The organism is Oceanobacillus sp. MO10714A, from assembly GCF_037072045.1.
Lineage (GTDB): Bacteria > Bacillota > Bacilli > Bacillales > Amphibacillaceae > Oceanobacillus > Oceanobacillus indicireducens.
In genome coordinates this window covers 1-57671 of record NZ_JAXHDC010000014.1, presented here as the reverse complement: position 1 = coordinate 57671, position 57671 = coordinate 1, and the positions used below count along the sequence as shown (strand labels likewise).

The window sequence follows — 57671 nt, the reverse complement described above, 5'->3', positions numbered from 1 at the left end:
GACTAGAGCAATTCGTTACTATGAAGAGCTCGGTCTATTAAAACCAGAAAGAACAGAAGCTGGACAGCGGATATTTTCTAGCAAAGAGAGAGGTAGGCTGAAGCTCATCTTCCGGGGAAAACGATATGGTTTCCAGTTAGATGAGATTCGTGAAATGATCCAGCTGTTTGACCTCGATCGGACAGGCAGAAAGCAACTCGAGCGGACAATCGAATATGGGAAGGGAAAGATCGAGGAGGTGACCGAACGGATAGAGGAATTACTGCGAATACGTTCAGAGATGGAGCAGTTGCTTGAGGAGTTTCAAACTAAATTAAATGAGTTGGAGCGTGAAAAAAATGAATATCCCTAACCTGTTAGCCGTTATGTCAAGGAAGTATCCGAATCATGAAGGAATTGTAACGCCCTCAGAAAGGGTCACTTACAGTGAATGGAATGAAGCTGTTAATCGGTTCGCTCATAGTCTCGAAGATTTGGGTGTTAAAAAAGGTGATAAAGTTGCCTTGCAAATGCCAAATACGAAAGAGTTTCTGATTGCTTATGTTGCCGTTCAGCGCATTGGAGCTCTCAGTGTTCCGATTAATGCAAGGTTGATTGGACAAGAAGTCATGTATATTTTAGACGACAGCGATGCTTCCGTATTTATCACCCATGAGCTTATATTCGAGCAAGTCCGTCATTTACCAGAACAATCTTCAGAGATTAAGTTCATCAAAACTGGATCTGCGGAAAGGGCTTGGCTTTCCTTGGAAGACCTGCTAGCGAGCGGTTCAACTACAGAAATCAAATGCAGTCTCACAGAAGATGATGATGCTTCCATCCTTTATACATCCGGAACAACCGGCAATCCGAAAGGTGTCCTTTTCACGTACCGCAGTATCCTTACGGTCGCAGTTACGATTTGTGTAGAAATGGAGTTAAAGCCAGAAAGCCGTATACTTCATATGATGCCACTTAGCCACTCTGCACCACTGCATCTATTCATGGTAGCAGGTCTTTATGTTGGAGCAACTCATGTTGTTGTACCAACCTTTACACCGGATTTGTTGCTTGGAACAGTTTCCCGAGAAAAAACGACCCATTTTTTCGGAGCACCGATTGCTTATCTAACAACCTGTAAACATCCAGAAATTGAAAACTATGACCTTTCCTCTATGAAATATTGGATCTATGGAGCTGCGCCGCTTTCCAAGGAAGAAGTCATACTTATAAAAAATCAATTTGCTACCGACCGATTAATCTGCGTGTATGGGTTAACAGAAGCTGGACCAAATGGGACGTTACTAGGCTTCGATGATCATGAGGAAAAGGCCGGAAGTATCGGAAATCGCGCGGCGCTTAATTGTGAAATCCGTCTGGTTGATGAAAATGGTAAAGACACGGTACCCGGTGAGGTTGGTGAAATTATCCTGCGTGGTGAAGGAAATATGAAAGGATACTATAAAAATGAGGAAGAAACGAAGGCTGTGCTGAAAGACGGCTGGCTCTATACTGGCGACATGGCGCGACAAGATAAGGATGGCTTCTATTGGATGATTGACAGGAAGAAAGACATTATCATCTCTGGTGGTGTAAATATTTATCCGAAAGAAATCGAAAATCTTCTTCTCACACACCCACTTATCTCGGATGTTGCCGTGATCGGTACTCCGAACCCGGACTGGGGTGAAACGGTGAAGGCTTATGTCGTGATTGATGGAAAAGTAGAAAATCTAAAAGAAGAATGCAAGAAATTTTTGCAAGGTAAAATTGCAGATTACAAGATTCCAAAACTCTATGAAGCATTAGAAGAGCTTCCGCGGAATGCGACCGGTAAGCTACAGAAACAGCAGTTAAGGAAGCAGGTTACAGAGTAAGAGCAAAGTTACAGCAAGACTTGTGGTAATAAGTCAAGAGAAAATCCATAAAAAATAAAGCTGATCATGGACTTTCAAAGGAAAAAAAGGCGCACTGAACTAAACCCACGCCGATATAGGAACGGTCGTTCGGGTTGATTAAAAGGATTCAAAAGCAGTTATTTGCTTTTGAGTTACACGCTCCTTTTTGGCGTGTAGAGTTGGTGATTGCGTAGTAGCACATCCACCAAACGCACTAATTTTCTTGCAGTCATGACAAGGGCTCTTTTGTGTTGGAATTTCGGAACTTCTTTATACTTCTTTAAATAAAATTCACGATAAACGGGTTCATTTCGTTGGACCGAGTTGGCAGCTTCAACTAAGTAATAACGAAGATACTGATTTCCCGACATGACTCGTGGTGTTCGTTCCGATTCGTAGTCACCTGATTGCGATTTTTTCCAGAATAGACCGGCGTATTTGGCTATCTGCGCTTGTGTTTCAAATCGATCAATTTGACCGATTTCAGCGATAATACCTGCCGCGTAAACCGAACCAATACCCGGTATACTTTTCAAACATTGTCCTTCTGGAATAACGTCAAATAGGGATTCGATCCCTTTGTCTAACTCTTTGACCTGTTTTTTCAGTGTTTGAATCAGTTTGGCATAGGTGGCCAATACAATGTCAATCGAGTCCTGTACAACTTTGCCTAAACGATAGGAGTCACGAATCGCCTTTTGGATGGATTTCGCTACTTTATCCGGCTGACGAAAGCGACCTTTTCCTCTCTCTTGGAGGAATTCAGCCAGCTCTTCCAGCTCCATATGAGCGATATCATCCAAGGATAAGGATTCGGCAAACAACTCCATCATGGTCGAACCAAAAACAGAAGTATCTACTTCATTGGTCAATGTATTGCACTTATAATAGAGATTTTCAAGGAAATGCTGCTTACACTCGGTCAATTGTTGAATGACTTGATAACGAGAACGTGTTAGACGCTGAAGGGCAACATACTTTTCTTCCTTGATAATCGTTTTATTATAGCGTCCAAACCGAAGAAAATCGGCAATCCGAAACGCATCGATCTTATCGGTTGGTTTATCTTCTTCAAATAAGCCTTTAAACCGATGGATTGCCTTTGGATTTTGAACAACCACTTCCACCCCAATCTGTTTTAAATCCGCATCGTTATCTAAGAGATGCGCAGGGTGAAAGCTATACACAGATGTGGATTCCATGCCGACAATAATTTTTTCGTAATGGAATTGCCCATTATAAGCTAAGATGTTTTCTTTAATCTGGTTCGCTCCATGGATATCGTTTGGAAAAGTTGTTTCTTTTAAACGTGTGTCTTCACTATCCAGAAAACATACATCGAGTTTTTTAGAGCTTACATCAATACCTACAAATAAATTCACGGAAAGGACCTCCTTTCATTTGATTTTGGAATAAGCTTGGATACTGCGGGATATCCCTAGAATCAATGGTGTGGCAACAGCCTCGCGTATGAGTATTCAAAAGGTGCATCTCTAAAAGCTGCCCCAATGTCCACTAACATTGGTATAGAAATGCGCCGATACAGCTTGTGTGTTTGCAGTACAACCATTGTCTGGGTCACAGTCTTTCATCGTAGTCGAACTACAGGAGAATACAGCATATTCCCAGTTGGATCCATTCCAATTTCTATTATCCAGGGATATCCCCCAGTATCCAAGCCAAAGGTATTGAGTAATTTATTACCACATTTTCTTGGTGAAAAAGAACTAATAATTACTTTGAAAGTGATGCATTTATTTAGTTATCAAAGAGCAAATTTTGTTCTTAAATATACTATACGAGGAGGATTGAATGTGTTGGATATAAAGAAAAAAGTAAACAAAGAAAATTTTTATAAAGGTGACCCAAATCTCCGGCGACTGTTACAGAATTCTCTCTCTGATGACTTTTTTCAGTGGGCGGATGAAGAATTGGAAAAATACGGAGAGCTCTGCGCGGGACCGATTGATGAGAGAGCGATTCACACGGATAGAGAAGGAGAGCCCAAGCTCATTCGCTACGACCAGATGGGGAATGAAGTGTCGCGTGTCTGGTTGAACGAGGGATATAAGCAATCAGTGAAAGAGACATACAATACAGGTATTGTCGGTTACGTTCATAAGGAAATTCCAGCCTTTGGGCAGAAAGGGAATTACGTTTATTCTTATGCGCAGAAATATTTGCTATCCCACACAGAACCTGGTCTTGCCTGTCCCGTGACGCTGACAAAAGCAACAGCTTATTTGATTGACCATTATGCATCCGATGAACTAAGGGAAAAGTATTTGCCGCATGTTCTTTCAACGGGGGATGTTGAGTTATATGAAGGTGCGACATTGCTTACAGAAAGGCAGGGTGGTTCGGATGTCGGTGCGAATGAAGTATCTGCTGTGAAGGAAGGGGATAGTTACCGGATAAGTGGTGAAAAGTATTTTGCAAGTAATGCCGGCGCTTGCGGTGTTGCAATGGTATTAGCCCGTATTGACGGGGCCGAGAAGGGAACGAAGGGATTAAGTTTGTTCCTTGTGCCCTGGGAAGAAAATCGGGCTGCAGGAAACTTGCGAATTCGCAGGTTGAAAGACAAGCTCGGTGTTCGGGCGGTGCCGTCTGCCGAAGTTGAATTTGAACACGCAGTTGGTTATCTTGTTGGGGAAGAAACAAAAGGATTTTATTATATGATAGAAGCACTGAATTTGTCTCGTGTTTCGAATGCAGTTGCTTCACTGGGAATTATGCGCCGTGCTTATTTGGAAGCTCGTAATTATGCTAAGCAGCGATCGGCATTTGGTAAAAGGCTCATCGAATATCCGATGATACAAGCGACACTTAGTAAAATGGTTGCCAAGCAGGAAGTAGAGATGAATGCGATGTTCCATATAATTGAGCTAATGGATAAGGTTATGGGGAAGGATACGAAACATACAGCAACGGATAGGGAAAAAACATTATTCCGGTTATATGTGGCGGTTATGAAAAAGGAAACGGCGGAGCAGGCTGTTCACTTTGCCCATGAAGCGATTGAGATGCATGGCGGGAATGGTTACATTGAGGATTTTGTGACACCGAGATTGCTACGGGATTCCCAAGTCTTAACAGTTTGGGAAGGGACGGCAAATATTTTGGGGCTTGAAGTGTTACGGTTGATGGAGAAATATGAGGTTGAGCGAGTATTTGTCGAGGAGATGCGGGAGAGACTTTGGGATATTAAGGCATCTCGGGAAATGGATTTAGTGCGTGATTGGGTGGACTTATTAATGGAAGAGATAAGACAGTTTGAGAAGCGGGTAGCGGAGATTAGGAAGATGGCTTATGAGTTGAAGACTTATTATGCGAAGGATATTGCGAAGTGGGTTGCAGAGTTATTTGAGAGTGTTATTGCAGTTGAAGAAAGTGTAAAAGATAGTAGGCAGTCTAGCATTGCTATCGTTTATCTGGAAAACGTTTGGAAGAAGGATGATTTCCAGCTTGAACCGGCAAATTTATTCCAGTTTGAAGAGATTTGTCTGAATTAAAACGGCAATCTATACGTGAAAAAACAGCTCCGAGAAAACTAAAATAGATCCTAGATAATAGAGGGCGACTGACTGTTTTTTATTAGTGTCTATTATCTAGGGTTCATTTTATATACAAGGTTCGGAGCTATTTTTATTAAAAAAATGCTTTAAATTAGAAAGAACTTTGCTATAATCAATTGAGATAGTCTAAAAGACTTATATGTTTCTTTTCTAGGGTTATAAAACTACTTTCCTTTACATAAAATCATCAAGGCAAGTGTACGAAAGGAATAGTTAATATTATAAAGGAGAATGTACAATGTTAGTCTGTCCAAGTTGTAACCATCAGCAGGAGGCTGGGAAGTTCTGCGGTGTATGTGGCGCAGCGATGCAGTCACAAAACGATGTTGATAACTCGAATCAGCAATCTAGAAGAGGGGAGGAGCCGTCCCAAGCGAATACTACGGAAGGGAATGCACAAGTAGAGCAACAAACAACAGCAAAGTCGAATCCAGCCGCGGCAACGATAGAAGGAAATGCACAACCAACAGCAGATGCGGTTAAAGAAGGGTTAAATCATTACTGGTCTTATTTTTTACATTTATTAAAAAACCCGGCACGGGCATTTCAATCCGGTGAAAAGCAATTAACGAACAGCTTGATCAACATCGGTCTATATGCCTTATTTTTCTCATTGAGCATTTATTTTCTTGGGAACTCCTTATTTAAATCATTTGGTGGGAGCTGGATGAGCGAATCACTTCCATTCTTCAGAATTGTCCCAAGGCTCTTTTTCTTTGCGCTTATATTAATTGCGATTACGTTCGGAAGTGCTCTTGCAATGACGAAACTCGCGAAAAATCAGGACTCATTTAAAAAAATTATCGCCGAGTATGGCTCGATCTATGTTCCGTTCGTTGCATTAAATTTAGTCGCCGTGCTCGGTGGACTGATTGGTTCTTATCAATTAACATTCTTTACGCTCGTTATTTCACTAGTAATGATATTTTCATATGTTCCTGTCTTATATGTTTATCAGAAAGCTTCCGAGGTCAACCCAAATGGACAAAAAATATACTTTAGTCTCGCAACGGTTCTATTAATCAGCTTTATCTGTTTCCTGCTTGCTGATGCGGTCTTAATGGACTTTATCAGTCAAATCGAAGACCTAACATCTTATGGGTGGTAAGAAAATTGAAAAGCAGCTCATGATTGCAATGCAAATGTTGCTGTTGTGATCTGTTTTTTGTAGAAAAAATTTTACTGAAAAAGTATTAAACAATTCGAAAGTCCTGCCGATATAAATAATAGAACAGCGGGAAAGATACATAGCTATGGCCATTCATCCTGTAAATAGGAGGAAATTTCGGCTGTGAATCGTTTCTGAGTGTTCTAATCAAATAGGTAGTAATTCCACAGGACGTGGAATTATTATAGATCAGCAAGATCACATGGATGTGGCTTGCTAGAAAACAAAATACATGGAGGTAGATTGAACATGATTATCAATCACAATATTTCAGCTCTTAATGCACATCGCCAATTAGGAACTAACCAGAACGCAGTACAAGGATCTTTGGAGAAACTTTCTTCAGGTCTGAAAATCAACAAAGCCGGAGATGACGCTGCAGGTCTAGCAATCTCTGAGAAAATGCGTGGGCAGATTCGTGGATTAGAAATGGCGACTAAAAACGCCCAAGACGGTAAACGAGAAATGCCGCACTAAGCAGCAATGTTTAGTTGATAACTCCGTGAATTCGGTGGAACCCCAAACCATATGAAGGATGGTGGGCAATACCGAGCCAAGCCTAATGAATTGGTAATAAGTAGTTGGGAAGGTGTAACGACCAGGTGGTGAGGAACCATACCAATAACCCACCCACGAGCGCGGGGCATCCTTAAAGGGATGAAGATATGGTCTGAACTTTATGGAAACATAAAGAAGTAGCGGATAAACAGCCACTACGATAACAAATTTGATTTCTCTAATCCAAACAGCAGAAGGTGCACTCAACGAAACACATGCAATTCTTCAAAGAATGCGTGAACTTGCGAATCAAGCTTCAAACGATACAAATAACGAAGCCGATCGTGGCGAACTACAAAAAGAAATTGACCAACTTGCAAATGCTTTAAATGATATTTCAAATGATACAGAGTTCAACACGAAAACTTTACTAGACGGAAGCTTGCAAAATGTTACTTTCCATGTTGGTGCAAATGAAGGACAGAACTTGAAAGTTTCAATTAACGATATGAGTGGTACAAAATTAAATGTTGCTGAGACTTATAAAAAAGATGATTTAACTTATAAAGTAGCAACTGATGATGTTAAATACACGGCAGTAACAACTCCTGGGGAAAATCCTGGCGACGATGATGTTCATACGATTACTGATGGTGATGGTTTCACAGCCACTTGGCAAGCAGCAGACACTTCGGATGAAGACCCAGCTAATCATACTGTAGCCGGATATTATAAAGATGGCGAATTAGTTCTAGCAGCAGATTCAGCACTTACGGATGGTGAAACTGGTACAATCAAAGGAGATGAAGCAGGTTACTATAATGATGCTGGTCGACTAGTATTAGCATCAGAAGAGGATTCTTTGGTAGATGGTGCTACAGTTACAGTAGGTATAAACATCACTGATCAAAAAAGCGCAGATGGTGCAATTACAACAATCCAATCTGCAATTGATACAGTTTCTGCAGAACGTTCTAAACTCGGTGCAGTACAAAACCGACTTCAACATACTATTAACAACCTAGGTACATCAGCAGAAAACTTAACTGCTGCAGAATCACGTATCCGTGACGTTGATATGGCGAAAGAAATGATGGAGTTCACTAAGAACAACATCCTTTCACAAGCGGCACAATCTATGTTAGCTCAATCTCAACAAATGCCTCAAGGAGTATTACAACTCTTACAGTAATTGTTGAGAAGGGCGTCTAATCTGGTAACGGATTAGAGTACCACTGGGTGAATTGCTGGAACTTCCTAAAGTGTTTTGTACCACAACGTAGCTGGAAACGGCAGACGTGAAGGTTTGAAAAACAAAACAATGAAACAATGGATAATCAGCAGCCAAGCGCCTAAGGTGAAAACCCGGCGAAGGTTCAACGACTAGAATGCACTGCCTAATGGTTAAATCTTATGGCAATGAGATTCGTAGAGTGATTGCAATCAATCATTCGAAGTGCCCAGCCCCTTATGAATATAAGGGTGAAGATATAGTCTATTCTATGATCGAAAGGCATAGCGGCGAAGCAAGCCAACCAACAACCACAAGGTGTTTTACAATTATTACAGTAATTCTAGAATTGAGAGACTCTGGCTTTGGCTGGGGTCTCAATTTTATTAATTAAGGAGATAGGAATGGACATAAAACGAGTATTACTTCAAGATTTTATTTATGATATCTGTATTTTGATTGATAATGGTTTTGATATAGAAATAGAGGAAATTAATTTTCTTATTGAAAGTAAGAAAATTAAAAATTACTTTAAGAATAAATATTCATTCGAAGTGGTTGGAGTTCCATTACAAGGCTATCAATTTTCTGATGAGGATTGGGGCATACTACAAGATTTATTGGAAGAAGTCCACAATGCATATGGCAATAAAAGGTTTGGTATAATAAAGAGAGGTTTACCATATCTTATTGTTTTAGCAAATACTAATTTAAGAAGTTTATTAACCAAGGACTATTAAAAATCTATTCTGTAAATGAAATTTAAGATTAAAAAGTTAAGTGAAAGCTTTTTAATGGGGCTCTGGAGTCCATGGATGCTCTAATACGATAATGTGGCAGAGTACTTACTTTTTTAGCCTAATATATCAAAGTGCGTGTTGACAGTGCCTAATTATTCGAAACTCTTATAGTAATAATCATTCCGTCAATATTATAAAGCAGCAGCAAAATATGATAGCGGTTTCAGATGAAAAATGGTAATATTAACCTAGCAACTACATAAGTAGGATGGGCGGTGACCATTTCCCTGAGAAGGGAGGTGGTAAGATGGTGACATATCTAGAATTAATTAAATTATTAATTGATTTTGGAAGTTTCATTGTAGTATCGTTAGGAACAATCGTAGCGATAATTGCGATTATTGTCACCAATAAAAAATAAGTAACCGCCCTCCCGAGCCATAGGATAAGGCGGTTACTTATTCACTTGATTAATAGGTCACCGTAAATCTTACGGCATGTAGTTGCAATAGATCGGGTGTTGACGCACCTGAGCTTTTATTATTATATGTCTTTCTTAAGATTAGTATACCTTGTTTTGAAATGTCTTTCAATAAATAAATAGTATTTTAAAATGAAAGGGCATTACATTTCTGTTTCGAATGAGGTTATACACTAATTAACTTTGGTATTTTTTTGTAATGTCGTTAGCAACTATTATACAAAATTACATTAGTTCGTAATTGGTCAAGGAACCTGATCCACCGTCCTAAACCCTTTCCTTAAAAATATTCTTCAAATCTATGTTCAGCTTAGGAAAAATTCCAGTAGTTACGCTCTCCTTCTGCTCATAAATCCCTGCTTGATGTATCCCACAGTTCATAAACTTCAACAAACATATTAGCGGTCAACAATTCAGTATTCTTTTACTCCCACTTTCTCATAACTGTTGAATTTATTCCAGCGATCAATACGGACAGTTGATTGGGAGAACACTTCAATTATGTTTTTTTGAAATAAATTACACTAAGAACTCCTATCTTTTGATACAGACCACTCACTCTTTCTTTTGTTTTAAAATAAATATTCAAGGGCATTCAGGGGCATACTTAAGACATAGCGAAAAAGTAGGCTTTATCGCGCTAAATTAACGACGAGGAGAAGATCTATGGCGAGTCTTGACTATGATGACATACAAGGAATCCTACTGCAGGAGCGCCCTGAAAAGTATGTTGGTATGTATTTACTCTTACAAATAGATGATCCAAAGAGCGGACGTAGTGTTCTAAAAAAACTCCTTCCTGAAATCACCTCTGCCAATCGTTGGGAAAAACCATCGGATGGGGCTTGGGTTAATGGTGCCTTGACCTATAAAGGTCTGGAAAAGCTCGGTGTTCCAAAAGAGTCTTTGGAAAGTTTTCCGGCTGAATTCAGGGAAGGCATGTCTTCACGAGCTGAAAAGCTGGGAGATTACAACGAAAGTGCACCCGAAAACTGGGAAGATTATTTTGAAGAAGAACGGTTGCATTTAGCGATTGCTATTTTCTCACCCGATGAGGAGCGGTTGAAGGAAGCTCTGGACCGTGCGAGAAAGGTATACGATGAGTTGGATGGAATTACGCTGCTGTACGAACTTAGCGTCAGTTCACCGGAAAATGGGCTGTCCCATATGGGGTTTACGGAGGGGATCAGCAACCCGGCAATTGAAGGAAATGAGCTGCATCCGCCATTAAAAGGTGAGACCCCTCTCAAGGCGGGAGAATTCATCATCGGAAAAGAAAATGAAAAAGGGAATATCGAGGAGGGTCCGACTCCGAACATACTTGGGAATAATGGCAGTTATATGGCGCTGCGGAAAATTCATTTGCGGGTCGCGGCCTTTCGCTCGTACTTGCACGAAAAAGGAGAAACTGATGAAGAGCGTGAATTACTTGCGGCAAAAATGGTCGGCAGGTGGCCAAGCGGAACTCCTCTTTCCTTGTCACCGGATAAGGACGATCCAAAACTTGCACTGGACGAGAATGTACGGAATGATTTCCTGTACAAAGACGATCCGAAAGGGCTCAAATGCCCTTTGAGCTCCCATGTTAGAAGAGCTAATCCGCGGGATAGCCTGGAGGACTCAATTGCAGATGTAAATATTCATCGTCTGCTCCGGCGCTCTACCATGTATGGTCCGCCCCTTCCTGAAGGTGAGCTTGCAGACGATGGGGAAGATAGAGGACTAATCTTTGCAGGGATTTGCACCTCGCTCTCCCGCCAATATGAATTCATCAAATCAACCTGGCTGAATGACGGCAATTTCATTGAACTGTCTGAAGAAGACCCTATTACAGGCAACAAAGCCGGTGAAGGTATGTATACCATCCCGGAGGAGCCATTCCGTAAAAGAATGCACGGAATTCCTGCTTTCTCTGTAACAAAAGGAGGATCATATTTCTTTATTCCCAGTATTTCTGCATTAAAATGGATTTCTGAGTTGGGTGAAAAATAATTTATTATTTCGGAGGTTAACAACAATGACAAATGAAAACAACGAGAACAAACAAAATCAAGCAATTGAGATGGAAACTGCAGGTCGGGTCGGCTTGCGACTGGGTAAAGTCTCAGAACTGACCGTCATCGCTCCTTTGAAAGAAGGCGGTGCTGAACGTCTGCGAAAAAAACTTTCAAATAATCCGGACCAAATGGAAGTTATGGCCCGAATAGCAACTGTTCATGACATGCGCTGGGTGATTTTTGATGATGACAAGCGGTTGTTGTTCGCGACCGCCTATGATGGTGACTGGGATGCTTATATTGACGATTTCGGCACGAAGATTCCGGAGCTACTCGACCATTTCTTTTCGGAAGTTGTAGATTATCCGGGAATCAATGATCCGACAATCAAAGACTTTATTGCCAAGCATCAAGTGACTGCTACTGGCTGGTATTGTGCGTACCCTAACTCTACTGTACGTGACATTTGGCGCGGCGAACGCAGTTTGAAAGCCTTCAACGACCTGATTGATGCCGTGCAGGGTTATTAAGACCACCTTGACAGCTAAAGTATATAAAAGAGGAGATCCCCATGACTAATCACAAACAGAAACCATTAACCGAAGATGCCATCGATACGCTTGAAAAAATAGCGGGTACATTCCCTTCGGCTCGCCGGGCGCATGCAAAAGGACAAGTGTATGACGCGAAGTTTGTACCGAATGGAAATGCCGTGCCCTATACGACGGCACCCCATCTACAGAAAGAAGAAGTGTCCGCAACTGTCCGTTTTTCAAACAGCTCCACGAATCCGACGGCAGCCGACATTCTGTCCCCAGTAAAAGGGATGGCCGTTAAATTCAACTTGCCGGATGGCGGGCACAATGATTTGATCGGTGTATCGATTCCACTCTTCCCTGCTGAGAGTCCGGAAGATTTTATCGAAATGATTAAAATACTGACCGATGATAAAACGGGCATTGGAATAGTAGACAAAGGGATTGCACTTAAAAATCTGCTTACTCGCTACCCAGACAGTAAGGAAGCTCTGCTGAAAGTGAAGGAACTTAAAGATCATCCGCCTGCCAGTTTTTCGGAACTGTCCTATTATCCGCTGCACGCTTTCTACTTTGTAAATAAAGAAGGAAAGAAGCAGCCAATCCGGTACGAGTGGCATCCGATACTCGATAAGCATACACTCACCAGCAGAGAAGCTAAGGAGACATCCCATGATTACTTGATGGAAGAACTGGATGATCGACTGACAAGAGGCCCCATCTCATTTGATTTGATCATTCAGCTGGGTGAGGAGGGGGATCCAATTGATGATCCTTCGAAGTCTTGGCCAGAAGCAAGGACGAAAATTTCAATCGGACGGCTTTCCGTAATCAGCAAACAGACTGGAACACCAGAGAGTCTATTGTTTGATCCCACCGTTGTAAGTTCTGGAATTGAGCTTTCCGGCGACCCATTCCTGAATTTCCGTCATGAAGCGTACGCCGTCTCTCTCGACCGACGGACTAACGGCTGATTTAGATTGCACGGTTAATGGCCTGATCACAAGATAAAAACGAGCCACCACTTTATTTGAAAGTGGCAGCTCGTTTTTTATGCTGTTTCAGACTGAAAGTTGAGTTATAATAAAGGTGATTACAAGACTATTTTTAAATAATTAACAACGCATACAAACACAAGAAAAAACCCGCCTCTTACAGAAAGGAAATTAAAATGAAAATACAAAAAGTATATAAAAAAGGAGACAGCCAAATTAACGAGGATACTTGTGTAGTAAATGAAGCTGCACAAGTATTTGCGGCTATTGACGGGGCTACTGGTCTGTTTGGCGCACCGGGCTATCTCGCTTCTCAGACCTTACAAGAGGGTCTGTCAAAAATGACCGAAAGCAGCAGTCTCTACCAATCTATTCAACAAGCTAATGAGAGACTTGGTACCAAAATGGTTGATTATTATGAAACAAATATCGGAAAACTGGCAAGCCCTGTTATCACGGAAATACCTAAAAGTCAGCGAAGTACAGCAGGAATTGCTGCAGTAAAAATTCATCCAGAAAGAAAAAATCTTGAATATGTGCATGCTGCTGACTGTATGATGTTTCTTAGATATAAAACTGGCGAAATTCGAAGTGTGACCTACGATGGAATCCATTACTTTGATGATTTAGCCATTAAAGAGATGGTTCGCCTTCGGGAGGAAGATCCACCAATCAGCCAGCAAGAAATCCAACAATCTGTAAATGCTATTTTACTCAGTAATAAAGAAAAACTTAATACAAACGAGGGTTACGGTATCATCGACGGCAGTGAAGAAGCGCTTGAATATATTTCCTATGGCAGACTGCCGCTTCATCAAGTTACAGATCTTCTGCTTGTAAGCGACGGATTGCTTTTACCTACAGATGGAACTGAGACGGATATATGGATGGAAACTGCTAAGCTAGTTTTTGAACACGGGCTTCATTCATTGGTAGCAGCGGTTGAAAGACGAGAGGAATGGGATGCGGATTGCGAGATGTATCCGCGTTTTAAACAGAGGGATGATAAGACAGGGATTTTATTAAAGTTCGAATAGGTCATATTCAGTTGTGATTGATATGAAGGGTTGGCAGGACTTGCTTGCTAATGAAATTTTATCAATAAAAGTAAGAATAACCGCCTTTCCGAATCAATGGATAAGGCGGTTATTTCTTATGCTTAGGAGTTTGGTTAGCTAGTCCTTCAGTATTAAACACCAATTCAAGACTTTCCATTCATGATTATTTTACATTTACAACGGCGGGTATGCTAACTTTACCAAAATATAAAGCGGAGATAGAAGTCTTTACACCTTGCCCCTCGGCTTACATCTTTCTGAATTTCCTTTTTTCTCTTTAGGGGTTTTTCTAAATTCAACTTCTGTACAATCTTTTTCCTTCAATTGCGAATTATGAATAAATTAGGTTGTACACAATTGAGAATATCAAATATAGAAGAACATCTATCGGAGCCTTACAGTATTCCATTCTCCTGCACAACAAAATCATACACTTTCGGATGTTCCGCTTTTATCATATACTTTTCAAAAAACTCTTGCTCCACATCAAGCAAACTAGCTAACGACTTCAGCTCGAATTTTAAATAACCCAATACATCCTCCACCGACCGTACGTCCTTTTCAAATATAGCTTCGAACGAACTTCTGATTTTACCGGGTTTCATTATAACAATTTCATCATCAAGAGGTTCCATCAGCTTATAATTCTTCCGGTTCAATGAAGCATTAAAGTATCTGTATTGTTGATAGGTCATCTGATTAAGGGAGTAAGCGTGGTAAGCCATAGCGGCGATTGAAACTTTCCACTTTTTCTTGAGAACGCTGTAGGCATCGGGATTAGAAATTTTACTCACTGTTTTTAAATCGCTCAGGAACTCTTCTTTTGGTAAAAGAAAGTGTCTTGCAAACGTATTTGCTTCTTTTTCGATTGTGCTATATTCTTTATTGTTTAAATCAGTGATGTCCATTTTGTAATGTAAGAGCAAATGTCCTAATTCATGTGCTAAATCGAAGTTTCGTCTTACCGCAGTTTTTTTAATATTGCCAAGGATAATATAAGGAATATCGCCGCTTGACCAGGTGCTGCATGCGTCAACAGTATCCCCGAATGACTTTTCGAAAATAAAGGCTCCACTCTTTTCAATTAAAAATAGAAGATCTTCATTGTGCCGGTTGCTCAACCCTATTGAGTTCCTCGCGTATGAAGCGATATGCTCGATTATTTCATCCATTTCTAAATAACCAGCGTTTTTACTTTTGTAGTTAACGGCATAGTCTTTTATTGCCTTTATTTGATTTGGTGGAAACGTAATAATAGAAGTTAAATAATTCGTTACATAATTAAGAAATTCCAAATAAACCGTTTCCGATTTTGTTTTCTGCCTGCTATTACGTAGGCCTGAGCGATATGCGATTTGTTGTTCATTTATTTCATTAGAAAGGTTAATATTTGAATAAAAATACTTTGGCTGGACGTTGAAATATGTCCTCATTTTATTAATGACTTGTAAACTGGGGGAGATATACCCATTTTCATACTGCCAGATGGACTGTTCTGTTAGATCTAACTCTTCAGCTAGTTGTTTTCTCGATAGTCCGCGGAGTAATCGAATGTTGGTTAAGGAATCACCAACAAACATGTTGCATTCCTCCTTTATTATTCTATGTCACTAGCTTTATCTTTGTCTTCAACTACTATATCATAATCACCAATAGTTATTTGTGTATCAATTTCTTTATCATCCCTAACTCCTGCAAAATCTTCATCCGTAAATTCTATATCGATTATATCAATAAATCTCGTCAATGAATCAACTCGGTGCAATTTAAAAGTATCTGGATGGGGGAGGCATAAGGAAATATCGGAAATCATTTTTTGTTCATCAAGTGTATAGGTAACAACATAAAAACGGTCAATTTGGTCTTCTAGTTCTTCTATTTCACTTTCAATCAAGTCGGGAACAACTTGAATTTGATCATATAATCTAAACAAATCTAATTGCTCACTAACAGTCGGTTTGCTGGAAAAATTGATTTTTCCATTGAATTTTCTTGCCATTTGTTCGAGGTAGTTGTCCTCCCGATTAGTTCTTTTTTTGGTCACATTCCTTTTGATTGCAGCCCCGTTTTTAATTAAAAAGAGCACTTTATCGTTAATATTTTGAAATTGTAAATATCCCCATGAATAACCTGCTTTTGAGGGGATATAGTTGATGCCTAAGTTTTTTGTCTCCATTGCTACATAGTGGTCAATATGATTTCCTTGAACCCATGCATATGCACTGCTGATAATAAGTTCTTTTTTCTTCTGAATGTGCTCATTTAAGTAACTTTTATATCCTCCCATGATTCCCTTTACAATACTTGCACTCATTTCATCCGTAAATTTATACATATCCATCGGTTTCTCTCTCCCCCCTATATTTTAAATTCATTATAAACAAAGATGTTATTAAAGTAAAACTATAAAAGATGGGTAAAAATTAAAGTGATAGCAAATACAAAATTTACTTTTGCAAAGTTGGATGCAATGTATTACAGTGAATTGATTATTGTCATCAATAAAAATAAGTAACCGCCCTCCACAGATAAAGGATAAGGCGGTTACTTATTCGCAATTTAAAATAGGTCACTGTATATCTTACGGCATGTAGTTGCAACTGCTAGGGTGTAGACGCACCTGAGCTTTTCTTATTATATGTCTTTCTTAAGGTTAGTTTCCTTGTTTTGAAATGCCTTTCAATAAATAGTATTTTAAAATGAATGGGCATTACATTTCTGTTTTGAAAGTGGTTATACACTGATTAACGTTGCTATTTTCTTCTAATGTCGTTAGCAACTATTATTATAAAATTGTATTAGTCCCAATTGGACAAGTAACCTGATCCACCGTCCTAAACCCTTTCCTTAAAAATATTTTTCAAATCTATTTTCAACTCAGGAAAAATTCCCACTGTTATGCTCTCCCCTTGTTCATAGATCCCCGCTTGATGAAAGGATGTATCCCGCAGTTCATAAACTTCAACAAACATATTAGCCGGGTCAACAATCCAGTATTCTTTTACACCGGCCTTCTCATAACTGTTGAATTTAATCCAGCGATCAATACGGGCTGTTGATGGGGATAACACTTCAATTACAAAATCGGGAGCGCCGACAATGTTCGTATCTTTTATTTTCTTTTGATCACATATAACAAATAAATCGGGCTGCACCCAATCGAAAATATTTTCTTTTTTTGTTGTTTCGGTGGCAAATAGGCAAACGTCCATTGGTGCTGAAAAAGCAATGCATTCTTTTCCACGAAGAAACATTTTGAATTCAGCAGTCAATTCAGCAACGACATCTTGATGTTTTGGTGTAGGAGAAGGAGGGGACATATTGAGAATCTCGCCAGCAATAACTTCATAGGTTTCTTCCTTTTCTAAAACATAATCGGCGTAGGAATGTTTTTTATTATACAATGTCATATCCATTAACATCGCTCCTTAATTTTATTTGTGACGCGGTAAAATAGAAATGAAAAGTTGTCTTTGCCTATAGTTAATGGCAGTATACCTTGATTTGTAATGCCTTTCAATAAATAAAGTTATGAGGTCAGCCACCTGCGACGCTCTCCAAACGTTTATAACACTAAGAACCAAACGAAGGGAAAAAAACAGATCATACACATTCAACGGTTGTATCTTCATATATACCTCTCAAAAATCAAAAATCTCTCGCTCTCCATTATGCAATCCCACTAACACTTTCACTCAAATTTTATATACCTAATATATCCTCAACCGACCTGCGTTTATTGCAGGGGATAGGTGGAATGCATTACAATGAATACATAATTAACGATTTGCTTTTAAACCTTTATTAAAATACACACTATCTACGAGTGGCTTTTTTCCTGTCATATCTTCTAAAAGGATGTGAAAATATGCAATCGAAAAAAAAGATGAGCGGCTAACCTATGAGGATTATGCAAGCCTCGCTGATGATGGTGTGCAGTATGAATTAGCTGATGGGATACTTCAAGCGATGACGCCAGCGCCTCATCCTATTCATCAATTAGTTAGCCAAGAGTTAGCATATCAATTAAAGCAGGGCTGTAAAAATGAATATATTCTCTTCGTAGCACCAATAGATTTAATTCTCTCTAAGCATGAAGTGAGGCAGCCAGATTTATTTCTGATACACACAAGGAAATCAGAACTTGTTACCAATCGTGGAATTGAAGGGAGTCCAGACTTAGTTGTTGAGATTTTATCACCTTCATCTATGAAACGCGATAGAAAGGACAAGTTTGATACCTATGCAAAATATAACATCCCCGAATATTGGCTTATTGATCCCGTTCAAAAGTTCTTAGAGCAATATATTTTAAACGAAGCAATCTATGAATTAAATGAAGTTTACATGCATGATGAAACAATAAAATCATCTCATATCAAGTGTGCAGCATTTTCTATGGATGCTATTTTTAATGAGATTCCGGATTTTCCTAATTTGTAATTAATTTTTCTGGGGTTTCCGTGTGAGATTATAGCGATGTAACCTCAATCAAGTAAGGAGCGAAAGTCATGAATTTAACAAAAGACGAAAAGCTAGCAATATTAAGAGCGGCGGACGAACTGATCGCGACAGGTGGAAGAAATCTCCTTTCCAAAATCTTAAAGGGATCCCGTGAGAAAAAAGTGCTTGAACTAGAATTGGATAAATCACCTGTCTACGGTTATTTTCAGTCCGAAACAATTGCAGCGATAACGGAAAAAGTAGATTGGATGATTGAGCATGATTTTCTTGATATATTTTATTCAGGTAAGCTACCGATGATTGTATATACGGACCGGGGCTGGCAAATTGAAGCAAATCAGCGAGCGGATGAATTTTTACTAGAATGGGACAAGCTGATTGCAGAAGATGCACCAATACCTGATATGGAATACCTGAAAGATCGCAACCGCCATATGATTTTCTTGTTTCTTGATAAGATTAGGGAAACGGGAGACCCCAAGTATATTCCGTTTCTTGAAGCATGGGAAAAAGTAGACTATAAAAAAGTGCGTGCAAAAATACGTGATGTTATCCAATTGATTACAGAAAATGCACCAATTGATTTAGATTTGGTCGAGCAAAGGGAAGCCGAAATAGAGGAAGCTCTAGAAGGAGAAGCACCACAGGATTTCCGCTTAAAATGCTGGGATTGCGGGAATCGTTTTATATTCACGGTTGGCGAACAGAACTTTTTTAAACAAAAAGGATTGCAGCTTCCGAAGCGATGTCCAAAATGCAGAGAGCGGCGGAGATTTGGGTATTTATAAAGGAAACCTTGTAATAAATAGTGGAACGTAGCAACCATAAAATAAGGAGGAGAAATGAATGGATGATCGTGAAGTTTTTGAGGAATTTGATGAGAAAGCCTTTAGTGATGATCTGCAAAGCACGCTTGAAGCATTTTCGAGATATCTGTCTGAGGTTCAAGGTTTAAAAGCAGATATAGTTGATCAGCATATAGAAAGAATATTTTTTTATGGAGGAAGCTATGTAGAGTATATCGGTGGCACGATTCGAGAATTCGATGCCGATCACATTATTGAATTTTTGGGAGACTACTATATTCGGAAAGTGTTTGATAGCACGAAAAGTGATATTGGACCATACTTGACGACGTTTAAAAGATTCGCAAAGTTTCTATATGATAACGGGGATTTACGAGAAGAGGACCTCACTGAAATTAATATGGTCTGTAAGCAAAAGGAATACTTTCATCATCGGTTCGAGACGTATTTTTCATCAAATGATTTAGAAGCATGGTATTTTGATAATGATCTAGATCATTATCTTGAAGAAATGGAAAGAGCTTATCAACTGGAAGAGAGCGATGCGTTGGATGTTGATCCCAATTTCGTCCGCTTGTTGAATGAAAGAAACGTTAAAGCACCAATTGCAGTAAATGCTTTTACGTCATTCTTAGAAAAGATACAACAAGAGAAATACGTGAAACTCACGAGTGGGAGACAAAATATTACAAGGAAGTTTTGGCAGGAATTAGACCATGCGCTCGATTTAGGGTTATTTACAAAGCCAACATTAAACCAAGAAGATATAGGTTTATTTCACTTTTTCTATGTAGCAGGGAACCATTTAAGGCTTTATCGTATCAAAGGAAATAGGTTGCAACCAACAGAATTTCTAAATGCTTACCAAAAGTTAACGGATGAAGAGAAGTTTGTTCTATTAATGGATGTGCTCTGGAATCAGCTTTCTTGGAGAAAAGTTCAGCCGTCTAATCGAGGTGGACGGGTTGAATTAACGCAGGCAAAACGGGCGAATATAGCCGAAGTACTTTCCCAATTCCCAGTAGATAAGGAAATCAAATTGAGGGAAGACCGGCTTGGTGTTATGCTAGTTAATCAAACGTTCCAAGGTATCACCGACCATGTCTTTAAGTACATTATGCCGATAATGGAATACTTTGGATTGTTCCAGTTGAAGCTTCGGTATACCGGGGATAATGAACAATATTATATGGGGATTGATTCGATTAGAATAAATTCATTTGGGTTATTTGTATTCAATCAATTGAAGAAGATGGGAAATCAATTACCAGAACAAATTCCGACAGACCCCATGACGGAATTGTTTATGCAGATGACGGAAAGGTCAACCCCGATAATAAAGGAGAATAAAGTTGGCCGTAATGATCCGTGTCCTTGTGGAAACGGGAAAAAATATAAGCGGTGTTGTATGTAGGTAGCGAAATGATGGAAAGTAATGCTCAAAATCTATCAAGTGTGCTTCCCCTAAATCACTTGAAATCCCTGCAATTAATCTTCATAATAAAAAGAAAGACCCAAAAATGAGGTGGAGGCTAATGAAGAATATCGGAAGAAACGATCCATGTCCCTGTGGAAGCGGCAAGAAATATAAAAAATGTCATGGTGCTTCAAATGTGATCGAAATTAGTCCAGAACGGTATAATGCCGAATTGGAACGCCTTCATATAGGTTTATTAGAATTTGCTACGCACAACTATTCCTATTTTATAGAAAAAGAATTAGATGAAATACTAGAAGAGTATAAGGAACTACAAGTAGCGGATGATGAAATAGCAGAATTTTTTTCATCCATTCTTAGGGCTTGGATCATACTCCATGCACCAATACAAAATGGTAAAACGATTTTTGATTTATATTATATGGAACAAAAGTGGAAAATTAGTAATGAAAGAATAAGGAGAACTTTTGCATCTTGGTCAGGAACGGTCCCTTCGATTTATGAGGTACTCTCGAATACAGAAGACGAGATAGAAATTAAAGATCTGCGTTCCCAAGAAACGTACAAACTTATGGGAGCAGGAGATGAAGAAAGAGACTTTTTAGAGGGAAGTTATCTAATGGGCTTCTTGCTTCCTTATATCCAGTTGTATGATTTCTTTATGGCGATACCAGAGTTCACTGATACGACTCCAGAAGCTCTGGAAATGATCCAAACATGGAGTGAAGAGGAAATCATAAATAACTACCCTGATATATTAGCTGCATTCATTGAATTTGAAACAGTTACCGGTGAGTTCGAATGGGATTATCCACCCTATGAAATGGTTGCAGAGCTTTTCACAAGACATATGGAACAAAAGAAAGCACCTCAAATTGTGATTTCAACTGGGATCGTACTCTGGAAGTATTTTACAGAATTGGAACAGCCCATGTTTACAAAGATAGGATCTTATGCTGGGGCATTAGAGTATGTTATTCAGCGTGAAATTCTTGGGATTGAATTGGATAGTCAAAAGGGATTGGCGGAAGAGTACGGGATAAGTGTTACGACATTATCTAAAAATGCAATGAAATTGAAAGAGCTATTGGAAGAACAGATCGCTGAAGCAGCGGAGAACATAAAAGTGGACTTACCTCATGAGCTAGACGACCTTCTGGATCCAGAAATAATGGAGAGTTTTATGGATGAAGTTGAAAGCCTTCTAGAGGAACAAGAGTTTGAATCAGAAGAAGAAGCGGAGGCCTTTGTCGATCAGTTGCTGGAAAGTGTCGGGTTATTTGATCCTATTTTAGAGTCACCTAGAGACTTAGCTGAAGAAAAACTGGCTGAAGCAATCCAAACAAGCGGAAAGGCCCGGAAGAAACTTATTGACGAAGCGTTAGCAATTGATCCTGATTTTTCAGATGCATATTTAATGAAAGCGGAAGATACAAGCTCAACGAATGAAAAATATCAGCTTTATTCCTATGCGCTCTCCCTTGCAGAAAAAGAGTTAGATAAAGAATATTTTCATGAAGGTAAAGGACATTTCTGGGGAATTACGGAAACTCGTCCCTTTATGAGGGCAAAGGCAGGACTTGCTACGTTCCTTGATGAATACGGCGATAAGACGAAAGCTCGAGCGCATTATGAACAATTACTTGAATTAAACCCGAATGATAATCAGGGAATCAGATATTATCTGTTGCGTTTATATCTTGAATTGGGAGATTATGAATCTGCTAGCAAGCTAGTCACTGAATATAAGGATGATGCATCTATAGAATTTGCTTTCAACAATGTGTTGCTGCATTATTTCCGGGATGGAATCACAGCAAAAACAAAGAAACTATTGAAACAAGCAATGAAGCAGAACCCGTTTGTCAAATATTTTTTAACTGGTCAAACAAAGCTTCGGACGAAGAGAGACAAAGTGGCAAATATCCAAGACATGGAAGCGAATGCCTATGTTCTGGATAACATTGCCTTGTGGCAACAAGCTGGGGAGCTGATTGAAGCGATTAAAAAAATGTAGTCTACTTTGTTCAGTGGAGAAGATCATGGAACTTAGATAATCCCGCTCACGTTATTTTATACAAGCAGAATAATCATCCGACGAGGAGGATTATTCTGCTTGTTTTTTTACTGCTCTACATTCAAGGATAAAATCTGCTATAGAGGGTGGGTATCTAGTTGGTGTGAACCTCGGCTGTATGGAGTGACGACATATAACATCATACCTTAAAGCGTCGGGCAGCCAATGGGTGTTAGCTAAGTGATGTGTGAAATGTTGAGTAGCGTGCGTGTATATAGGCAAACTTAAACAAAGATACTTTCACATGTTTACCTAGAAGTAGTAAAACGGAGTAAAAGATCAAAGAGTTATAACAAGTAGTTGTAAGGCGTATTACAAACTTATAGCTGCCGGCAACGCATCGTCTCGTCGTTTTTGTTTTGTTGAAGGAATAACATAATTATTCCAAGAGATTAAGACGTTACAAGCTTGAAGTTGCTGCTCAAAATTACGAATATATACTTTCACTTTTTTATGGTTTTCCTTCGCTGGTATAGTTACAATCGAAGCAACTGCTTCATACCATTTACCAGAAATTTTTATCGAAATTGGATGGTAACCTGTTGTAGGTAATGGGATATCCGGATGGATATTTATGTCCGCAATTTGGTAATCTAAAAACTTAGAACGAATATTTTCCTGTGAAATGGTTCCTTGTGTTTGATACAGACAAGCAACTGTTGGATCAGCTTTGTTCATGTCATGACCTCCTTTTCATGTTTTTACTATTTGTGAAGTGTATCACTTAGTATTATTATATAAAAAATTGCTCGTAATTGCAAGGGCTTTCATGAGTGAGAGGATGAAGAGCAATTTGCATTTTATTATAATCCATATTTTTTAATCTCAAAAATGGTAACAAGTACTGAAACTCCAGATTATATACATTATTTTACCCTCTGCTAATCCGTTATTAACATTAACTTTTTACATCATTATTTAACAAAAAGGGAAGAAAACTACTGAATTAAGAATCGTTTCTTGGCATGGACAGTAAATTCCTAAAATACCAGCAGAAAATAGAATGTAGGAATTTAGGCCTTTGAGTATTATTGATAGTTAGTGCTGTAGAGATCTTAGGGTCAGCGTACTTGTCCCTAAAAAATGGGGTGTGAGCACTGACCCTCAAGTCTCTTTTTTTATTTGATGGTGTTTCCACCGTCAATGACTATGTTTTCGCCTGTGATTAGGTTTGTGGCATCACTTGCGAGGAATAGAGCAATTGCTGCGACTTCTTCAGGGTAGCCGAAGCGTCCGAGTGGTATTTCTTTTTTCGCTTTTTCTCCTTTTTCACCAGCCCATGCTTTTTGACCGAGTTCAGTCAAAACTACAGTAGGGGAGATTGCGTTCACATTAATTCCATATTGTGCCCATTCAAGTGCAAGCACTTTCGTCATTCCTACAATTCCCGCTTTACTTGCACCATAAGCAACATGATTATCGAGAGCAATAATTGCTGCCTGGGAAGCTAAGTTGATCATCTTCCCTCCGTTACCCTGTTCGATCATGACATTCCCGATCTTCTGACACATCTTGAATGAACCCGTTAAATTTAAATCAATCGTTTTTTGCCAATAACTATCAGAAATATTTTCTGCATCGTCTAATAGTGCAACTCCAGCACAGTTTACGAGAATATCAATTCTACCGAATACTTCTCTTACTTTCGAAACAGCCTGATCCATACTTTCATCATTCGTAATATCACATTTTACACCGATTGCATGCTCGTCGCTAATTTCCTTCGCTGCCTCCATGACGTCTTCTTTCAAGTCTAAAATAGCAACATTGGCACCTTTTTCTACATATAAGTCCGCGATGGCTTTGCCGATTCCGCTAGCTCCACCTGTTATTACTGCAACTCTATCTGTAATATTAAAGTTTTTATCAAATCCTTGAAATCCCATTCCAATCCCTCATTCCTAAATTTATTAATTCATTAAGTAAGCGATTACCAAAAGGGTGAGAAAAATGAACAACAATTACATAACTGTAATGTTATTATCTTGTAAGCTCTCCAGCATAGCCGCACTAATTTGTTCTTCCGAAATTAATACATCAATTTCATCCGTAGTAGCAAAAACCGAACTTGACGTTTTCCCTATTTTGGAGTAGTCGATAATTGCAACTACCTTTTTTGAACGCTTAACCATTTCTCTCTTTAATTCCACTTCATATAAATTGAAGTCTGTTAATCCATTCTCGACGGTATACCCACTTGCAGAAGTAAACATGATATCAATATTCACATGATCCAAGATGCTTACTCCAAGTTTTCCTTCAATGGAGGTAGAACCGTTTGTAACGACACCACCTACAAGAATAACGGTTATCGCTGGGTTATCCTTTAGTTCTAGAGCGGATTGAATTCCACTCGTTACAACAGTTAATCGCATGGAGCTTTCATTAATTTTGCGAGCTAATGCCAAAGCGGTTGAACTTGCATCGAGTAAAATACATTGTTGGTCTTCGATTAACTCAAAAGCCTTTTCAGCTATTTTCATTTTCTCTTGAATGTTTTTCTTTTCACGAACAGAGAAGCTTCGATCGTTATCAGAGCCATCATTTAAAACTGCCCCACCATGAGTTCTTTTTAGAAGGCCGCTTAATTCCATTTTGGTTAGATCTGTTCTTAATGTAGCTTCTGATACATCCAAATGTGATGCAAGCTCCTTGACGGTTACTCTCCCTTTATCCTGTAAGAGCTGCAAAATTTTATCTCTTCTTTCACTTGCAAACATTTTCATTTCTATAACATCCTTATACTTTATATTATCTCTTATGTTAGACGAAAAAGTGAAATTAATCAACGTGCAAAATCACTTTCTTTTATTGTTGAGATAGCGATTTATATGAAGTTAATGAAAATACGCGAAAATATTCAATAATAATATTGACAAAACGAAAAACAATGATAATATATAAATTGAGATGTAACCGATTCCAATTCAATCAACGAAAATTGCCTTTTAGTTTTCGGTGATTGAATCACTTTTTACAAAAATATTAATCTATTAAAGGAGAATGGAAAATGACGGATACAGTAGAGAAAAGCCAAGTAAAAAATCAAGAGATCCCTGAAATGATGAAGGCTGTCGTGGCATATGCTCCAAAAGATTATCGATATGAAGAAGTAGCAACTCCGACTTTAGAAAATGATGAAGAAATTATTATTAAGCTAGAAGCTTGTGGAATTTGTGCTGGTGATGTGAAAGCGTTTGAAGGTGCACCGAGCTTCTGGGGCGACGAAAATCAACCGGCTTATATTAAAGCGCCAATGGTTCCCGGACATGAATTTATTGGAAGAATTGTAGCGAAAGGTGATGCAGTAACTGATTTTGAAATTGGTGACCGAGTAATTTCTGAACAGATTGTTCCTTGTTGGGACTGCCGTTTCTGTAAAAGAGGAGAATATTGGATGTGCCAGAAACATGACCTTTATGGATTCCAAAACAATGTAAACGGTGGCATGGCTGAATATATGAAATTTACAAAAGAAGCGATCAACTATAAAGTTCCGGAAGATCTTCCTTTAGAAAAAGCTATTCTGATTGAGCCGTATGCATGCAGTCTTCATGCGGTACAGCGTGCACAAGTACAACTTGGCGATGTTGTTGTGTTGTCAGGTGCAGGTACACTCGGTCTAGGGATGATCGGTGCACTTAAAAAGTCAGGTCCTAGCAAACTTGTTGTACTAGATATGAAAGAAGATCGACTAGAATTAGCGAAAAAATTTGGTGCTGATGTTGTATTAAACCCAGGTGAAGTTGATGTTGTTAAAGAAATTCAAGATATGACGGAAGGGTATGGCTGTGATGTTTATATTGAAGCAACAGGGCATCCGTCTTCTGTTGAACAAGGACTTCACGCAATTAGAAAACTTGGCCGCTTTGTAGAGTTTAGTGTATTTGCGGAGCCGGTAACAGTGGACTGGAGTATTATTGGTGACCGTAAAGAACTAGACGTTTTAGGTTCGCACTTAGGCCCGTATTGCTATCCGCTTGTCATTGAAGGAATTGCAAATGGTGACTTCCCCACTGAAGGTGTAGTTACACATGAGTTGGGATTAGAAGATTTTGAAGAAGGCTTTGAACTAATGGCAAAAGGCGATAAATCATTAAAAATCATTTTAAAACCTTAAAATTCAAGGGAGAAGGGATGGCATGCAAAGATGACGGATTTAGGGCAAAAAGGAACTTTGCTTGATAGAATGGGAATGCCGGCGCACTTAGCATGGGGGTACTTTGGTGTACTTATCTTCATGATGGGAGATGGGTTAGAACTTGCTTGGCTCAGTCCGTATCTTGTAGAACAAGGGCTTACCGTTCAGCAAACGGCAACACTCACAACGGCTTATGGTGTAACGATTGCTATTGGTGCTTGGCTTTCAGGTGTACTAGTTGAAGCGATTGGACCAAGAAAAACGATGATGCTAGGGGTAGCAGCTTATATTATTGGACATGTATTGTTTGTTGGACTTGCTGTTTCTACCTTAAATTATGGATTAATGATTCCAACTTACGCGATAAGAGGATTTGGTTATCCGTTATTTGCTTATGCCTTCCTAGTCTGGATTACATACCGGACACCACCGCATCAGTTAGGACGAGCAGTTGGTTGGTTCTGGTTTGTGTTTACAGGAGGATTAAGTGTACTCGGTGCCTTCTACTCTAGCTGGTCAATTCAAACATTTGGCCATATCACTACATTATGGAGTGCGCTTATTTGGGTATTGATTGGAGCGTTCTTTGCAATAATAGTTAACCGAGATAAATTTGAAATGCCTGAGAAAGAAGAAAGAAGTGGAGCAGCATCTAAGGTTAAAGAACTGATAAACGGAATTACTATCTTAAAAAGAGAGCCAAAAGTTGCGATTGCAGGTGTGGTTCGCGTTATTAACCAATCATCACAATATGCATTTCCATTATTCTTGCCGTTATATTTAGCGGATCATGGGATCGCAACAACAGTTTGGTTAAATATTTGGGGTACGATATTTATTTCGAATATCGCATTCAACTTAATCTTTGGTTATCTAGGAGACAAGTTAGGGTGGAGAAATACAGTCACATGGTTCGGGGCAGTTGGTTGTGGAGTCTTCACACTCATGCTATTCTATACACCGCAAATTTTTGCCGGTAACGTAACACTTGTAGCAATTGTGGGAATGCTATGGGGGGCATGTATCGCTGGTTTCGTACCACTATCTGCATTAACACCATCATTAGTTGGTGACGGGGACAAAGGTGCCGCCATGTCGATTCTAAACCTTGGAGCAGGTCTATGTGTATTCGTTGGTCCTGCACTTGTAGCATTATTCTTCGACTTGGCCGGTCCTCAAGGATTAGTGTGGATCCTGGCTGGACTATACTTCATCGCAGCTGTCTTAACAAGATTCTTAAAGCTTCCAAACGAAGAAAAGAAAAAAGAAAAGGTAAAAGCAGAGGTACATTCGGCGATATAATAGAATTACCCTTATAGCTGTGGGGGGCTCTGCTAAAGTGAAACTTCATTCAGTGGGGAGGATCATTACCTTCCCACTAAATGTTAGTTGAACAGAATCAGGGATTTACGGATTGTTTATCTCCACCCTTCACATATTGGGTTTCCCTCCTGTTTAGAGGAGGGGGATTACAGACTGTTAATATTGTTGTTTAAAAAGTAAAAAATAAATGAAGATCTATTGAAGACTTGATATTTCTAGCGGAAAACGCTTCATCGTTTGATATAATGAATAGTTAGTTGATTGAGTAAATAAATAACAAGCAAGGAGTGCATTAATATGAAAAAGTTAATGAATGATTCTAGATATGTTGTTGAAGAAATGGTGGAAGGATATGTCAAAGCGCATCCCGACTTGATCAAACAGTTACCAGAAAATGATAGAGCACTAGTGACTGCGAAGGAAACACGGGAAGGGAAAGTTGGAGTTCTAATCGGCGGTGGTTCTGGACATGAGCCTGGATTCTTAGGTTATGTTGGTGAAGGAATGGCTGATGGTGTAGCGGTTGGTAACATTTTTGCATCGCCTTCTCCAGATCCAATCTTAGAAGTTACGAAAGCAATTGATAAAGGCGCTGGAGTTGTTTATCTATACGGAAACTATGCAGGTGACGTGATGAACTTCGGTATGGCTGCTGAAATGGCGGACTTAGAAGAAGACATTGAAGTTGGTATGGCTTTAGCGACAGATGACGTCGCATCAGCCCCTAAAGAAGAGAAAGAGAAACGGCGCGGAATTGCTGGTGAGTTTTTCATTTTTAAAGCGACAGGGGCAGCTGCTGACTTCGGCTATAACTTGGAAGATGTTGTCCGCGTTGCTAAAAAAGCAAACGAAAATATTCGCTCCATGGGTGTAGGTCTCACTCCTTGTTCGTTACCGCAAACTGGAGAGCCAAGCTTTGAAATTGGTGATGATGAAATGGAAATTGGATTAGGGCACCACGGAGAGCCCGGAGTAGAAAAAGGTCCACTTCAATCGGCAGACGAGGTTACTGAACGCTTAGTTAATGATATTTTAGCAGATATTGAAATTAATAGTGGTGACAAAGTTGCGGTTTTAGTAAATGGTCTTGGTTCTACATCGAGAATGGAACTATATACAATGTTTCGCAAAGTTGAACAAATGCTAAGTGGATTAGGTATTGAAATATACCGTTCTTATGTTGGAGATTACATTACATCCCTTGAAATGGGTGGAGCGTCTATTACATTAATGAAATTAGACGATGAATTGATTAAAACAATTGATCATCCAGTAAATTGCCCAATGTTTGTTCAAAAATAAGGAAAAGGAGTTTTCGAAATGCAATTAACAGCTAAAGAATTAAAAGCTTATTATAAAGAGATTGTTAGTATGATGGAGGAACAGAAAGACTACCTATGTGAACTTGACCGTAAGATCGGTGATGGAGACCATGGTGTGACAATGTCTATCGGTTGGCAAGCTGTAAATGAGAAACTTGACAATGAGCTTGTTGATGAAGAAGATTGTGCAAAAGTAAGCATTACGGTAGGAAAAACATTCTTGAGTGCTGTTGGTTCCTCTGTAGGTCCATTATATGCAACAGGATTCATGAGAGGTGCGAAAGCAGTTAAAGGAAAAACAGTCATTGAAGATAGGGACTTAGCGGAGTTCTGGATTGCTTTTGCAAGAGGTATTAAAGAGCGTGGTCAAGCGGAAGTGGGAGATAAAACAATGGTGGATACGCTTGAGCCATTTGAGAATGAACTGGAAGCAAAGTTTGCAGAATCTGGAGAATTTCTACTTGCATTTACGGACGCTGTCGCAGCTGCTAAAGCTGGTATGGAATCAACGAAAGAACTCATTTCTAAAAGAGGTCGTTCCAGCCGTCTAGGAGATCGCTCTATCGGCGTCCAAGACCCAGGCGCAACTTCTGCCTATATGATCTTAGCTACTTTTTTAAACTTTGTTCAAGCTAAAACCGAACAAGCTATTTAAGAACAAAGGCGCAAGAGTTATCACAGCATTTTTATATTATTGTTTCTTTTATTATAAAAATAAAAAAATAGAACCAGAGGTGTTATTTCTGGTTCTTTTTTATCGAAAAAACACTAAATACGAAACCAAGCGAAAGTAAATAAATGAAAATAAAAATATATAACTTGATAAACGATAAGATGTATATTAAAATGAAAGTAAGTGAAAGTAAGTGTGTGAATATGGAGGAATGTAAAAATGAAAATCGCAATCGGCAGTGACCACAACGCATTTCAATTAAAAGAAACAATTAAAGAGTTTTTAGCAAATACAGAGCACGAGGTAATCGACTTCGGCTGCTACTCCGAAGATGCAGTAGATTATCCAGACGTAGCTTTTAAAGTAGCAGAGACAATCAGTGAAGGAAAAGCGGAAAGAGGTATTTTAGTTTGTGGAACTGGTATTGGTGTATGTATTGCAGCAAATAAATATCCTGGTATCCGCGCGGGACTTGCTCATGATGTTTATTCAGCAGAAAGAGCACAATTAAGTAATAACGCACAAATTCTAACAATGGGATCACAAATTATTGGACCAGAAGTTGCAAAGAAAGTTGTTGAAGCTTACTTGAACGTAGCGTGGGCGGAAGGTTCCAAACAAAAAGTAGATAAGATTATCGAAAAAGAAGCGGAGTTCGTAGGGAAAAATTTTAAAGAAGCGGTAGCTGGAAGTAATTGTGCAGTTAACTAAACATGCGAATCGAGGAGAATAAGCATGCAATCATTATTATTGGATTTTTTAAAAGTAACTGAATCAGCTGCAATCGCCGCTTTGCCGTGGGTTGGTAGTGGAGACAAAATCGCGGCTGACGGAGCTGCAACCAATGCGATGCGGGAAACCTTGAATAAAATGAAAATGCACAGCAAGATTGTAATTGGTGAAGGTGAGATCGACGAAGCCCCGATGCTCTTTATCGGTGAAGAGCTTGGAAGAGGTGGCAGTCACGAGGTCGATATTGCAGTAGATCCGATTGAAGGAACAACACCAACTGTTAATGGACAAGGAAACGCGATTACAGTAATCGCAGCGGCTGAGAAAGGGACACTGCTCCACGCTCCTGATATGTATATGAAGAAGATGGCTGTCGGAACAAAGGCGAAAGGGCATATTAATTTAGATGCACCAATCGAAGAAAATATTAAAAATGTCGCAAAGGCGCTTGGAAAAGAAGTAACAGAGCTAAATGTTCTGATACAAGACCGGCCGAGACATGAGGAATATATTGAACGAATTCGAGAAACAGGTGCTAAAGTACGTTTGTTTCATGATGGTGACGTCATTTATGCCATTGCCACTTGCATTGAAAGTTTAGGTGTCGACATGTTCCTTGGAATTGGCGGTGCCCCTGAAGGAGTGCTGGGAGCAGTTGCCGCGCGTTGTATGGGGGGAGAGATGCAAGCAAAACTCTTACCGCACAATAAAGAAGAAATTGCTAGATGCATAGAAATGGGGATCGACAATTTCGAAAGCGTTTTAACGCTGGATGATTTAGTGCGCACAGATGATTGTCTGTTTGCAGCTACTGGAATCACCGATAATATTATCATCGACGGTATTGAAACAATCGCTGGCAACCATCACATTTCTTCTATTCTCGTAAATGGCAGAGAAAAACAAGTGAGATATGTGAAAAGTGTTTATCCAGTGAAAGCAACGGTCTAGCACAGTAAATTCTGAGGAGGTTTTTTTAATGGATTTCTATTTAGACACAGCAAATATTGAAGAGATCAAACGAATTAATCGATTGGGATTAGTGGACGGTGTTACAACAAATCCTTCCATTATTGCAAAGGAGAATAGAGATTTTAAAGAAACGATTAAAGAGATTTGTGAGCTTGTGGATGGCCCGGTTAGTGCTGAAGTAATCGGACTTACTGTGGGGGAGATGGTGGCTGAAGCGCGTGATATCGCAACATGGGCATCAAACGTCGTTGTGAAAATCCCGATGACGGAGGCTGGATTAGAAGCGGTTAATATTCTTTATAAGGAAGGTATTAAGACGAATGTTACGCTCATTTTTTCCGTATCCCAAGGACTGATGGCGGCAAAAGCGGGTGCAACGTATGTTAGTCCATTTGTCGGTAGAATTGATGATATTGGTGAAGATGGACTGGAATTGATTCAGAACCTGAAAACAACGCTTCAGAATTATCATTTCAATACGAAGATCATTACAGCAAGTATCCGGACGATTAATCACTTGGAAAAAGCAGCAATTGCTGGAGCAGATATTGCGACGATCCCCGGTTCTCTATTACCGAAATTATGGAAGCATCCATTAACGGATAACGGAATTGAGCAATTCTTAGCTGATTGGGAAAGTGTTCCAAAATAAGCACTAGCTATAATTGAAAGGGATGATGACGTATGACAACTTCAACTATTTCTGTAGAACAATTATCAATTAATACCATCCGCACACTTGCTATTGATGCCATCGAAAAGGCGAACTCTGGACACCCAGGGCTTCCAATGGGGGCGGCTCCGCTTGCCTATACGCTCTGGACAGATTTTATGACGCATAACCCAAAGCATTCAAAATGGTTTAATCGGGACCGATTTGTTCTTTCTGCAGGGCATGGGTCGATGCTTTTATATAGTTTACTGCATTTATCTGGCTATCATGTGACGATGGATGATTTGAAGAACTTCCGTCAGTGGGGTTCGAATACACCAGGTCACCCGGAGGTACGCGACACAGATGGTGTTGAAATGACGACAGGTCCACTAGGACAAGGGATCGCCTCTGCAGTAGGGATGGCGATGGCTGAAGCCCATTTAGCTGCTACGTATAATAAGGAAGATTTCCCTGTAGTTGATCACCATACATTTGCACTTGTTGGAGATGGCGATTTAATGGAAGGAATTTCACATGAAGCAGCCTCCCTTGCAGGACATCTCGGTTTAGGTAAATTAGTCGTTCTATATGACTCGAATGATATTTCTCTCGATGGGGATCTGGACAGGTCATTCTCTGAAAGTGTCGAGGGGCGGTTCCGCTCCTATGGTTGGCAAGTTCTTCGTGTGGAGGACGGTAATGATGTAGGTGAACTTCGTAAAGCATTGACAGAGGCGAAGGAAAATAAAGAGCAGCCGACATTAATTGAAGTGAAGACCGTAATCGGTTACGGTTCACCGAATAAAGGCGGTTCCTCCGATTCTCACGGTGCGCCACTTGGTAAAGAAGAAGTGAAGCTCGTAAAAGAAAATTATAACTGGGAACATGAGGAATTTTTCGTCCCAGAAGATGTGTATGAAGATTTTAACGAAAAAGTAGTCCGTAAAGGTACGCAGGCTGAGAAAGAGTGGGACGCGTTAATTGAAAAATATAAAACTGTTTATCCAGAAGAGGGCAGGCAGTTACAATTAGCAATCAATGATGAACTTCCGGTTGATTGGGATAAAAACCTGCCAACCTATGAAGTCGGCTCAACGCTTGCAACGCGTGCTTCCTCAGGAGAAGTTTTGAACGCGATTGCCCAAGCTGTTCCGAACTTTATCGGCGGTAGTGCAGACCTTGCAAGTTCGAATAAAACGATGATTGATGAAGCGGGTGACTTCACAAAAGCGAATTACGCGGGACGAAATATTTGGTTCGGTGTCCGTGAATTTGCGATGGCGGCAGCACTTAATGGAATGGCACTGCATGGCGGCTTGAAGGTATTCGGTGGAACCTTCTTTGTCTTCAGTGATTATTTACGTCCCGCTGTTCGTTTATCGTCCCTAATGAAAACACCTGTTACGTATGTTTGGACACATGATTCAATTGCTGTAGGAGAAGACGGCCCAACGCATGAGCCTGTTGAGCAGTTAGCATCATTCCGTGCAATGCCAGGCTTATCGGTGATTCGCCCGGCTGACGCGAATGAAACCCAGGCTGCTTGGCGTCTTGCTGTGGAATCAAAGGATGAGCCGACTGCACTTGTGCTTACACGTCAAAACCTTCCAACATTGGAAGGTACGAAAGAAAAAGCATATGACGGTGTAAGAATGGGGGCTTATGTTGTAAGTGAAGCGGAAAAGAAAACACCGGATGCTCTAATTCTCGCAACAGGCTCTGAAGTGCAATTAGCAGTTCAGGCGCAGGGCTCTTTGAAAGAGAAGGGGATTGATGTTAGAGTCGTCAGCATGCCGTCTTGGGACCGTTTTGAAGCTCAAGAACAGGCTTATAAAGACAGTGTGCTGCTTCCTGGTGTTAAACAGCGTCTAGCTATTGAAATGGCTTCTTCGCTTGGCTGGGACCGTTATGTAGGTGATAAGGGGGATATCCTTGCCATCGACACATTTGGTGCCTCAGGCAATGGAGAACGAATCATAGAAGCGTATGGCTTTACTGTAGAAAATGTTGTAAAACGCGTGGAAAAATTAGTAGGACAGTAAAATAAGAAATAAAAAAGATGCCTTGGACTGGGCATCTTTTTTTGTTGTGTTAAAACCAAGCAATAAAATCTTCCCGGTCAACATCTCAATTTTCTGCTTTCAGATAATATTTACCATCTGTAATCATAGCAATGGTGACCGTTAGATTCTCTTCTACTTTGTGATCTATTACAGTAACAGATTTCATACTTATCATTACCAATTCTATGCATAATTTCACAAGATAGTTGTAAATCTAGCGATCCGCTTCATAGCAAAATACACGTATATAGCCTTATCATGTATCGAGTTAAATTCAATGCCGCAATTTAAATGATTATGCCAAGTTAAACTCCCTGCCCTTTCCAATGAAAATGTGACCCTATCCTTGACACACAAGGTGTCTTGGTGTTTCCTGTTTTGAGAAAAATAATAGCTTTTTTAAACTTAATTACGAGTAACCTTGAATTATTTATAAAAATTGCCCATAATTAAGAGATAACTAAGCTTTATAGCTTTACTAGAGGTGACAATGAATGAGGAAGATTGGAAGAAACGAACCGTGTCCTTGTGGGAGCGGGAAAAAATATAAGAGATGTCACGGTGCAGCCCGTGTAATGGAGGTTGATCCTACTCGATTTAATAATCAATTAGATGAGCTTCATCGGGGACTGTATCGTTTTGCCATGCAGAACTACCGCGGGGAACTTGGGGACATGATTTCGCGACACCCGAAGTATTCACCGATTGAAGACGAAGAACGAATGAATTTATACAAGTTGGGTTTGACTGCCTGGGCAATGATTCATGAACCAATTAAGCATGATCAGACCGTTTTTGACATATATTATGAAGACCAACGGAATAAAACGAAAGACGCCAGAGTGAATCGGGCATTTACAGCTTGGCAGGATGTCACACCATCCATTTATGAAGTTGTTTCTATAACGGATGAAAAATTCCATATACGGGATATCCGTATAAATGAAGAGACGACTGTAAGAGCGTATGAAATGAGCAGAGTAGAGGAGGGGGATTTTGTAATCGGGATGCTGCTTCCGTTTGTACAGAAGCATGAATTCCTATTGGCGATGTTTGAATTGTTTGGTGCGGATGAGGAATTTATTGATAGAATAAAAGCTTTGAATGATGAGGAGTTTACGAAAGAATATCCTGCGATTTTAGCAACTGCTTTAACGATGGAAAACACACCAGCTGACCCTGCAATTGAACCGGCAACCGAAGCATCATCCGAGGAAATGCTTTGGGATAATCCATTATATGGTAAGGTTGCTGACATATTTGAAGAACATATGTTGAAAAAAGAATTTGATGAAGAACATATAGCACAGGGTCTTGAAATCTGGAAAACATTTACGGAAAAAGAAAATCCGACTTTCAGAAAACCGGAAAGTTATGCGGCTGCCCTTGACTATGTCCTCCAGCAAAGAGTACTCGGACAAGCGAACCAATCACAAAAAGAACTGGCTCAGATTTATGGTACAAGTCCTACTACCATATCCAATAATCGCAAAAAAATTATCGAAGCAATCGCGTAATCATTGTGCCTGTCATGCCTTAGATTTTGTCAAAAAAGGTATGACAGGCAGTTTTTTGATTGCATAGGTAACTATAATTATTGCTGATCCAGATGGGAATAAAAATGCGCAACTGTTCTGTGAGTGTGGTCGGGCATTAAGAAAGGGTCTTTTATTCGTCGGAAGGAAAGACGGAATTAATCGGCAGTATTAAGTGGTGAAGCGTTAGACATACTAAAAAAGTTTTAATGTCTCGAAATAGGGAACAGTATTTATAGGTCCTAATAGAGCCTGAACATTAATAAAAAGGAGAGATAGTATGGCAATTGAACATGCACATTCACACAGACATCCTGAAGAATCGGCAGCGATTACATTAAATCATCTCGTAGCAAATCTCGGAGTATTGTACGTAAAACTTCATCAATATCATTGGCATGTGAAAGGACCGCATTTCTTCACTTTGCATGCTAAATTTGAAGAACTTTACAATGATACAACAGGCTACTTTGACTCATTTGCAGAACGTTTACTGCAGCTTGGTGAAAGACCTTATTCGACACTCCAAGAGTTTAATGAGCATGCATTCATCAAGGAAGAGGTTTATCAACGGGAAATTCATGCAGATAAAATGGTGGAAGATCTCGTAAATGATTACCGTGCGATTCGTGATTATACGGTAAAAGGAATTGAACTAGCAGGAAATGAAGGAGACACGGTGACGGAAGATATGCTGATCGAATATAAGAACAATCTCGACTTCCAGCTGTGGAATTTGCAAGCTTATCTTGGTAAAGATGCAACAGAGGGTGAGTAAAACAAAACCCCCTATTTACTTGAACAAACTGGAAGTCTAATGGGCGATTAGAACCTTCTAATCGCCCGGATGAGTTCAACTCAAGCTCATTCGGTCGATTAGAGCACCTTTAATCGCCTGAATGAGTTGTAAGCTATCTCATCCGGTTGATTACCCGAACGAGTTGTTATCTATCTCATCCAGTTGATTAGAAGGCTTGTAATCGCCCGAGCGAATTTCAAATCTATCTCCTTCGAGTGATTAAAACTCTTTAATCACCCGAACGAACTCGAATCTGGTTCAAACGGCGGTAAAAAAATAAAAAAAGCAATCATTCCCCACATTGAAGGAAAGTTGCTTTATGATAAGAAGTGGGACAGTGATCAAAACGTCTCGCTTCTTTTTTATTCGGAAAATATTTGTCATGTCAAGCGCTAAGTCTGAACAATTTGTATACTGGAAATAGTTATTATTATAAGTATAATAGACTTAAAGTTGTCGTTTTTGACAAAAATAGTTCAGTTTATAGAGAGGAGTGTTGGTATGGAACGGAAAAAGAAAAAACAAGAATGGCGCTTTTCTGTTGCAAATAGGGAGGCACTTATAGGATGCGGGCTTGCTATATTCAACTTTATCTGGTGGTATGGTTTTGCCTATGGACTTGGTTCGAAGCCACCTGAGGAATATACATATGTTATGGGATTTCCTGCGTGGATTTTTTACAGTTTAATATTTGGAACACTAGTGATGTTTGTTGTTGTCATTTTAGTTGTTAAATTTTTCTTGAAAGACATTTCACTAGAGGATGACGAGGAAGATACAAAGGAAGATGAGGTGATGAAAGGATGAACTGGGCGGTAGTTACCCCTTTATTAATTTTTCTTGTTGTAATTTTTATTATCGGTATGTGGTCTAGTAGAAGATTATCGGAAGCCGATGGATTCTTGAGTGATTATTTTCTAGGCAGCAGAGAATTCGGTGGCTTACTGCTCGCGATGACGATGGTTGCTACATATGGAAGTGCGTCAAGTTTCCTTGGCGGCCCAGGTGCTGCCTATACGATTGGTTTTGGTTGGGTGCTGCTTGCAATGACGCAGCTTGCGACCGGATATTTCGTGTTGCTTATTCTTGGGAAAAAGTTCGCAATCGTTGCAAGACGGTATAATGCGGTTACGTTAATTGACTTTTTAAAAGAAAGATATAAGAGCAAGACGGTTGTACTGCTCTCTGCATTTAGTATTATTGTTTTCATGTTCGCTGCGATGGCGGCACAGTGGGTTGGAGGAGCTTATTTAATTCAATCATTAACTGGAATTAGTTATATTGGCTCTTTATTTATTTTTACGATTTCGGTACTCGTTTATGTTACGGTTGGTGGGTTCCGAGCCGTTGTAGTAACGGATGCGGTCCAGGGGGTTATTATGGTCGTTGGTACATTGGTTCTCCTTGGAGCGGTTATTATTGCGGGCGGTGGGTTATCGAATATATTCGCTGATTTGGTCGCAATTAATCCGAATTTAATTACCCCGTTCGGTCATGACGGTTCCTTGACGGCTGCTTACGTTTCGTCTTATTGGATCCTTGTCGGAGTAGGGGTTGTAGCACTTCCGCAAATTGCAGTTCGTGCGATGTCCTATCGGAATTCGACAGCGATGCACCGTGCGATCATCATTGGAACAATTGTCACTGGGACGATTATGCTTGGCATGCATCTGATTGGGGTATTTTCCCGTCCAGTATTGCCTGGAGTTGAAGTAGCGGACCAGGTAATTCCGCTCGTTGCTTTAGAAGTGTTGCCTCCATGGCTCGCCGGAGTCATCCTGTCTGCACCGCTTGCAGCAATCATGTCAACAGTGGATTCGCTTCTATTACTCGTTAGTTCATCCGTTGTAAAAGACGTGTATATCAACTATATAAAACCGAAAGCAACAGATCGACAAATTAAAAATGTGAGTATGGGAGTTACTGGAGTAATTGGGATTGTCGCTTTCATTCTTGCAATCAGTCCGCCTGAATTACTTATTTACCTGAACTTATTTGCTTTTGGTGGTTTGGAATCAGCCTTCATGTGGCCGCTCATTATGGGGCTTTACTGGAAATATGCGAACAAGACTGGTGCTATCGCATCGATGATTACAGGGATCGGTTCTTATATTGCTATTCATTATTATAACCAGGCATATGGCGACTTGTTTGGCGTCCATACGGTTACCGTGCCGGTTTTCCTATCCTTGATTGTGTTTGTTGTCTTCAGTTTGATCTTTAAAGAAGAAGCGTACGAGTTTCCAACAAAAAATATTAACAAAGGAGCATAGGTAGGCCATGCCTGTTTTTAAAATCAGGCATGCCTCTTATGAATAGATTGGATCCCCGGAATAGATGGGATTTGCAACATAGAGATAAAGAAAAGGGGAGTGAAGTTTGTGAAAGAATTGCTGAGTTGGGAAGAATGGGCAGAGCTTGATGCAACAGGTTTAGCCGAGTTGATTCGGGAAAAAGAAGTGACCCCGCAGGAAGCCGCGCGTCAAGCAGCAAAAGGGATTGAGGCATTGAATCCTGAAATTAGTGCAGTTATTGAAGTATTTGACGATGTTGTGGAAGATCCACTGCAAGACGGAATGAACCCGGATGGTGTGTTTGCCGGTGTCCCATTTTTGATGAAAGACTTGGGACCCACGATAAAAGGTCGACTTCAGGAGATGGGTTCTTTACTTATGCAAGGAAATCGAGCAGAGAAAGATAGTTTTCTAACGACGAAGTTTCGCGGGGCAGGTCTGAATATTATAGGAAGAACGACGACTCCCGAACTAGGTCTATGCAGTTCCGCGGAAAACCCGGATATCTATGTGACGAGGAACCCATGGAATGTTAATTACACGACATGCGGTTCTTCAGCAGGCTCGGCTGCTTCCGTTGCTGCTGGCATTGTTCCAATTGCTCATGCGACAGATGGTGGTGGCTCAATTCGAATTCCGGCAGGAGTAAATGGAAATATCGGACTCAAGCCATCCCGAGGAATTTTTTCCTTGGCTCCCAATGGTTCCGATTTAATGAGTGTTGTGTCGAGCCAAGGAGCTCAGACCCGTACAATTCGGGATATGGCAGCTTTTGTCGATCATACGCGAGGCGGGGCACCTGGTGAGTTCATGCCATTTTGGCACCCGGATGAATCTTATACGGAATTAATTAAAAAGGATCCGGGTAAATTGCGGATTGCGGTGTCGCATGAATGGGGGGATTACCGAGCAACACCAGAAATTGTTGCCGAACTGAAAAAAACAGCAAAATTCCTCGAAGAATTAGGACATGACGTCGAATGGACGATTCCGGATATTGATTTCCATGCTGCATATAAGGCACAGACGGAGGCATATATCATGAATTTTTCCCAAACGATTTCTGAAATTTTAGAAGGGAAAGATTTAGAAACACCACCTGCTGGATTAGTGGAACCGATGTGTATTCGGGTGTGGGAGGAAGGAAGACATGCAACATATGGTGAACGGGCAAAAATGCAAGCGGTTTTTAACCAGCTATCCAGGTCAACAGCTGCATACTTTGAAAAATGGGATATCATTCTGACACCGACGATGGCACTTCCGACGCCGCTTGTTGGAACGACAGAATACTTGACGATGAGTGATAATCCTTCTGTTTACGACTGGTTCCATAACCTCTGGAGTATTTTTTCCTATACGTCGATTGCCAATATTTGCGGTATCCCAGGAATCTCTCTTCCGGTGGCACAACTTCCTAATGGTTTACCGTTTGGAATGCACGCACTCGCCAAACAAGGAAATGACGGTCTGTTGCTTCAGCTCGGTGCCCAGATTGAAAGAGCGCTCGATGGGAAATGGAACGATGGAAGGAAGCCGGATATCCATGTTACTAAAATACAATCCATGCAGAAGCAATAATTATAATAATAGACTTTGTGAAAGAGGATGAAAGAGATGAGAGAATACAAGATTGCGGTATTACCCGGAGATGGGATCGGTCCAGAAGTGACAAGGGAAGCGGTAAAAGTCCTTGAACGAATTGCTGAGATGGATTCTAGCTTCCGTTTTAAAACGAAGAATTTTAATTGGAATAGTGAATATTACTTAGAGCACGGGAAAATGATGCCAGAAGATGGACTCGAGCAGTTAAAAGAATTTGATGCCATTTTATTCGGTGCGATTGGGGATCCTCGAGTGCCAGATCCAGTGTCGATTTGGGAATTAATTTTACCAATACGGAAAAACTTCCAGCAGTTTATTAATTTTCGCCCGGTTAAACTGTTGCGGGGCTTAGAAAGCACATTGAAAAAAGAGGTGCCGATTGATTTCGTTATTGTCAGGGAAAATAGTGAAGGAGAATATACAGACTCAGGTGGAGCGATGTTTCATGGGGAAACCCGAGAAATGGCGTTACAGAACATGGTGATGACGCGGCAGGGGGTTGAACAGATTGCTAGATTTGCTTATGACTATGCACGTGCGAATGGCAGGGAAAAAGTGACGAATGCGACGAAATCGAACGTCATGCTCCATACGATGACGTTTTGGGATCGACTTGTGGAAGAAGTGGCAGCGGAAAATAAAGATATCGCTTATGAAAGATATTATATCGACGCACTTGCTGCTTACTTTGTCCAACGTCCCGAAACCTTTGATGTCGTATTAGCTTCGAACCTTTTCGGGGATATTTTATCTGATCTTGGATCAGCAATTGTCGGTGGTCTTGGTCTTGCGCCATCTGGAAATATTAATCCGTTGGGTGAATTTCCTTCGATGTTTGAAGCAGTTCATGGTTCTGCGCCTGATATTGCAGGAAAAGGGATCGCAAATCCAATCGCTCAAATTTGGTCAGCTGCCCTAATGCTCGAACATCTTGGAAGGAAAGATCTCCATGATCTCGTTTTACAGGCGATTGAAGAAGTGTTGGTTGAGAAAAAAGTACTGACGCCAGATATTGGCGGAAATGCGACAACAGCAGATGTTGGCGATGCAATTAGTGACAAACTGGAACGAATTGGAGGACTTTTATGACAATAACAAATAAGACAGTCATTGTAACAGGTGCTGGCGGTGGTATGGGGCGAGCTACGGTGGAACATTTACTCGAAGCAGGTGCAAATGTTGTCGGGTGCGATTTAAATATTGCAGCTTTAGCTGAACTTGAGGAGAATCCCCGTTTTAAAGCTATGAAAGCAGATTTGCTTAATGAAGCTGCTGTACAGCATATTTTTGCACAGACAAAGAGTGAATTTGGTTCTATCGATGGACTTGCGAATGTGCATGGGATTGCGCAACATGCAACACCGATAGAAGACTGCAGCCTTGCCGAATACCGAAAAATAATCGATGTGAATATGACTAGTATCTTTTTAACGTGCCGGGAAGCCGCTGCTTATATGAAGGAACAGGGAAGCGGAAAAATTGTCAATATCGGTTCTGTTTCGACGACACGGCCACGACCTGGACTGCAGGCTTATGTTGCTTCGAAAGGCGCCGTAGAGTCCTTTACAAAAGCATTAGCTTTAGAACTTGCGCCATATCAAGTGAACGCGAATGTGCTCCATCCGGGGCCAGCTGACACGTCAATGCTTGGTGAGTTTACTGCTGTGGGTAGCAGTGTTGACGATACCAAAAAGGAAGTCTTTGAAAGCAGTGTACCACTTGGCAAATTACTGCAACCGGGAGACATCGCTAAATCGGTGAAATATTTATTGTCTGATGCGGCAGAAATGATAACCGGAGCTGTTTTACATGTTGATGGTGGGAGAAATATATAGTTTCAAAAAAGGGGAGACACTTGGTGAAAACATATGAAATGTATATCAATGGAGAATGGACGAAAAGTGCGAACGAAGCGGTAATTGATGTGCTGAATCCGTCAAGCAGTGAGAAAATCGGTGAGATTCCTCGAGGTACGAAGGAAGACGTGGACCGGGCTGTTCGAGCTGCAGCTGCTGCATTTCGCACGGAGGAATGGCGTTCGTATTCGGCATTTGACCGGGGAGATCTTTTATTTGCAATTGCCGATAAAATGCAGGAAAGTAAGGATGAATTAGCGGAGCTTGAAACAACGGATGTTGGAAAGCCGCTCTCCCAAGCGTATGCTGATGTGGATGCGGCGATCCGCTACTTCCGTTTTTATGGTGGAGCAGCTGATAAAGTAATGGGGGATACGATTCCAATTCAAGACGGATTGCTTGATTATGTTGTGCGCGAACCGGTTGGGGTGACGGCCCATATCATTCCATGGAATTATCCGCTGCAAATTATTTCTAGAAGTGTTGCGGCAGCAATTGCGACAGGGAATACGGTTGTTGTAAAAAGCGCAGAGGATACGCCGCTTACCGCGCTGCGCCTCAGTGAATTTTTTGCTGAGTTAGACTTACCTGCTGGAGTGTTCAACCATGTAACAGGTTACGGGTATGAAGCAGGAGCTGCTTTAGCAGGTCACCCACTTATTAATCAGCTAACATTCACTGGTTCGGTTGCTACAGGAATTTCCGTTGGACAAGCGGCGATGGCGAATGTCGTGCCAGCCACGTTAGAGCTTGGTGGGAAGTCTCCGAATATCGTGTTTGCCGATTGTGATGTAGAATCGACCGTTGCCGGCGTTGTCCGTTCGATTATACAAAATGCAGGCCAGACTTGTTCTGCAGGGGCACGGTTGCTCGTTGAGGAATCATTCAAAGATGAATTTTTGAAAAAGGTGATTGAACAGTTCGGTAAACTAACGATCGGTGCAGGTATCGAGGATAAAGATATTGGTCCGATTTTAAATGAAAGGCAATTTGACCGGGTGATGGGGATGATCAATATTGCTCGGGAAGAGGGAGAAATTCTTTTTGGTGGCAATCAAATGACTGTCGAAGGATTTGAAAATGGATTTTATATCGAGCCGACGATTGTCGATGGAGTAAGTCCACGCAGTAGAATTGCCCAAGAGGAGGTATTTGGTCCGGTGCTTACCGTGTTTACGTTCAAGGACACGGAAGAAGCGTTAGAACTTGCAAACAGTACGGATTATGGGTTAGTTGCCGGCGTTTGGACGAAAGATATTAACCGCGCTCATTACTTAGCAAGCAGAATTGATTCCGGTCAGGTGTTTATCAACAATTACGGTGCTGGTGGTGGTGTTCAAATGCCATTTGGCGGCTACAAAAAGAGCGGGTTCGGCAGAGAAAAAGGTTGGGCAGCACTGGATAACTACACGACGTTAAAAAACGTGGCAGTAAAGTATAGATAGAATACAGAAGTGAAAACAGACCATTGTTTTCACTTCTTTTTGTGAATTATTTTTAGAAGGGATTGCTAGTACTATGGAAACCAAACTGATCGATGCTCATATCCATCTTGATTTTTACACCACTGAAGAACAAAAGCAAATAATCGAGTCATTGGACAAGCATCAGATAGAAGGCCTTATTACCGTTTCACAAAATCTCAAGTCCGCAAAATCAAATCTCGCTTTATCCAAAACATATTGCACTATCCAACCGGCCTTTGGATATCATCCGGAACAAACTTTGCCTTCAGAAAAAGAAATAGTCCAGTTGACGGAATTTATCTTAACACAGGAACAAGACATGGTTGCAATTGGAGAAGTAGGGCTACCTTATTATTTAAGACAGGAGACAGATCTTAAACTTGAAGAATATATCAACCTGCTCGAGCATTTCATCATGCTTGCCAAGCGAACAAAGAAACCAATTATTCTCCATGCCGTTTATGAAGATGCACCAGTTGTTTGCTCTTTACTTGAGAAACATTCGATCGATAAGGCGCATTTTCATTGGTTTAAAGGAGATGATAAAACAATGCAACGGATGCTTACGAATGGCTACTTTATTTCTGTAACGCCGGATATCATATATAAGCCTAAGATTCAGCGAATAGCCAAACAATATCCACTTGAACAATTAATGGTGGAAACGGACGGTCCTTGGCAATTTTCCGGTCCTTTCGAAAATAAACGCACTCATCCCAAAATGATGCATGAGTCGGTAAAGGTGATTGCACACTTAAAACAAATCGATAGAACAGCGGTTTATCAGCAAATTTATGAAAACACGAGAAGTTTTTTCACGCTTTAGCTTTGACGACTATTGCCGAAATCGCGTCACGAAAGACATGAATAAAAAAGGTATGTTATAATATTCGAGCGGTGTTTTTCCTCAGGCGGAATGTTTTTTTATAATTTGATACACATTAAAATGTGTGCTTCTTTTTAACCTATATTATCCTACACCAAGAGAAAGGAGTTACATATATGGAGTTTACTCTATGGGATGTTCTGACGGATTTAGGACTATTATCGTTGTTATTGTTAGTAGGAATGGTTTTACGTGCAAGGGTAATATTTCTGCAACGTTCTTTTATGCCGGCAAGCATTATCGCCGGAATTTTGGGCTTGATACTGGGACCGAATGGTTTTCAAATCATCCCGTTTTCTGATTTTATCGGAACATATCCGAGTGTTTTAATTGCTATTGTTTTCGCTTCCATACCATTATCATCAGAGAAGTTCGATTGGCGGAAAGTCATGGACAAGGTTGGTGGTTTTTGGTCATATTCACAAATCATCATGTTATTGATGTGGGGACTAGGTTTAATGTTTGCACTAATTTTTCTTGTACCTACATTCCATGTCCATGATGGATTTGGTTTATTATTAGCTGCCGGCTTTGTCGGGGGACATGGTACTGCTGCAGCACTTGGCGATGCTTTTCAACAGCAGGGCTGGAAAGAAGCGACTTCCCTTGCGATGACTTCCGCAACAATTGGTGCAATTGTCGCTATTGGAGTAGGGTTGCTTTTAATCCGTTCTGCGGCAAATAAAGGTGAAGCGAACTATATCAGCCGGTTTGAAGAACTGCCTACAGAATACCGGACCGGTCTATTGCCAAAAGAGAAAAGAACTTCGATGGGGAATGATACAGTTTCGAGTATTTCCATCGATCCCCTTGTATTTCACTTGGCGCTCGTGCTGCTTGTAGCAACCGGGGGTTATTTTTTAAGTCAATTTGGTGAGCGGCTATTTCCGCAACTTACGATTCCAGCGTTTTCTTTGGCGTTTTTAGTCGGTTTATTTTTAAATATTATGATTCAAAAAGCAGAAGTGGATCATTATATTGATAAAAATGTTGTATCAAAAGTGAGCGGAAGTGCGACAGATATCTTGGTAGCTTTCGGAATCGCATCGATTAACTTAACAGTCGTAGCGGAGAACATTGTACCATTTTCAATCCTGATTATATTCGGTATCCTCTTCTCTTACTTTTTCTATAAAGTCGTTTCTAAGAATTATTTCCAAGAGAATTGGTTTGAAAAAGGTATCTTTACTTGGGGCTGGATTACTGGTGCAGTGGCAATGGCGATTGCTTTACTGCGGATAGTTGATCCAAGAATGGAGAGTAAGACGCTTGATGAATATGGCTTGGCCTATATACCAATCGCGCCGGTTGAAATTATGCTCATTACCTTCTCGCCAATGTTCATTCTTCATGGCCGTCCGTGGTTATTCGTCACGATAACGGTCGGATTGTCCATTCTCATTATCCTATTTTCTATCCGAAGGGGCTGGATTATGATAGGAGAAAGAGAAAATGGATAAACGGGAAAAACAATAAATTCCCCCGATTTGTATGATGTTATGCTAGTATGAAAGTAAGTTTCTAAAAAATGTGAGTAATATGTTAACGAGTGTTTTAAAGGGGGAGAAATAATGGATTTAAAATTAAAAGGGCAGTCCGTCATTGTAGCTGCGAGCAGTAAAGGATTGGGTAAAGCAATTGCATTAAAATTTGCTGAAGAAGGGGCGCATGTTCTGATTTCCAGCAGGAGGGAAGAGGAATTGAAACTTACCGCAGCTGAAATCAGGAAGAAAACAGGTAATGAAAATGTCCGCTATAAAACATGTGATATAACGGATGAATCGCAAATTAAACAGTTAGTGGGAACAGCTATAGAATGGAACGGGAAGGTAGATGTACTGATCAATAATGCTGGCGGCCCACCTGCTGGAACTTTTGATAAGTTTTCAGACAGCGACTGGCAAGCTGCTTTTGAGTTGAATCTATTAAGCTTTATCCGTCTTACGCGGGAAGTATTGCCTTCCATGCGGGAGTCAGGAGCAGGGAGAATTGTTAATATTGCATCCTCATCTATTAAACAGACATTGGATAATCTAATTTTATCCAATACATTTCGTGCCGGAATTGTCGGCCTATCGAAAAGTCTTTCTCAAGAACTGGCAGGAGACAATATTCTTGTTAATACCATTGGTCCGGGCCGGATTGCAACAGACCGAGTGCAGGAATTGGATGAAATACGAGCGGATCATAAAGAAATCAGCTATGAACAACTCCGGAATGAAGTCGAACGGTCGATCCCGATTGGGAGATACGGAGAACCCGAAGAATTTGCGAACATGGTCGTTTTCCTTGCGTCGGGCGCTAACTCCTATGTCACTGGTCAGAGTCTCGTTGTTGACGGAGGGCTTGTAAAGGCATTGTAGATGAGGAAACCAGCATTACTTAAGTAATTTATGAACTATGTGATTGTGTACACAAACAACCCGCTTGTCGATATTTCCCGGGAAATAACAACAAAAGCGGGTCTTTTTATTCAGGAAGAAGTGGGTTCTCCTTTAATAAAGTAAAACTTCATTCAGTGGAGAATTCCTTCCCCCCACTGAAAGTTAGTTGAACAGAATCAGGTATTTACGGACTATATATCCCCCCAGCTCCACATGTTGTGTTTCCCCCTATGTTTGGAAGAGGGGATATTACAGACCGTTAATGCGTGATAAAGTGAAACTTCATTCAGTGGGGAATTCCTTCCCCCCCACTGAAAGTTAGTTGAACAGAATCAGGTATTTACGGACTGTATATCCCCCCAGCTCCACATGTTGGGCATCCCTCAAGTTTAGAAGAGGGGGTATTACAGACCGTTAATGCGTGATAAATTCCCACAAGCCATCAAAAACTTTCGCATCATACAAAGAAATAATTAGAACAAGGCTGATTGGTCCAATAATAAGGCCAATTAAACCAAATAGTTGCAGACCTGCAAACAAAGATACGAGAATGGCGAGCGGATTTAACTTCATACTGGATGATAGTACTTTCGGTTCGGCAATTTGTCTGACGGTTACGGTGGAGCCATATAGAATGAGAAGGCCGATCCCCATAAACAAATCCCCGGTAAAAAAACTATATATACTCCAAGGAATCAAGATGAGCCCTGGTCCGAAATATGGCAATAGATCGATGAAACCAAGAATTACAGCGATAGTAAGTGACTGCTCCACCTGCAATATCCATAAACCGATGAAACTGACTAAAGCAGTAAGAATCATTAAGATGATTTGGGATTTTAAAAAGCCGAATGTTTTTCGCTTTAAATCACGTAAGACATTCCAGGTCTTTTTTTGGAAAATGAGCGGCAACTTATTTTTATAAAGGGTGGCATATTTCTTAGAATCTTTGCTGATGAAATAAATTGCAAGAATAGAAAAAATAATAACTGTAAATGTAATGGGAAGGGCACCGATAAAGGTGGAAAGGCCGTTAGCAATACCCTGACCAATCCTGCCGAGTAAGGCGGCGACATTGCTACCGATAATTTGAATCCCTTCCTGCAAGGCTTGGCGCTGCGAAGAATCGAGGTTGTCTATAAAGCCAATGCCTTGATCCCATAATGGTAAAATGACATCATTGAAATATAACTGGATATTTACGGAAACTACTTCAATTTGATTCGGGATATAATCCGACAGGTATAAAAATCCGTCAATGGTCTTTTTGATAAGGATCGTCACAATGCTTCCGATAATTCCAATAAGGAAAAGGATTCCGGTTAATACGGCAAGTGGTCTTGGAAAACGTAAATATCTTTCAACAGTATTAACAATCGGATTGATTAAAAAGGCAAGTAAAGCGGCGATTAGAAAAGGATATGTAAGTCTAAGAAAATGATATAGTAAAAATAAGCCAATTGCGGAAATAAAAGCTAGAAATAGGATGCGGAAAATTATTTGGATCGCTGGGTGTTTCATAAGCAGAGCTCCTTTCAATCGCTTGGAACATAATTTGCTATCTGTTAATAAAAATAGCGAAAATTCATTTGTTTTTATTTTTATCCTATCATAATTTCTTGGCTTTAACTAGAATGAGTCGCGTCTATATAAAGAAAGGACGTCACGTAAGTAACATGAACGTCCTACTTAGTTAGCTATATAATTTTCCGTATAAAAAGGAAGAGAGTCTTTGTTGAAAGCTACCCCGACAACGAGGGTTCGGTAGCTATTATGCAACTTGTTTTCACGGTGACCAGGTGAATTCATTAAACCTTCATGGGCAAAAATACTGCTTTGTTGACCAGCAGCGAGATTTTCCCCAGCCCTTTGGTAGGCAACAGCATCTTCTGTTAAGCGGTCAAATGGGGACTTGCCTTCCAGATTTGTGTGGCTGAAATAATTATTTTCTGCCATATCCTGACTATGGGCGCGGACCGTTTCTAAAGCGGATTCTTCCCAATCGAGAACAGAAAGCCCGTGTTTTACCCGTGCCGCATTGGTGAGATCAAATAACTGATATTCGAAGCCCTCTCTTAATTCTTCGCTCGGCATTCCAAAATAGTTTTTCTTCTGTTTTTCCAATTGCTTATCAATAATCAGAATAGCGGTCACTGTATTATTCTGATGAACATCATAAAATATTGTCGTGTAACTTTGGTCAATTTCGAAAGTATGAAACTCCCCGTTATCCTGAATTTCGTAATTCACTAAACCTTTTCGGAGCGTTTGCAGTGGCTTAGGCAATACGGAAAGCACTTCTTCCCGCGTGCTTTCAAATGTAATTCCATTACTGGAAGTAAGCAAATCCTGATTTGTATATAAACCATTGACTCGGTCGTCGTCATCATAAGAAATCATCATGAAATGTTGGTAATTCTGATGATACGTGACCCAGTCCACACCATATTCATTCCGTGTCGCTCTTTCAGGTTCACCAATCTGTGCTTCAACATCCGCCCGCAAATCACCAAGTTCAATGTTATGAATAGAAAATAAGTGATCGGAAGGATCTGATAACTCGGGTTCCTCTAGTTGAATTGGTGAATCTTGATCTTGAAAGGTTTCAGAAACTTTATCAGAAAGTAACCGAATCTCCTGTCCAATCCAATCGATCGTATTGCTAACAACTGGATGCTCGCCGATTCGATAAATATCTGATTGAATATTTTCAAAAACTCCGCCTACTCCTGATTCTTTAAAACTATCCCCATAAAAGTGCCAAAACAACCCGACAATAAGTAACAAAACAATAAATCTCCGTAAAAAAGTCAAACTCCCACTCCCATCTATTGAGACTAGGGTCAGTGCACATGTCCCAGTTCATAGCAATCATTCTAGCCAAATTGCTGCCTCACATACTTGCAAAGTATCTTCTTTATTTTATCATAAAAGATATCAAGCTAGTGTGATGTAAACTTACAAAAATATGGAAAAAAACAGGGAATATTTTATCACGTATTAACGGTCTGTAATACGCCCGCCTCTAAACAAGAGGCTGATAGGAAAACAACTGGGGTTTATTTTCCCATTCGTATGTTCATCTTACTTAAATGAGAAAACAACTTGGTTTTATTTTCCTATTCGCATGCTCACCTAACTTTAATAGGAAAATAACTGTGCTTTATTCTCCCATTAGCATATTCACCTAACTTAAATGGGAAAACAACTTGGTTTTATTTTCCAATTCGCATGTTCATCTAACTTAAATGGGAAAACAACTGAGGTTTATTCTCCCATCAGCAATACCCATCTTACTTTAATGGGAAAGCAATAGGGAACTATTTTCCCATTCGCATGATTTTCTCACTTAATTGGGAAAGTATGCGTCTGCCGGGCAACCGAACGGTAATCAGGGCACCAATATAATGACCGTGCAAGATACTTACGGTGAATGAAAGTAAGAAGGATTAAAAAAGTTTCAAAAACCCCTTGACATCTTCTTGGAATTATCTTAATCTTATTTCTAATAACTTAATTAATCTGCGTTGATGAAGAGTAGTAATTTATTCAGACACTTAAGAGAGCTGGTGGTTGGTGTGAACCAGTGTGGAGGGGATAAATGAATGGACTTCGGAGCTTCCAAACCGAAATGACAACTGGAGTAGGCTTTGGCGAATACGTCTCATCGTTATCTGAGACAGGTGTTAGGCAATAATTGCCCGACATGTTGAGTGAGCTTTTACAGCTAATAAAGGTGGTACCACGGTCCCTCGTCCTTTTTCGGATGAGGGATCTTTTTGTTTGCCAAAAAAATATAAATATAAAAAAATCGTAAAGTAAGAGTAGTAAACAGTCGCTTCAAGCGTTCCAGAGAGCTGGTGATGGTGAGATTCCAGCGCGCTCGTGACTGTTGAATGGACTTATGAGAGGGTTTCTGAAAAAGCAATTGTTGCTTGAGTAGGAAAGCACGGGTTTCCGCCGTTACACGGATAGGATATCGAAGGAGTGAAATGTAAGCTTTCCGTATCCGAAAAAGATGAAAAGAAGATTCTTTTCCAAGTGAGGTGGCACCGCGGTCCCATACGTCCTCTATAAACATCAAGTTATGTTTATAGAGGACTTTTTTATTTACAGAAAAGGAGTGAAAGGTAAATGATCTTAGCGTATCAATATGAAAAAATACCGGCAGCTGGAATGTCAGCTTTAAAGATTTTCAAAAACCTGAAATCCCGAAAAAAGTTCTTGCTTGAGAGTACGAGTTACCATGAACAAAAAGGAAAATTCACTTATCTCGGAGTTGATCCGTACGAAGAGGTTATTGGCAACCAAGGAAAAACTACGATAATAGATGTTCAAACGAAAACGACGAGACAACTCGAAGAACATGCACTCGACTATTTGAAAAAGCAGCTACCCGACATGGAAACACATTTACCAATCCCATTTTTCGGCGGGGCGGTCGGCTATGTCGGATATGATTTCATTTGTAATTTGGAAGATATTGCTTTTCCAAGTGTGGATGAGTTACAAATGCCCGACGTTCATTTCATGTTATTTAGAAATATTATCGCTATTGATCATACGAAAGATTGCTTATATCTTATTGCAGTCAATCCGGACCAAGACCCTAACGTATTCCTGGATGAAGAGCTCAAGAAACTAAAAAATTTACTTCAAGCCGACATGAAAGACAGCAATACAGCTTTTGCTTTTCCCAATGTAGATTTCAAGTCTCAAGAAACAGAAGCAAGTTTTACAGAAAAATTGTTGCGGGCGAAGGAATATATCGAACGGAAAGAAGTGTTACAGGTAGTACTATCACAGCGGATGCAAGCAGATATTAGCGGGAACCCAGATTTCCCATTTGCCTTTTATGAGAATTTATGTGCGTCTAATCCGTCTCCGTATATGTTTTACATTGATTTTGCGGATTATATTCTGCTAGGCGCGTCACCAGAAAGTTTGCTGCAAGTAACTGGTAATGAGGTGGTTACGAATCCAATCGCTGGCACAAGACCAAGGGGTGCGACACAAGCGGAAGATGCGAGGCTAGAGGCTGAACTTCTTGGGGACGAAAAGGAACTTTCTGAACACCGCATGCTCGTTGAACTTAGTAACGAAGATCTTGCCAGTGTTTGTAAGGAACAGACAATCGAACTTACAACCGATATGATCATTGAAAAATACCAGCATGTGATGCATATTGTTTCCGAGTTAAAGGGTGAGTTACGAGAAAACTCTTCAAGCGTCGATGCATTAATATCTTTGTTACCTGCAGGAACTGTTTCCGGAATGCCGAAACAGCGCGCGATGGAGATTGTGAATGAACTGGAGGAAAAGAGGCGCGGCCCATATGGCGGGGGAGTTGGTTATATTAGTTTCAACCGGGATTTGAACATCGCACTTACGATTCGCACGCTGATTATCAAAGGAAAATACGCATATCTCCAAGCTGGGGCAGGGATTGTCCGTGACTCGGTAGCGAAGAAAGAATACGAAGAGACATTGCATAAAGCGCGATCCTTAGTAGAAGCCGCATACACGTTCAGTTAACAAAAAGTCGTAAAGAAAGGAGAACGAACAAATGAAGACATATCTTCAAAAGTTGATCAACAAGGAAAATTTAAGCCGGGAAGAAATGAAAGCAGCTGCAAGCCATTGCTTTACGAGTGAAGTGACCGAATCGGAAATTGCCGCATTCCTTATTGCACTCCAAGCAAAAGGCGAAACGGCCGATGAAATTACTGGTCTTGCGGAGGTAATCCGGGAAAAGTCATCCTTCCAGACGGAAAACACATTAAATGTCATCGATAATTGCGGTACTGGCGGGGACCGGTCAAATAGTTTCAATATCAGTACAACCGCGGCCTTTGTCATGGCAGGGGCGGGGATTAAAATTGCGAAGCACGGCAACCGGAGTATTTCCAGTAAAACGGGTAGTGCAGATGTACTCGAGCACTTAGGCGTCTCTCTTTCCTTTTCAAAGGAACATATTGAGGAAATGCTTGCGGAGAACAATATTGCATTTTTATTTGCTCCTCATGTCCATGAAGTGCTGAAGCCTTTTTCCGTTGTTCGTCAGCATCTTGGCGTACCGACGATTTTCAATGTCATCGGCCCACTGACAAATCCAATTCAGCTTGAGACCCAGCTAGTCGGAGTTTACCGGAAAGATTTGCTTGAGAAGGTCGCAGAATCATTGAATAAGCTAGGACGGCGCAGGGCAGTGGTCGTGACCGGGGCAGGTTCACTTGATGAGGCTAGCTTAGCCGGTTTGAACAAATTGATAGTTATAGAAGATGGTAAACTAACACCGATGAATTTACACCCAGAAGAGGTCAATTTACCAATCTATCCAAATGAAGCGATTCGTGGAGGCGACTCCAAGCGTAATGCAGAAATTCTTTTGTCCGTTCTAAAGGGTGAGCCTGGTGCTTACTTCGACACGGTGCTTCTCAATGCAGGGATTGGCATTTACACAAGTAGAAAAACGGATTCAATCCAAGCCGGGATTGAATTAGCCCGAGAGAGCATTTTATCTGGAGCAGCATTAGAACGACTGGAACGATTAGTTAGCTTTAGTGAAAAAATTCCTGTGTGAGGTGTATTGAATGACTATTTTAGATAACATTTTAAAACAAAAAAGAATTGAACTGACAGAACTGATTCACAAGAAATTAATGGAGCCGGTAGGTAAAGCAAATCCCTCCTTTAAAGGGCGGGCTGCTGCTTCAGAAAATATGAATATTATCGCTGAAATTAAGCGCGCTTCCCCTTCCAAAGGAGCGATTGACCTTGAAGTGGATCCAATCGAGCAAGCGAAAACATATGAGAAAAATGGTGCGGCAGCCATCTCGGTACTGACCGATGAGAAATTCTTTAATGGCTCATTAGAAGACTTGCGGGCAGTTCGTGAAGCAGTCGACGTTCCGGTCTTATGTAAGGATTTTATTATCGATACGTTGCAGATCGATCACGCAAGAGCTGCCGGAGCAACAATCATTCTATTAATTGTTGCAGCTCTCTCAGAAGAGGATTTAAAGAAATTATACGATTATGCAACATCTCTTGAATTGGAAGTACTCGTCGAAGTGCATGACGAGGAAGAAATGAAACGGGCAGTAAAACTTGAACCTGAAATAATCGGAATAAACAACCGAAATTTGAAAACTTTTGAAGTCGATGTAGCAATAACGGAAAAACTTGCATCCCTTGTTATGGACCGTGACACATTGCTTATTAGTGAAAGCGGCATGCGGGAAAGAGAAGACGTGAAGCGGGTGAGAGACGTTGGGGCGGAAGCAATTTTAGTCGGAGAAACACTTATGCTTGCGGAAGATTTACAAAGAACATTTACGAATCTACAAATTCCACTGAAAGAGGGGAAGAGGCTGCATGTTCGTTAAAATTTGTGGCATCACAACGGAGGAAGCAGCACAAGCGGCAGCTGAAGCGGGAGCCGATTTAATCGGATTTGTTTTTACGGAAAGTAAGCGGGAAATTTCGCCGGTTGCGGCAGCAGCGATTGCAAGCCGTCTTCCGGCATCTGTCCAAACAGTCGGTGTCTTTGTTAATGAAGAACCGACTGTGATGGAGCAAATTGCCAGCCAAGTTGGGCTTGATTTCCTTCAACTGCACGGGGAAGAACCGCCACATGTGGCAAAATCTCTTTCTGCAAAGGTTATTAAAGCATTCCCCGCTGAAAAAGAAAGGTTAGAAAATGTCCATACGTATCCATGTGATTATTTTCTAATTGATACACCGAGCATCAATCGTGGCGGGAGTGGCAAGACGTTTGACTGGAACTTGCTGCAAGAATCAGGCATCGACCGGGAAAGGTTGCTGCTTGCAGGAGGTCTTCATCCAGAAAACGTGCGGGAAGCAGTGGAAGCAGTGAATCCATTCGCAGTTGACGTCTCAAGCGGTGTCGAGACGGCAGGAAAGAAGGATCCAGAAAAAATGAAAGCATTTATCGAGCAGGCAAAACAAAGGGAGGCTTATAAAAAATGAGTGTATATACCGTACCAGATCAAAGTGGAAAGTATGGCAATTTTGGCGGGAGGTTCGTCCCGGAATTATTAATGCCGGCAGTTCTTGAACTTGAAAAAGCGTATGAAGCGGCAAAGCAAGATAAGAGCTTCCTTGGGGAATTGAACTACTATTTAAAGCAATATGTCGGAAGAGAGACCCCATTATATTTCGCGGAGCGGCTTACAGATAAAGCAGGTGGGGCGAAAATATATTTGAAACGAGAAGACCTTAACCATACAGGCGCACATAAGATCAACAACACGATTGGGCAGGCTCTGCTTACGGTTAGGATGGGAAAAAGGAAAGTGGTGGCAGAAACCGGTGCTGGTCAGCACGGGGTAGCAACTGCAACAGTTTGTGCGCTGCTTGGTCTTGATTGCATCGTCTTTATGGGGGAAGAGGATATTCGCCGCCAAGCACTGAATGTACAGCGGATGGAGCTGCTTGGTGCCGAGGTTAGAAGTGTTGAAGGCGGAAGCTGGACACTGAAAGATGCCGTGAATGAAGCACTTCGTTACTGGGTGAACCATGTGGAAGATACCCATTATATTATCGGTTCTGTCGTTGGTCCGCATCCATTTCCGCTGCTTGTCAGGGATTTTCAAGCGGTGATCGGTGAGGAAACGAAAAGGCAAATCTTAGAACAAGATGGAAAGCTGCCGGAAAAGATTATTGCCTGTGTCGGTGGTGGCAGTAATGCGATGGGAATGTTTTATCCCTTTGTTGAGGAGGAAGATGTCTCTTTAATCGGGGTCGAAGCTGGTGGAAGTGGCCTAGAAACGAATAAACACGCAGCAACTTTAACAAAGGGGAAAGTCGGGGTATTACACGGGACATTGACTCATCTTTTACAGGATGAAAACGGACAAATAGAAGAAGCTTTTTCAATTTCGGCAGGACTAGATTATCCGGGCGTCGGACCGGAACATAGCTATTTACAGAGTATCGACCGGGTAAATTATACGACTGTAACGGATAATGAGGCACTGGAGGCTTTCGAACTTTTATCGCGGAAAGAAGGGATCATACCGGCTTTAGAAAGTTCGCACGCAGTAGCTCATGCAATGCAGGTTGCCGGAAAAATGTCTAAAGATCAAATAATTGTTGTCTGCCTTTCGGGCCGGGGAGATAAGGACCTTAGACAATAAGGATTTATTGAAGTGAAGGAGGAGAAATAAATGGGAAAAGTAAGATTAGAAAAGGCATTGCAAGAAAGACTTTCTGCAGGAGAAAAAATTTTCTCACCATTCATTATGGCTGGTGATGGTGGTTTGGATATTTTGCCAGACAGAATAAAATTTTTCGAGGAAAACGATGCAGCTGTTATAGAACTTGGTATTCCATTTTCTGACCCTGTAGCAGATGGTCCGACAATCCAAGCGGCTGGCAGCCGAGCTTTAGCTAACGGGACAACACTTGCCAACGTTCTAGATATATTAGAGGTGACAAAATTAGAACGGACGATACCTGTCGTCATCATGACGTATATCAATCCAATTATCGCATTTGGTGTTGAAACGTTTGCCAAAAAGAGTGCAAAAGCTGGGGTTGATGGAGTGATTATTCCCGATTTGCCGATGGAGGAGGAGCGCCTCATTGCGGAAGCTTTAAGTAGGAGGGACATCGCCTATGTAAGGCTTGCTGCGATGACGAGTCCGCAACAACGCTTACAGGAACTTGCCAAGCGTACAGAAGGTTTTCTTTATGCGGTTGCTGTTACCGGTACAACTGGCGCAAGGGCAGAGCATGATGCATATGTATCAACATTTTTACAAGAATTAAAGACATATACAGATACTCCAGTACTCGCGGGCTTCGGTGTATCTACAGGAGAGCAAGCGAGGGCGCTCAGTGAGCATGGTGACGGGGTGATCGTTGGCAGTAAGGTCGTTCAGCTTCTTCATGAAGGTAATTTAGCAGAAATCAGCCAGTTAATAGCGGAGAGTCGTTCGATCAAGGTATTATAATCCGTGCTTGTTCTTACAGACTATTCCCTCTATAATCTTTCATA

48 protein-coding genes, 1 pseudogene and 2 other annotated features (1 of these 51 running past the window's edge) are annotated in these 57671 nt (G+C 40.6%); of the genes and pseudogenes, 40 read left to right on the top strand and 9 right to left on the bottom strand.

Features of this window, described 5'->3' with window-relative positions; genetic code table 11:
* Together SPD53_RS09790 and SPD53_RS09785 are read left to right on the top strand one after the other, a co-directional pair.
* A protein-coding gene (locus SPD53_RS09790) for a MerR family transcriptional regulator (RefSeq protein ID WP_442946191.1) crosses the window boundary here: on the top strand, positions 1-352 show its 3' portion. 56 nt of this gene lie to the left of the window's left edge; only the last 352 of its 408 coding nucleotides appear in the window; its start codon lies off the left edge, out of view; the stop codon is at positions 350-352.
* The gene (locus SPD53_RS09785; protein ID WP_336252432.1) at positions 339-1856 is read left to right on the top strand and encodes a class I adenylate-forming enzyme family protein; all 1518 of its coding nucleotides are present in this window, start codon (positions 339-341) and stop codon (positions 1854-1856) included. The genes SPD53_RS09790 and SPD53_RS09785 overlap by 14 nt, the downstream gene beginning before the upstream one ends.
* A 173-nt stretch (positions 1857-2029) precedes the next feature.
* Here SPD53_RS09785 and SPD53_RS09780 read toward each other — a convergent pair whose 3' ends face one another.
* A complete protein-coding gene (locus SPD53_RS09780) occupies positions 2030-3259 on the bottom strand; it encodes an IS110 family transposase (RefSeq protein WP_336252431.1) in 1230 nt (409 codons plus the stop codon).
* A 426-nt stretch (positions 3260-3685) separates the two neighbouring features.
* Here SPD53_RS09780 and SPD53_RS09775 point away from each other — a divergent pair, with 426 nt between their 5' ends.
* From SPD53_RS09775 to SPD53_RS09735, 9 genes and pseudogenes are all read left to right on the top strand, one after another.
* Positions 3686-5389 (top strand): acyl-CoA dehydrogenase family protein, encoded by a 1704-nt coding sequence (locus SPD53_RS09775; protein WP_442946190.1) that lies wholly within the window; start codon positions 3686-3688, stop codon positions 5387-5389.
* A gap of 301 nt (positions 5390-5690) precedes the next feature.
* A complete protein-coding gene (locus SPD53_RS09770) occupies positions 5691-6560 on the top strand; it encodes a Yip1 family protein (RefSeq protein WP_336252429.1) in 870 nt (289 codons plus the stop codon).
* A 309-nt stretch (positions 6561-6869) separates the two neighbouring features.
* Positions 6870-7097, top strand: a complete 228-nt coding sequence (locus tag SPD53_RS09765) for a flagellin N-terminal helical domain-containing protein (protein ID WP_442946189.1) — start codon at positions 6870-6872, stop codon at positions 7095-7097.
* 253 nt (positions 7098-7350) lie between these two features.
* A pseudogene (locus tag SPD53_RS09760) lies at positions 7351-8310 on the top strand (flagellin); the annotation flags it as partial.
* Positions 8311-8753: 443 nt separating this feature from the next.
* The gene (locus tag SPD53_RS09755; RefSeq protein ID WP_336252427.1) at positions 8754-9089 is read left to right on the top strand and encodes a hypothetical protein; all 336 of its coding nucleotides are present in this window, start codon (positions 8754-8756) and stop codon (positions 9087-9089) included.
* 1147 nt (positions 9090-10236) lie between these two features.
* Positions 10237-11562: a Dyp-type peroxidase gene (locus SPD53_RS09750; protein WP_336252426.1), complete on the top strand. Its 1326-nt coding sequence runs from the start codon at positions 10237-10239 to the stop codon at positions 11560-11562.
* A gap of 25 nt (positions 11563-11587) precedes the next feature.
* A complete protein-coding gene (locus SPD53_RS09745) occupies positions 11588-12097 on the top strand; it encodes a hypothetical protein (protein ID WP_156857565.1) in 510 nt (169 codons plus the stop codon).
* 41 nt (positions 12098-12138) lie between these two features.
* On the top strand, positions 12139-13077 hold the full coding sequence (locus SPD53_RS09740; RefSeq protein ID WP_336252425.1) for a catalase family peroxidase: 939 nt from the start codon (positions 12139-12141) through the stop codon (positions 13075-13077).
* A 197-nt stretch (positions 13078-13274) separates the two neighbouring features.
* Positions 13275-14135 (top strand): hypothetical protein, encoded by an 861-nt coding sequence (locus tag SPD53_RS09735; protein ID WP_336252424.1) that lies wholly within the window; start codon positions 13275-13277, stop codon positions 14133-14135.
* A gap of 416 nt (positions 14136-14551) precedes the next feature.
* Here SPD53_RS09735 and SPD53_RS09730 read toward each other — a convergent pair whose 3' ends face one another.
* The 3 genes from SPD53_RS09730 to SPD53_RS09720 all read right to left on the bottom strand — a co-directional run bounded on the left by SPD53_RS09730 (position 14552) and on the right by SPD53_RS09720 (position 17572).
* On the bottom strand, positions 14552-15736 hold the full coding sequence (locus SPD53_RS09730; RefSeq protein ID WP_336252423.1) for a spr1629 family repressor/antitoxin: 1185 nt from the start codon (positions 15734-15736) through the stop codon (positions 14552-14554).
* 17 nt (positions 15737-15753) lie between these two features.
* On the bottom strand, positions 15754-16497 hold the full coding sequence (locus SPD53_RS09725; RefSeq protein ID WP_336252422.1) for a spr1630 family ClpXP-sensitive toxin: 744 nt from the start codon (positions 16495-16497) through the stop codon (positions 15754-15756).
* Positions 16498-16990: 493 nt separating this feature from the next.
* Entirely contained in the window at positions 16991-17572 is a 582-nt protein-coding gene (locus tag SPD53_RS09720; protein WP_336252421.1) for a Uma2 family endonuclease, read from the bottom strand.
* Positions 17573-18029: 457 nt separating this feature from the next.
* Here SPD53_RS09720 and SPD53_RS09715 point away from each other — a divergent pair, with 457 nt between their 5' ends.
* From SPD53_RS09715 to SPD53_RS09700, 4 genes are all read left to right on the top strand, one after another.
* On the top strand, positions 18030-18599 hold the full coding sequence (locus SPD53_RS09715) for a Uma2 family endonuclease (RefSeq protein WP_336252440.1): 570 nt from the start codon (positions 18030-18032) through the stop codon (positions 18597-18599).
* Positions 18600-18667: 68 nt separating this feature from the next.
* Positions 18668-19408, top strand: coding sequence for an RQC-minor-1 family DNA-binding protein (locus tag SPD53_RS09710; protein WP_336252420.1), 741 nt, complete (start codon positions 18668-18670; stop codon positions 19406-19408).
* A 58-nt stretch (positions 19409-19466) separates the two neighbouring features.
* Entirely contained in the window at positions 19467-20840 is a 1374-nt protein-coding gene (locus SPD53_RS09705; protein ID WP_336252419.1) for an SEC-C metal-binding domain-containing protein, read from the top strand.
* Positions 20841-20961: 121 nt separating this feature from the next.
* The gene (locus SPD53_RS09700; RefSeq protein ID WP_336252418.1) at positions 20962-22881 is read left to right on the top strand and encodes an SEC-C metal-binding domain-containing protein; all 1920 of its coding nucleotides are present in this window, start codon (positions 20962-20964) and stop codon (positions 22879-22881) included.
* Positions 22882-23253: 372 nt separating this feature from the next.
* Here the strand turns inward: SPD53_RS09700 and SPD53_RS09695 are convergent, their stop codons facing one another.
* From SPD53_RS09695 to SPD53_RS09685, 3 genes are all read right to left on the bottom strand, one after another.
* The gene (locus SPD53_RS09695) at positions 23254-23619 is read right to left on the bottom strand and encodes a riboflavin kinase (protein WP_336252417.1); all 366 of its coding nucleotides are present in this window, start codon (positions 23617-23619) and stop codon (positions 23254-23256) included.
* 440 nt (positions 23620-24059) lie between these two features.
* Positions 24060-24827 carry an SDR family oxidoreductase gene (locus SPD53_RS09690; protein ID WP_336252416.1) on the bottom strand — a complete coding sequence of 256 codons (768 nt, stop codon included), beginning with the start codon at positions 24825-24827 and terminating at the stop codon, positions 24060-24062.
* A gap of 75 nt (positions 24828-24902) precedes the next feature.
* Positions 24903-25667: a DeoR/GlpR family DNA-binding transcription regulator gene (locus SPD53_RS09685; RefSeq protein WP_336252415.1), complete on the bottom strand. Its 765-nt coding sequence runs from the start codon at positions 25665-25667 to the stop codon at positions 24903-24905.
* 284 nt (positions 25668-25951) lie between these two features.
* On the opposite strand from SPD53_RS09685, the gene SPD53_RS09680 reads away from it, so the two are divergent.
* From SPD53_RS09680 to SPD53_RS09590, 19 genes are all read left to right on the top strand, one after another.
* Entirely contained in the window at positions 25952-27061 is a 1110-nt protein-coding gene (locus SPD53_RS09680; RefSeq protein ID WP_336252414.1) for an MDR/zinc-dependent alcohol dehydrogenase-like family protein, read from the top strand.
* A 30-nt stretch (positions 27062-27091) separates the two neighbouring features.
* Positions 27092-28384: an MFS transporter gene (locus SPD53_RS09675; protein ID WP_336252413.1), complete on the top strand. Its 1293-nt coding sequence runs from the start codon at positions 27092-27094 to the stop codon at positions 28382-28384.
* 318 nt (positions 28385-28702) lie between these two features.
* Entirely contained in the window at positions 28703-29707 is a 1005-nt protein-coding gene (locus tag SPD53_RS09670) for a dihydroxyacetone kinase subunit DhaK (RefSeq protein ID WP_336252412.1), read from the top strand.
* An 18-nt stretch (positions 29708-29725) separates the two neighbouring features.
* Complete coding sequence (gene dhaL / locus SPD53_RS09665) at positions 29726-30382, top strand: dihydroxyacetone kinase subunit DhaL (RefSeq protein ID WP_336252411.1); 657 nt, start codon at positions 29726-29728, stop codon at positions 30380-30382.
* Between the two features lie 237 nt (positions 30383-30619).
* Positions 30620-31111, top strand: a complete 492-nt coding sequence (gene rpiB / locus SPD53_RS09660; RefSeq protein ID WP_336252410.1) for a ribose 5-phosphate isomerase B — start codon at positions 30620-30622, stop codon at positions 31109-31111.
* A gap of 24 nt (positions 31112-31135) precedes the next feature.
* On the top strand, positions 31136-32083 hold the full coding sequence (gene glpX, locus SPD53_RS09655; protein WP_336252409.1) for a class II fructose-bisphosphatase: 948 nt from the start codon (positions 31136-31138) through the stop codon (positions 32081-32083).
* A gap of 28 nt (positions 32084-32111) precedes the next feature.
* Positions 32112-32756: a fructose-6-phosphate aldolase gene (gene fsa / locus SPD53_RS09650; protein WP_336252408.1), complete on the top strand. Its 645-nt coding sequence runs from the start codon at positions 32112-32114 to the stop codon at positions 32754-32756.
* A gap of 32 nt (positions 32757-32788) precedes the next feature.
* On the top strand, positions 32789-34801 hold the full coding sequence (gene tkt / locus SPD53_RS09645) for a transketolase (protein ID WP_336252407.1): 2013 nt from the start codon (positions 32789-32791) through the stop codon (positions 34799-34801).
* Between the two features lie 515 nt (positions 34802-35316).
* Positions 35317-36339: a YecA family protein gene (locus SPD53_RS09640; RefSeq protein ID WP_336252406.1), complete on the top strand. Its 1023-nt coding sequence runs from the start codon at positions 35317-35319 to the stop codon at positions 36337-36339.
* Between the two features lie 298 nt (positions 36340-36637).
* A complete protein-coding gene (locus SPD53_RS09635; RefSeq protein ID WP_336252405.1) occupies positions 36638-37135 on the top strand; it encodes a Dps family protein in 498 nt (165 codons plus the stop codon).
* Between the two features lie 522 nt (positions 37136-37657).
* Positions 37658-37963 carry a YhdT family protein gene (locus SPD53_RS09630; protein WP_336252404.1) on the top strand — a complete coding sequence of 102 codons (306 nt, stop codon included), beginning with the start codon at positions 37658-37660 and terminating at the stop codon, positions 37961-37963.
* On the top strand, positions 37960-39429 hold the full coding sequence (gene panF / locus SPD53_RS09625) for a sodium/pantothenate symporter (RefSeq protein WP_156854958.1): 1470 nt from the start codon (positions 37960-37962) through the stop codon (positions 39427-39429). Before SPD53_RS09630 ends, panF begins: the two co-directional genes overlap by 4 nt.
* A gap of 108 nt (positions 39430-39537) precedes the next feature.
* Positions 39538-41031: an amidase gene (locus SPD53_RS09620; RefSeq protein ID WP_336252403.1), complete on the top strand. Its 1494-nt coding sequence runs from the start codon at positions 39538-39540 to the stop codon at positions 41029-41031.
* 36 nt (positions 41032-41067) lie between these two features.
* Positions 41068-42144 carry a tartrate dehydrogenase gene (locus SPD53_RS09615; protein WP_336252402.1) on the top strand — a complete coding sequence of 359 codons (1077 nt, stop codon included), beginning with the start codon at positions 41068-41070 and terminating at the stop codon, positions 42142-42144.
* Positions 42141-42890, top strand: a complete 750-nt coding sequence (locus SPD53_RS09610; protein WP_336252401.1) for an SDR family NAD(P)-dependent oxidoreductase — start codon at positions 42141-42143, stop codon at positions 42888-42890. The genes SPD53_RS09615 and SPD53_RS09610 overlap by 4 nt, the downstream gene beginning before the upstream one ends.
* A gap of 23 nt (positions 42891-42913) precedes the next feature.
* Positions 42914-44356, top strand: coding sequence for an aldehyde dehydrogenase family protein (locus SPD53_RS09605; RefSeq protein WP_336252400.1), 1443 nt, complete (start codon positions 42914-42916; stop codon positions 44354-44356).
* A gap of 73 nt (positions 44357-44429) precedes the next feature.
* The gene (locus SPD53_RS09600) at positions 44430-45203 is read left to right on the top strand and encodes a TatD family hydrolase (protein WP_336252399.1); all 774 of its coding nucleotides are present in this window, start codon (positions 44430-44432) and stop codon (positions 45201-45203) included.
* A gap of 176 nt (positions 45204-45379) precedes the next feature.
* Complete coding sequence (locus SPD53_RS09595; protein ID WP_336252398.1) at positions 45380-46723, top strand: sodium/glutamate symporter; 1344 nt, start codon at positions 45380-45382, stop codon at positions 46721-46723.
* A gap of 111 nt (positions 46724-46834) precedes the next feature.
* The gene (locus tag SPD53_RS09590) at positions 46835-47626 is read left to right on the top strand and encodes an SDR family oxidoreductase (protein ID WP_336252397.1); all 792 of its coding nucleotides are present in this window, start codon (positions 46835-46837) and stop codon (positions 47624-47626) included.
* Positions 47627-48061: 435 nt separating this feature from the next.
* Here SPD53_RS09590 and ytvI read toward each other — a convergent pair whose 3' ends face one another.
* Both ytvI and SPD53_RS09580 read right to left on the bottom strand, forming a co-directional pair.
* Positions 48062-49168, bottom strand: coding sequence for a sporulation integral membrane protein YtvI (gene ytvI, locus SPD53_RS09585; RefSeq protein ID WP_188856016.1), 1107 nt, complete (start codon positions 49166-49168; stop codon positions 48062-48064).
* Positions 49169-49336: 168 nt separating this feature from the next.
* Positions 49337-50461: a CAP domain-containing protein gene (locus SPD53_RS09580; protein WP_336252396.1), complete on the bottom strand. Its 1125-nt coding sequence runs from the start codon at positions 50459-50461 to the stop codon at positions 49337-49339.
* A gap of 704 nt (positions 50462-51165) precedes the next feature.
* Positions 51166-51410: a binding site (T-box leader), on the top strand.
* A 42-nt stretch (positions 51411-51452) separates the two neighbouring features.
* Positions 51453-51722, top strand: a binding site (T-box leader).
* A 59-nt stretch (positions 51723-51781) separates the two neighbouring features.
* Between SPD53_RS09580 and SPD53_RS09575 the strand changes: the two genes are divergently transcribed.
* From SPD53_RS09575 to trpA, 6 genes are read left to right on the top strand one after another with little or no spacing between them, the layout of a single operon-like run.
* Entirely contained in the window at positions 51782-53182 is a 1401-nt protein-coding gene (locus SPD53_RS09575) for a chorismate-binding protein (protein ID WP_336252395.1), read from the top strand.
* Positions 53183-53213: 31 nt separating this feature from the next.
* Positions 53214-54230 carry an anthranilate phosphoribosyltransferase gene (trpD, locus tag SPD53_RS09570; RefSeq protein WP_336252394.1) on the top strand — a complete coding sequence of 339 codons (1017 nt, stop codon included), beginning with the start codon at positions 53214-53216 and terminating at the stop codon, positions 54228-54230.
* Between the two features lie 10 nt (positions 54231-54240).
* Complete coding sequence (gene trpC, locus SPD53_RS09565; RefSeq protein WP_336252393.1) at positions 54241-55035, top strand: indole-3-glycerol phosphate synthase TrpC; 795 nt, start codon at positions 54241-54243, stop codon at positions 55033-55035.
* Positions 55025-55639: a phosphoribosylanthranilate isomerase gene (locus tag SPD53_RS09560; RefSeq protein WP_336252392.1), complete on the top strand. Its 615-nt coding sequence runs from the start codon at positions 55025-55027 to the stop codon at positions 55637-55639. The genes trpC and SPD53_RS09560 overlap by 11 nt, the downstream gene beginning before the upstream one ends.
* Positions 55636-56808, top strand: a complete 1173-nt coding sequence (trpB, locus tag SPD53_RS09555) for a tryptophan synthase subunit beta (protein WP_336252391.1) — start codon at positions 55636-55638, stop codon at positions 56806-56808. The genes SPD53_RS09560 and trpB overlap by 4 nt, the downstream gene beginning before the upstream one ends.
* 30 nt (positions 56809-56838) lie before the next feature.
* Complete coding sequence (gene trpA / locus SPD53_RS09550) at positions 56839-57627, top strand: tryptophan synthase subunit alpha (RefSeq protein ID WP_336252390.1); 789 nt, start codon at positions 56839-56841, stop codon at positions 57625-57627.
* Positions 57628-57671: the final 44 nt, after the last annotated feature.

Excerpts from the sequence above, each read along its gene's own strand:
- SPD53_RS09785 (WP_336252432.1), top strand. The coding sequence starts at position 339 with ATGAATATCCCTAACCTGTTAGCCGTTATGTCAAGGAAGTATCCGAAT.
- SPD53_RS09770 (WP_336252429.1), top strand. The coding sequence starts at position 5,691 with ATGTTAGTCTGTCCAAGTTGTAACCATCAGCAGGAGGCTGGGAAGTTC.
- SPD53_RS09765 (WP_442946189.1), top strand. The coding sequence starts at position 6,870 with ATGATTATCAATCACAATATTTCAGCTCTTAATGCACATCGCCAATTA.
- SPD53_RS09755 (WP_336252427.1), top strand. The coding sequence starts at position 8,754 with ATGGACATAAAACGAGTATTACTTCAAGATTTTATTTATGATATCTGT.
- SPD53_RS09750 (WP_336252426.1), top strand. The coding sequence starts at position 10,237 with ATGGCGAGTCTTGACTATGATGACATACAAGGAATCCTACTGCAGGAG.
- SPD53_RS09745 (WP_156857565.1), top strand. The coding sequence starts at position 11,588 with ATGACAAATGAAAACAACGAGAACAAACAAAATCAAGCAATTGAGATG.
- SPD53_RS09740 (WP_336252425.1), top strand. The coding sequence starts at position 12,139 with ATGACTAATCACAAACAGAAACCATTAACCGAAGATGCCATCGATACG.
- SPD53_RS09735 (WP_336252424.1), top strand. The coding sequence starts at position 13,275 with ATGAAAATACAAAAAGTATATAAAAAAGGAGACAGCCAAATTAACGAG.
- SPD53_RS09730 (WP_336252423.1), bottom strand. The coding sequence starts at position 15,736 with ATGTTTGTTGGTGATTCCTTAACCAACATTCGATTACTCCGCGGACTA.
- SPD53_RS09725 (WP_336252422.1), bottom strand. The coding sequence starts at position 16,497 with ATGGATATGTATAAATTTACGGATGAAATGAGTGCAAGTATTGTAAAG.
- SPD53_RS09720 (WP_336252421.1), bottom strand. The coding sequence starts at position 17,572 with ATGGATATGACATTGTATAATAAAAAACATTCCTACGCCGATTATGTT.
- SPD53_RS09710 (WP_336252420.1), top strand. The coding sequence starts at position 18,668 with ATGAATTTAACAAAAGACGAAAAGCTAGCAATATTAAGAGCGGCGGAC.
- SPD53_RS09705 (WP_336252419.1), top strand. The coding sequence starts at position 19,467 with ATGGATGATCGTGAAGTTTTTGAGGAATTTGATGAGAAAGCCTTTAGT.
- SPD53_RS09700 (WP_336252418.1), top strand. The coding sequence starts at position 20,962 with ATGAAGAATATCGGAAGAAACGATCCATGTCCCTGTGGAAGCGGCAAG.
- SPD53_RS09695 (WP_336252417.1), bottom strand. The coding sequence starts at position 23,619 with ATGAACAAAGCTGATCCAACAGTTGCTTGTCTGTATCAAACACAAGGA.
- SPD53_RS09690 (WP_336252416.1), bottom strand. The coding sequence starts at position 24,827 with ATGGGATTTCAAGGATTTGATAAAAACTTTAATATTACAGATAGAGTT.
- SPD53_RS09685 (WP_336252415.1), bottom strand. The coding sequence starts at position 25,667 with ATGAAAATGTTTGCAAGTGAAAGAAGAGATAAAATTTTGCAGCTCTTA.
- SPD53_RS09680 (WP_336252414.1), top strand. The coding sequence starts at position 25,952 with ATGACGGATACAGTAGAGAAAAGCCAAGTAAAAAATCAAGAGATCCCT.
- SPD53_RS09675 (WP_336252413.1), top strand. The coding sequence starts at position 27,092 with ATGACGGATTTAGGGCAAAAAGGAACTTTGCTTGATAGAATGGGAATG.
- SPD53_RS09670 (WP_336252412.1), top strand. The coding sequence starts at position 28,703 with ATGAAAAAGTTAATGAATGATTCTAGATATGTTGTTGAAGAAATGGTG.
- dhaL (WP_336252411.1), top strand. The coding sequence starts at position 29,726 with ATGCAATTAACAGCTAAAGAATTAAAAGCTTATTATAAAGAGATTGTT.
- rpiB (WP_336252410.1), top strand. The coding sequence starts at position 30,620 with ATGAAAATCGCAATCGGCAGTGACCACAACGCATTTCAATTAAAAGAA.
- glpX (WP_336252409.1), top strand. The coding sequence starts at position 31,136 with ATGCAATCATTATTATTGGATTTTTTAAAAGTAACTGAATCAGCTGCA.
- fsa (WP_336252408.1), top strand. The coding sequence starts at position 32,112 with ATGGATTTCTATTTAGACACAGCAAATATTGAAGAGATCAAACGAATT.
- tkt (WP_336252407.1), top strand. The coding sequence starts at position 32,789 with ATGACAACTTCAACTATTTCTGTAGAACAATTATCAATTAATACCATC.
- SPD53_RS09640 (WP_336252406.1), top strand. The coding sequence starts at position 35,317 with ATGAGGAAGATTGGAAGAAACGAACCGTGTCCTTGTGGGAGCGGGAAA.
- SPD53_RS09635 (WP_336252405.1), top strand. The coding sequence starts at position 36,638 with ATGGCAATTGAACATGCACATTCACACAGACATCCTGAAGAATCGGCA.
- SPD53_RS09630 (WP_336252404.1), top strand. The coding sequence starts at position 37,658 with ATGGAACGGAAAAAGAAAAAACAAGAATGGCGCTTTTCTGTTGCAAAT.
- panF (WP_156854958.1), top strand. The coding sequence starts at position 37,960 with ATGAACTGGGCGGTAGTTACCCCTTTATTAATTTTTCTTGTTGTAATT.
- SPD53_RS09615 (WP_336252402.1), top strand. The coding sequence starts at position 41,068 with ATGAGAGAATACAAGATTGCGGTATTACCCGGAGATGGGATCGGTCCA.
- SPD53_RS09610 (WP_336252401.1), top strand. The coding sequence starts at position 42,141 with ATGACAATAACAAATAAGACAGTCATTGTAACAGGTGCTGGCGGTGGT.
- SPD53_RS09600 (WP_336252399.1), top strand. The coding sequence starts at position 44,430 with ATGGAAACCAAACTGATCGATGCTCATATCCATCTTGATTTTTACACC.
- SPD53_RS09595 (WP_336252398.1), top strand. The coding sequence starts at position 45,380 with ATGGAGTTTACTCTATGGGATGTTCTGACGGATTTAGGACTATTATCG.
- SPD53_RS09590 (WP_336252397.1), top strand. The coding sequence starts at position 46,835 with ATGGATTTAAAATTAAAAGGGCAGTCCGTCATTGTAGCTGCGAGCAGT.
- ytvI (WP_188856016.1), bottom strand. The coding sequence starts at position 49,168 with ATGAAACACCCAGCGATCCAAATAATTTTCCGCATCCTATTTCTAGCT.
- SPD53_RS09575 (WP_336252395.1), top strand. The coding sequence starts at position 51,782 with ATGATCTTAGCGTATCAATATGAAAAAATACCGGCAGCTGGAATGTCA.
- trpD (WP_336252394.1), top strand. The coding sequence starts at position 53,214 with ATGAAGACATATCTTCAAAAGTTGATCAACAAGGAAAATTTAAGCCGG.
- trpC (WP_336252393.1), top strand. The coding sequence starts at position 54,241 with ATGACTATTTTAGATAACATTTTAAAACAAAAAAGAATTGAACTGACA.
- SPD53_RS09560 (WP_336252392.1), top strand. The coding sequence starts at position 55,025 with ATGTTCGTTAAAATTTGTGGCATCACAACGGAGGAAGCAGCACAAGCG.
- trpB (WP_336252391.1), top strand. The coding sequence starts at position 55,636 with ATGAGTGTATATACCGTACCAGATCAAAGTGGAAAGTATGGCAATTTT.
- trpA (WP_336252390.1), top strand. The coding sequence starts at position 56,839 with ATGGGAAAAGTAAGATTAGAAAAGGCATTGCAAGAAAGACTTTCTGCA.